Annotated in this window: 57 protein-coding genes (2 of these 57 only partly in view); 8 read left to right on the forward strand and 49 right to left on the reverse strand. The window is 49.8% G+C overall.

The annotated features are described in order from the left end of the window. The 4 genes from msrP to ubiM all read right to left on the reverse strand — a co-directional run. Positions 1–153, reverse strand: the 5' end (the start) of a protein-coding gene (gene msrP, locus ACQUQM_RS17320) for a protein-methionine-sulfoxide reductase catalytic subunit MsrP (protein ID WP_432471123.1). 864 nt of this gene lie to the left of the window's left edge; the window shows 153 of its 1,017 coding nt (coding positions 1–153); its start codon is at positions 151–153; the stop codon falls past the left edge of the window. 25 nt (positions 154–178) lie between these two features. After that, positions 179–970: a CDP-diacylglycerol--serine O-phosphatidyltransferase gene (gene pssA / locus ACQUQM_RS17325; protein ID WP_432471124.1), complete on the reverse strand. Its 792-nt coding sequence runs from the start codon at positions 968–970 to the stop codon at positions 179–181. Between the two features lie 77 nt (positions 971–1,047). Next, positions 1,048–1,794 (reverse strand): type 1 glutamine amidotransferase, encoded by a 747-nt coding sequence (locus tag ACQUQM_RS17330; protein ID WP_432471125.1) that lies wholly within the window; start codon positions 1,792–1,794, stop codon positions 1,048–1,050. A 161-nt stretch (positions 1,795–1,955) separates the two neighbouring features. Beyond that, positions 1,956–3,161 carry a 5-demethoxyubiquinol-8 5-hydroxylase UbiM gene (gene ubiM / locus ACQUQM_RS17335; RefSeq protein WP_432471126.1) on the reverse strand — a complete coding sequence of 402 codons (1,206 nt, stop codon included), beginning with the start codon at positions 3,159–3,161 and terminating at the stop codon, positions 1,956–1,958. A gap of 200 nt (positions 3,162–3,361) precedes the next feature. On the opposite strand from ubiM, the gene ilvY reads away from it, so the two are divergent. Beyond that, positions 3,362–4,234, forward strand: a complete 873-nt coding sequence (gene ilvY / locus ACQUQM_RS17340; protein WP_432471127.1) for an HTH-type transcriptional activator IlvY — start codon at positions 3,362–3,364, stop codon at positions 4,232–4,234. A 53-nt stretch (positions 4,235–4,287) separates the two neighbouring features. On the opposite strand, the gene ACQUQM_RS17345 is transcribed toward ilvY, so the two are convergent. The 5 genes from ACQUQM_RS17345 to ACQUQM_RS17365 all read right to left on the reverse strand — a co-directional run bounded on the left by ACQUQM_RS17345 (position 4,288) and on the right by ACQUQM_RS17365 (position 8,087). After that, positions 4,288–4,683, reverse strand: a complete 396-nt coding sequence (locus ACQUQM_RS17345; protein ID WP_432471128.1) for an acyl-CoA thioesterase — start codon at positions 4,681–4,683, stop codon at positions 4,288–4,290. Between the two features lie 82 nt (positions 4,684–4,765). Further along, positions 4,766–5,350: a phosphonate metabolism protein/1,5-bisphosphokinase (PRPP-forming) PhnN gene (gene phnN, locus ACQUQM_RS17350; RefSeq protein WP_432471129.1), complete on the reverse strand. Its 585-nt coding sequence runs from the start codon at positions 5,348–5,350 to the stop codon at positions 4,766–4,768. Positions 5,351–5,459: 109 nt separating this feature from the next. Next, complete coding sequence (locus ACQUQM_RS17355) at positions 5,460–5,684, reverse strand: hypothetical protein (protein ID WP_432471130.1); 225 nt, start codon at positions 5,682–5,684, stop codon at positions 5,460–5,462. Between the two features lie 187 nt (positions 5,685–5,871). Continuing rightward, a complete protein-coding gene (ilvN, locus tag ACQUQM_RS17360) occupies positions 5,872–6,363 on the reverse strand; it encodes an acetolactate synthase small subunit (RefSeq protein WP_432471131.1) in 492 nt (163 codons plus the stop codon). Between the two features lie 2 nt (positions 6,364–6,365). Next, complete coding sequence (locus ACQUQM_RS17365) at positions 6,366–8,087, reverse strand: acetolactate synthase 3 large subunit (protein ID WP_432471132.1); 1,722 nt, start codon at positions 8,085–8,087, stop codon at positions 6,366–6,368. A 427-nt stretch (positions 8,088–8,514) separates the two neighbouring features. On the opposite strand from ACQUQM_RS17365, the gene ACQUQM_RS17370 reads away from it, so the two are divergent. Then, positions 8,515–8,781, forward strand: coding sequence for a hypothetical protein (locus ACQUQM_RS17370; protein WP_432471133.1), 267 nt, complete (start codon positions 8,515–8,517; stop codon positions 8,779–8,781). A gap of 101 nt (positions 8,782–8,882) precedes the next feature. On the opposite strand, the gene ACQUQM_RS17375 is transcribed toward ACQUQM_RS17370, so the two are convergent. The 7 genes from ACQUQM_RS17375 to rluD form a co-directional block, all read right to left on the reverse strand. Beyond that, a complete protein-coding gene (locus tag ACQUQM_RS17375) occupies positions 8,883–9,719 on the reverse strand; it encodes a 23S rRNA (adenine(2030)-N(6))-methyltransferase RlmJ (RefSeq protein WP_432471134.1) in 837 nt (278 codons plus the stop codon). Positions 9,720–9,830: 111 nt separating this feature from the next. After that, complete coding sequence (gene clpB, locus ACQUQM_RS17380; RefSeq protein ID WP_432471135.1) at positions 9,831–12,407, reverse strand: ATP-dependent chaperone ClpB; 2,577 nt, start codon at positions 12,405–12,407, stop codon at positions 9,831–9,833. Positions 12,408–12,579: 172 nt separating this feature from the next. Then, complete coding sequence (locus tag ACQUQM_RS17385) at positions 12,580–12,735, reverse strand: hypothetical protein (RefSeq protein ID WP_432471136.1); 156 nt, start codon at positions 12,733–12,735, stop codon at positions 12,580–12,582. An 8-nt stretch (positions 12,736–12,743) separates the two neighbouring features. Continuing rightward, positions 12,744–14,705, reverse strand: a complete 1,962-nt coding sequence (gene feoB, locus ACQUQM_RS17390) for a ferrous iron transport protein B (protein WP_432471137.1) — start codon at positions 14,703–14,705, stop codon at positions 12,744–12,746. Beyond that, entirely contained in the window at positions 14,702–14,932 is a 231-nt protein-coding gene (locus ACQUQM_RS17395; protein ID WP_432471138.1) for a FeoA family protein, read from the reverse strand. Before ACQUQM_RS17395 ends, feoB begins: the two co-directional genes overlap by 4 nt. 108 nt (positions 14,933–15,040) lie before the next feature. Next, entirely contained in the window at positions 15,041–15,775 is a 735-nt protein-coding gene (gene pgeF / locus ACQUQM_RS17400; RefSeq protein WP_432471139.1) for a peptidoglycan editing factor PgeF, read from the reverse strand. After that, a complete protein-coding gene (gene rluD / locus ACQUQM_RS17405; RefSeq protein ID WP_432471140.1) occupies positions 15,772–16,740 on the reverse strand; it encodes a 23S rRNA pseudouridine(1911/1915/1917) synthase RluD in 969 nt (322 codons plus the stop codon). The genes pgeF and rluD overlap by 4 nt, the downstream gene beginning before the upstream one ends. A gap of 192 nt (positions 16,741–16,932) precedes the next feature. On the opposite strand from rluD, the gene ACQUQM_RS17410 reads away from it, so the two are divergent. Both ACQUQM_RS17410 and nadE read left to right on the forward strand, forming a co-directional pair. Continuing rightward, positions 16,933–17,865: an outer membrane protein assembly factor BamD gene (locus tag ACQUQM_RS17410; protein ID WP_432471141.1), complete on the forward strand. Its 933-nt coding sequence runs from the start codon at positions 16,933–16,935 to the stop codon at positions 17,863–17,865. A gap of 223 nt (positions 17,866–18,088) precedes the next feature. After that, a complete protein-coding gene (gene nadE / locus ACQUQM_RS17415) occupies positions 18,089–18,922 on the forward strand; it encodes an ammonia-dependent NAD(+) synthetase (RefSeq protein ID WP_432471142.1) in 834 nt (277 codons plus the stop codon). Positions 18,923–18,973: 51 nt separating this feature from the next. On the opposite strand, the gene thiO is transcribed toward nadE, so the two are convergent. The 24 genes from thiO to murJ form a co-directional block, all read right to left on the reverse strand. Further along, a complete protein-coding gene (thiO, locus tag ACQUQM_RS17420; RefSeq protein ID WP_432471143.1) occupies positions 18,974–20,065 on the reverse strand; it encodes a glycine oxidase ThiO in 1,092 nt (363 codons plus the stop codon). A gap of 93 nt (positions 20,066–20,158) precedes the next feature. After that, positions 20,159–20,629, reverse strand: a complete 471-nt coding sequence (locus tag ACQUQM_RS17425; RefSeq protein ID WP_432471144.1) for a type IV pilin protein — start codon at positions 20,627–20,629, stop codon at positions 20,159–20,161. Beyond that, on the reverse strand, positions 20,626–25,323 hold the full coding sequence (locus ACQUQM_RS17430; RefSeq protein WP_432471145.1) for a PilC/PilY family type IV pilus protein: 4,698 nt from the start codon (positions 25,321–25,323) through the stop codon (positions 20,626–20,628). Before ACQUQM_RS17430 ends, ACQUQM_RS17425 begins: the two co-directional genes overlap by 4 nt. Before the next feature lie 14 nt (positions 25,324–25,337). Then, on the reverse strand, positions 25,338–25,832 hold the full coding sequence (locus tag ACQUQM_RS17435) for a pilus assembly PilX family protein (RefSeq protein WP_432471146.1): 495 nt from the start codon (positions 25,830–25,832) through the stop codon (positions 25,338–25,340). A gap of 2 nt (positions 25,833–25,834) precedes the next feature. Continuing rightward, positions 25,835–26,920: a PilW family protein gene (locus ACQUQM_RS17440; protein ID WP_432471147.1), complete on the reverse strand. Its 1,086-nt coding sequence runs from the start codon at positions 26,918–26,920 to the stop codon at positions 25,835–25,837. Beyond that, the gene (gene pilV / locus ACQUQM_RS17445; RefSeq protein ID WP_432471148.1) at positions 26,920–27,480 is read right to left on the reverse strand and encodes a type IV pilus modification protein PilV; all 561 of its coding nucleotides are present in this window, start codon (positions 27,478–27,480) and stop codon (positions 26,920–26,922) included. The genes ACQUQM_RS17440 and pilV (ACQUQM_RS17445) overlap by 1 nt, the downstream gene beginning before the upstream one ends. After that, the gene (locus ACQUQM_RS17450; protein WP_432471149.1) at positions 27,471–28,070 is read right to left on the reverse strand and encodes a GspH/FimT family pseudopilin; all 600 of its coding nucleotides are present in this window, start codon (positions 28,068–28,070) and stop codon (positions 27,471–27,473) included. Before ACQUQM_RS17450 ends, pilV (ACQUQM_RS17445) begins: the two co-directional genes overlap by 10 nt. Before the next feature lie 313 nt (positions 28,071–28,383). Continuing rightward, positions 28,384–30,480, reverse strand: a complete 2,097-nt coding sequence (locus ACQUQM_RS17455) for a type IV pilus modification PilV family protein (RefSeq protein WP_432471150.1) — start codon at positions 30,478–30,480, stop codon at positions 28,384–28,386. 87 nt (positions 30,481–30,567) lie between these two features. Then, positions 30,568–31,686 (reverse strand): PilX N-terminal domain-containing pilus assembly protein, encoded by a 1,119-nt coding sequence (locus tag ACQUQM_RS17460; protein WP_432471151.1) that lies wholly within the window; start codon positions 31,684–31,686, stop codon positions 30,568–30,570. Positions 31,687–31,690: 4 nt separating this feature from the next. Continuing rightward, the gene (locus ACQUQM_RS17465; protein WP_432471152.1) at positions 31,691–32,512 is read right to left on the reverse strand and encodes a PilW family protein; all 822 of its coding nucleotides are present in this window, start codon (positions 32,510–32,512) and stop codon (positions 31,691–31,693) included. Between the two features lie 2 nt (positions 32,513–32,514). Then, positions 32,515–33,078 (reverse strand): GspH/FimT family pseudopilin, encoded by a 564-nt coding sequence (locus ACQUQM_RS17470; RefSeq protein WP_432471153.1) that lies wholly within the window; start codon positions 33,076–33,078, stop codon positions 32,515–32,517. Next, entirely contained in the window at positions 33,026–33,463 is a 438-nt protein-coding gene (locus tag ACQUQM_RS17475) for a type IV pilin protein (RefSeq protein ID WP_432471154.1), read from the reverse strand. Before ACQUQM_RS17475 ends, ACQUQM_RS17470 begins: the two co-directional genes overlap by 53 nt. A 263-nt stretch (positions 33,464–33,726) precedes the next feature. After that, positions 33,727–34,377 (reverse strand): GspH/FimT family pseudopilin, encoded by a 651-nt coding sequence (locus tag ACQUQM_RS17480; RefSeq protein ID WP_432471155.1) that lies wholly within the window; start codon positions 34,375–34,377, stop codon positions 33,727–33,729. Positions 34,378–34,532: 155 nt separating this feature from the next. Beyond that, positions 34,533–35,069 (reverse strand): GspH/FimT family pseudopilin, encoded by a 537-nt coding sequence (locus ACQUQM_RS17485; protein ID WP_432471156.1) that lies wholly within the window; start codon positions 35,067–35,069, stop codon positions 34,533–34,535. Between the two features lie 41 nt (positions 35,070–35,110). After that, positions 35,111–35,563 carry a type IV pilin protein gene (locus ACQUQM_RS17490; RefSeq protein WP_432471157.1) on the reverse strand — a complete coding sequence of 151 codons (453 nt, stop codon included), beginning with the start codon at positions 35,561–35,563 and terminating at the stop codon, positions 35,111–35,113. 32 nt (positions 35,564–35,595) lie between these two features. Beyond that, positions 35,596–38,613: a PilC/PilY family type IV pilus protein gene (locus ACQUQM_RS17495; protein WP_432471158.1), complete on the reverse strand. Its 3,018-nt coding sequence runs from the start codon at positions 38,611–38,613 to the stop codon at positions 35,596–35,598. Positions 38,614–38,635: 22 nt separating this feature from the next. Beyond that, positions 38,636–39,178 (reverse strand): pilus assembly PilX family protein, encoded by a 543-nt coding sequence (locus ACQUQM_RS17500; protein WP_432471159.1) that lies wholly within the window; start codon positions 39,176–39,178, stop codon positions 38,636–38,638. 12 nt (positions 39,179–39,190) lie between these two features. After that, on the reverse strand, positions 39,191–39,913 hold the full coding sequence (locus ACQUQM_RS17505) for a PilW family protein (protein WP_432471160.1): 723 nt from the start codon (positions 39,911–39,913) through the stop codon (positions 39,191–39,193). A gap of 8 nt (positions 39,914–39,921) precedes the next feature. Beyond that, positions 39,922–40,494 carry a type IV pilus modification protein PilV gene (gene pilV, locus ACQUQM_RS17510; RefSeq protein WP_432471161.1) on the reverse strand — a complete coding sequence of 191 codons (573 nt, stop codon included), beginning with the start codon at positions 40,492–40,494 and terminating at the stop codon, positions 39,922–39,924. 99 nt (positions 40,495–40,593) lie between these two features. Continuing rightward, complete coding sequence (locus tag ACQUQM_RS17515; protein WP_432471162.1) at positions 40,594–41,031, reverse strand: FKBP-type peptidyl-prolyl cis-trans isomerase; 438 nt, start codon at positions 41,029–41,031, stop codon at positions 40,594–40,596. A 30-nt stretch (positions 41,032–41,061) separates the two neighbouring features. After that, positions 41,062–41,565: a signal peptidase II gene (lspA, locus tag ACQUQM_RS17520; protein WP_432471163.1), complete on the reverse strand. Its 504-nt coding sequence runs from the start codon at positions 41,563–41,565 to the stop codon at positions 41,062–41,064. Positions 41,566–41,620: 55 nt separating this feature from the next. Next, on the reverse strand, positions 41,621–44,437 hold the full coding sequence (gene ileS / locus ACQUQM_RS17525; protein ID WP_432471164.1) for an isoleucine--tRNA ligase: 2,817 nt from the start codon (positions 44,435–44,437) through the stop codon (positions 41,621–41,623). A gap of 22 nt (positions 44,438–44,459) precedes the next feature. Beyond that, positions 44,460–45,401 (reverse strand): bifunctional riboflavin kinase/FAD synthetase, encoded by a 942-nt coding sequence (gene ribF / locus ACQUQM_RS17530; protein ID WP_432471165.1) that lies wholly within the window; start codon positions 45,399–45,401, stop codon positions 44,460–44,462. A gap of 263 nt (positions 45,402–45,664) precedes the next feature. Further along, the gene (gene murJ, locus ACQUQM_RS17535) at positions 45,665–47,158 is read right to left on the reverse strand and encodes a murein biosynthesis integral membrane protein MurJ (RefSeq protein ID WP_432474843.1); all 1,494 of its coding nucleotides are present in this window, start codon (positions 47,156–47,158) and stop codon (positions 45,665–45,667) included. Between the two features lie 339 nt (positions 47,159–47,497). Here murJ and rpsT point away from each other — a divergent pair, with 339 nt between their 5' ends. Next, a complete protein-coding gene (gene rpsT / locus ACQUQM_RS17540) occupies positions 47,498–47,764 on the forward strand; it encodes a 30S ribosomal protein S20 (RefSeq protein WP_432471166.1) in 267 nt (88 codons plus the stop codon). A 67-nt stretch (positions 47,765–47,831) separates the two neighbouring features. On the opposite strand, the gene proB is transcribed toward rpsT, so the two are convergent. The 4 genes from proB to rplU form a co-directional block, all read right to left on the reverse strand. Next, a complete protein-coding gene (proB, locus tag ACQUQM_RS17545) occupies positions 47,832–48,956 on the reverse strand; it encodes a glutamate 5-kinase (RefSeq protein WP_432471167.1) in 1,125 nt (374 codons plus the stop codon). Positions 48,957–48,973: 17 nt separating this feature from the next. Beyond that, positions 48,974–50,170, reverse strand: coding sequence for an Obg family GTPase CgtA (gene cgtA / locus ACQUQM_RS17550; protein WP_432471168.1), 1,197 nt, complete (start codon positions 50,168–50,170; stop codon positions 48,974–48,976). A 168-nt stretch (positions 50,171–50,338) separates the two neighbouring features. Further along, the gene (gene rpmA / locus ACQUQM_RS17555) at positions 50,339–50,596 is read right to left on the reverse strand and encodes a 50S ribosomal protein L27 (protein ID WP_019622857.1); all 258 of its coding nucleotides are present in this window, start codon (positions 50,594–50,596) and stop codon (positions 50,339–50,341) included. Positions 50,597–50,620: 24 nt separating this feature from the next. Next, positions 50,621–50,932 (reverse strand): 50S ribosomal protein L21, encoded by a 312-nt coding sequence (rplU, locus tag ACQUQM_RS17560; protein ID WP_432471169.1) that lies wholly within the window; start codon positions 50,930–50,932, stop codon positions 50,621–50,623. Positions 50,933–51,161: 229 nt separating this feature from the next. Here rplU and ispB point away from each other — a divergent pair, with 229 nt between their 5' ends. Next, a complete protein-coding gene (gene ispB / locus ACQUQM_RS17565; protein WP_432471170.1) occupies positions 51,162–52,130 on the forward strand; it encodes an octaprenyl diphosphate synthase in 969 nt (322 codons plus the stop codon). A gap of 88 nt (positions 52,131–52,218) precedes the next feature. Here the strand turns inward: ispB and ACQUQM_RS17570 are convergent, their stop codons facing one another. Continuing rightward, positions 52,219–52,851, reverse strand: coding sequence for a thiopurine S-methyltransferase (locus tag ACQUQM_RS17570; RefSeq protein WP_432471171.1), 633 nt, complete (start codon positions 52,849–52,851; stop codon positions 52,219–52,221). Between the two features lie 136 nt (positions 52,852–52,987). Here ACQUQM_RS17570 and fabA point away from each other — a divergent pair, with 136 nt between their 5' ends. Together fabA and fabB are read left to right on the forward strand one after the other, a co-directional pair. After that, on the forward strand, positions 52,988–53,503 hold the full coding sequence (gene fabA, locus ACQUQM_RS17575) for a bifunctional 3-hydroxydecanoyl-ACP dehydratase/trans-2-decenoyl-ACP isomerase (protein WP_432471172.1): 516 nt from the start codon (positions 52,988–52,990) through the stop codon (positions 53,501–53,503). A 70-nt stretch (positions 53,504–53,573) separates the two neighbouring features. Next, complete coding sequence (gene fabB, locus ACQUQM_RS17580) at positions 53,574–54,791, forward strand: beta-ketoacyl-ACP synthase I (RefSeq protein ID WP_432471173.1); 1,218 nt, start codon at positions 53,574–53,576, stop codon at positions 54,789–54,791. Between the two features lie 71 nt (positions 54,792–54,862). Here the strand turns inward: fabB and ACQUQM_RS17585 are convergent, their stop codons facing one another. The 4 genes from ACQUQM_RS17585 to moaA all read right to left on the reverse strand — a co-directional run. Next, a complete protein-coding gene (locus ACQUQM_RS17585; RefSeq protein ID WP_432474844.1) occupies positions 54,863–55,606 on the reverse strand; it encodes a lysophospholipid acyltransferase family protein in 744 nt (247 codons plus the stop codon). A 50-nt stretch (positions 55,607–55,656) separates the two neighbouring features. Further along, positions 55,657–56,136, reverse strand: coding sequence for a cyclic pyranopterin monophosphate synthase MoaC (gene moaC / locus ACQUQM_RS17590; RefSeq protein WP_432471174.1), 480 nt, complete (start codon positions 56,134–56,136; stop codon positions 55,657–55,659). Continuing rightward, positions 56,133–57,257, reverse strand: coding sequence for a 1-acyl-sn-glycerol-3-phosphate acyltransferase (locus ACQUQM_RS17595; RefSeq protein WP_432471175.1), 1,125 nt, complete (start codon positions 57,255–57,257; stop codon positions 56,133–56,135). Before ACQUQM_RS17595 ends, moaC begins: the two co-directional genes overlap by 4 nt. Before the next feature lie 122 nt (positions 57,258–57,379). Next, positions 57,380–57,671, reverse strand: partial view of a GTP 3',8-cyclase MoaA gene (moaA, locus tag ACQUQM_RS17600; RefSeq protein WP_432471176.1) — the final stretch only. 719 nt of this gene lie beyond the right edge of the window; only the last 292 of its 1,011 coding nucleotides appear in the window; its start codon lies beyond the right edge, outside the window; it ends in the stop codon at positions 57,380–57,382.

Here is a 57,671-nt window from a genome sequence, read left to right on the forward strand (position 1 = left end):
ATAATCTGCAAGCGCCCAGGACAAGGGCGAAAAAGGGATAGTAGAAAAGGCAGCAAGACCCACTGCCTTTTTCATAAACTGCCTGCGGTTGCGGTAAGCAGTTTCAGAGGTTATTTCTGATGACCTTATCAATTCAGGCTTTCCGATCAGCATATAACCTCCTGTTTTTTTTGAATTTTTACCCGCTGACAATCTTACGCTTACGTAGCAACCAGAGCACCGGACCAGACAATGTGTAGCCCAGAATCAACAGCCACAGGAAGATCGGTGGACTGATCGAGATCACGCCAATCACCAGCACGATAGCCAGCAAAATCATAAAAGGAATTTTGCCCTTGGCATCGATATCCTTAAAGCTGTGATAGAGCACATTGCTCACCATCAAAACTCCAACAAGAGCAACATAAACAGCGATCACATAGACAAAGCTACTGACATCGATATCGAACTCAACACTCGCCCAAACCAGCCCGGCAACCGCAGCAGCCGCAGCAGGGCTTGGCAAACCGACAAAGTAGCGCTTATCCACTGAACCTATCTGTGTATTGAACCGGGCCAGACGCAAGGCCGCTCCTGCAACATAGATAAAAGCGCAGAACCAGCCAAACTTCCCTGCATCACTCAGTGCCCAGCTAAAAGTCACCAATGCGGGGGCCACACCAAAAGAGACCATATCTGACAATGAATCGTACTCTGCACCGAACGCGCTCTGAGTATTCGTCATGCGGGCAACCCGCCCATCCAGGCCATCCAGCACCATCGCCACAAAAATGGCGATAGCCGCGCTATCAAACTGACCGTTCATGCCCGCGACAACGGCATAAAAGCCACAAAACAGAGCGCCGGTAGTAAACAGATTGGGTAACAGATAGATACCGCGGCTGCGCGGTTTAACTGACTGCTGATCCTGCTCTGGACAATCCTTTGCAGCGCTATTGTCGGCGCCGTTATGATCCTGCTGATCGTTCATAAAGTGTTTACACCACAACTATTAATAACTTCAGTAATAACAACTTCAGACATTCTACTTTCCTGTCGCGCTGAAAGCTATTCAGAGGACAACAATACCCGGTCGACAAATTTACGAACAAGAATATTCGACTCAGGCGTTTCTACCGCCGAATCTAACACCTGATCCAGATGGGAATCACCATCGGTATAGTGCGCTTTATAAAAAGTAAGACGTTCAACCAAAGTAGCTTTATCCACCTCAGGATGGAATTGGAACGCCCAGAAAGGCTTCCCCTTTAGCTTGAAACTATGCAAACACTGATTGGTATAGGCCAGCAACTGACAGTTTTCAGGCAATTTTTCGGCGTACTGTCGATGCACTGAAACTGCATGAAAGCCCTCGGGGGTATCATGATAAAGCAGATCATCTGCGGTCGATTCTGTCAGCGAGATGGGCAAGGTGCCCATTTCAAAATCGATATCACGATGCAAAATCTCGCCACCCAGCGCCAGAATTGCCAGCTGAAAGCCGAAACATGAAGCAAACACTGGCTTACCAATTTCACCACAGTGGCGAATCAATTTCTGACTCTGCTCAACAAAAGGGTACTGATCAGGCTTTAATACATTGGCTTCACTAGCACCACCAACGAACAACGCATCATACTGATCTGCCGCATCAACAGCGAAATCAGGAGTATCAAACACATTCAGAATATCGATCTGAGTAGTGGATACACCACAATAATCGGCGAAGCTTTGGTGCTCTTCCCGGCGCACCTGCTCACCATCCCGAATCTGCAACAGGAGGATTTTTAACTGATCGCGGTTCTTCAAAATCACATACCATTCAATCGTGGTTACGAAGCAATAGTTTCAAAACTGTTTTTTGAAACAGTACTTTGAAACAGTACTTTGAAACTAAGGATACAGTGCTTAGTTTAAGTCTCAACAAAAAAGGGGCTGCACCCTGGTGGATACAGCCCCTTTTCAATCCGGAAGTACTACTTTAGACCGGGTAGAAAAAACGGTATATCAATTTTCTTTTCGGTCAGTTTACGAGTAATAATTTGTTTCAACGGGGCAAAGTTATTCGCGATTCGCAGCGTAGCCTTACGCGCAACTTTGGCAGCAAAGTTATCATTGGTAAACAGCCCTACTACCAAATTTGTCCCCATATACAGCGGCTTAGTCACCCGCATATGAGCACTCTGGTACTTTTCAAGAACACTGGCAGAACCAATATCCCGCCCCTGAGCTATCGCACTTTTAATCTCTTTTGCCAGTGTTTCCTGGCTGCGCAGACCAAGGTTAAAGCCATGTGCCGTCACCGGGTGCATGCCAACCGCGGCATCTCCGATAACCGCAAAGCGACGACTGACAAACTTATTCGCATGCACAGCAACCAACGGGTATAGATGACGCCGACCGTATAGCTTCATGCTACCTAGTTGTCCCTGCATGCGTTGTTCGATATCCGCCGCGAAAGCCTCCTCATTCATATTAAAGATTGTGTCGGCTTCCGTACTCGATACTGTCACTACGATAGAAGAGAGATTGCCATTCATCGGCAAAATAGCCAGGGTACGACCATAATGGAAACACTCGAATGCGGTCTGGTTATGAGAAATGCTATGCTCCATCCGACAGACAATCGCAGTACGGGAGAAATCCTTCATCGATGCGGGCACCCCCATCTTGCGCCGCGTTTCAGAAAAACGGCTGTCAGCAGAGACCAGTAAGTCGCATTCGATCTGCTGACCGCTCGACAGCTTTACCCACGCGTTTTCTGATGAGCTGCCCACATCTTCCACGGATACTTCAGTGATCAACTCAACATTTTCGATCCCTTCAACCACTTCAAAGTAGGCCTTGCGGATCTTATCGTTAGGTACCAGGTAGCCCAGCGCATCAAGGTCAGCAGAATCATTATCAAAATCCAGGGTGTAACTGGAGTCGCCATCCAGAACCTTGGCGGCACAGATAGGGGACACATCCTGATCTGCCAGTTGTTGCCAGGCGCCGGATGACTTCATCATATCCATAGAAAGATGGGTCAGTGCGATCTCGCGCCCATCTTCCGGTGGCTGACGCAGCGTATCCAGCGATGAGCGCTCCACCAATAACACTTGCAACGGAGTGTCCGCCAGAGAACGAGCAAAGCTGAGCCCTGCAGGACCTGCGCCAATGATTACAATGTCATATTTCATGTGGGCCTCTGATCAGTAATCTGAATATAACCGCCAACTTTATAGGCTAAGCCTGTCGATTTCTTCGACCCAGATCAAACCGCGGTGAAAAACTCCTGGCACAAGGAAAAAGACACAATAGCCAGAGATTTGTATTGCGATATCCGATTTGTATGCAACACTATGAATCACAAAACGCAATACTGTATATGGCCCGACCTATGGACACCCGATCTCTCAAGCTATTTGTCACTCTGTGCGAAACACTTCACTTCGGCCGCGCCAGTGAGGCCTGCCACATCAGCCCTTCAGCGCTTAGCAGGGCGATTAAACAACTGGAGGATTCCCTGGGAGTACAATTATTCGAGCGGGATAACCGCACTGTTACCCTGACCCGGGAAGGTTTGCTGTTTCAGGAATATGCCCGTGAAGCGATGATCCAATGGGATGTAATACGCAACTCACTGCTGGCCGAAGCCCAGGAGCTGCAGGGCGAGATCAGCGTGTACTGCTCGGTCACCGCCAGCTATAGTTTTCTCTACGATATTCTCAGTCAATTCCGGCGGCAGCATCCGAAAATTGAAATAAAGCTCCATACCGGCGATGCCGAAAATGCGATCCAGCGAGTGATCGCAAACGATGAAGATATCACTATCGCGGCGAAACCGGACAGCTTGCCTGTCGGGCTTGCCTTTAAGCAGATCGCCACCTCACCACTGGTATTTATTGCGCCAAAAGAAGACCAGGTACTAGATCCAGCTCTGAACAAGAGCAATATAGACTGGGCAGAAATACCGATGATTTTGTCTGAAGAAGGCGTAGCTCGAAAAAGGATCGACCGTTGGTTTAAGCAGCTCGCAGTAAAACCGCTTATTTATGCCCAGGTAGCTGGCAATGAAGCGATAGTAAGTATGGTCAGCCTGGGATTCGGCGTCGGCGTAGTGCCTAAAATCGTACTGGATAACAGCCCTTTGGCTGAAAAGGTCAGAGTACTCCCGATAGAACCACGCCTTAAAGCCTATGACGTGGGACTCTTTGCCCTGAAGAAGAAACTGCAGAGCCCTCTGATAAGTGCCTTCTGGTCACAACTTTAAAGAGAAAGCAGCATCCTTATGATTAACACCTTTTGATCACAGCTTTAACCGCTTCACTCTGCAAATAAGGCCTCAATTTCAGGAATAATTGAAGGCCGTCCACGCTGGTTAAGTGCAGTACCGATCACAAGGCCGGCAACACAAACCTTTTCATCGCTCAGGCGGATAACCCGCTGCCGAAAGCCAAACTTAACTTTACTGATACGCTCGACGCTGACCTCAACTACGAAACGGTCACCGCTTTTAAGTGACTGTTTATAATCCAGCTCTGAACGGATCACAACCAGATGAATGCCAGCCTCCGTAAGCGCGGCAAAGTCTATATTCTTTTCCAGCAAATATTCATGACGGGCGTGTTCCAGATAATTGAAATAAGCACCATTATTGACGATGCCCTGCATATCCAGTTCATAGTCGCGGACTTTTAATTCAATACGGAAAACACTCATCTGATACTCCTGAACAATGAAAAAACAGGGCTGCGATAGTAGCACCCCTGTTACAGACTAACCACTGATCTAAAGAGTCGTTTCAGTGTGTTGAGTGGACTGGTTTCATTGGTTCCGGCGCTAAACTATCGATCAGTTTAAGCAATGCATCAACACCGTGCTTAAGGTCGGTATTATTATCAATGCGCATGATATTAGCAGGCAGTGAATCAACTATCTGTCGGTGTCGCTCAAGTCGCTGGAGGATCTCTGTTTCACTTTCCCGTCCCCGCTTCAGCAAACGCTGATGCAGCGATTCAGAATCTACTTCGACCAATACCGGGATCAGATTAGGATAACTGTGCATCGCAATCCGCAGATACTCACGAGAACCGTTAATCACGACATTAACGCCTTTAGCCAACCAGTTATCGATCTCAGCGCCGATACCATAGCTATAACCATGGGAATACCATTGCATAGCGAACATCCCCATACTGGCACGCATATCAAACTCGTCAGCAGACAGGTGAATATGATTCTCGCCACCGATATTGGCGGCCCGGGTAATATAGCGATGGGCAACAAAACAGCCATGATCAGGTTGTAGTCGCTGACGGCAACCTTCCAGCAAACTGTCTTTGCCGCTGCCTGATGCGCCTACCAGATAGAGCAGTTTTCCACTCATATTCATATCTCAGATTATTTATGACCATGCAGGTCGAGAACTCCAAGAGTAATACGCAGCAACAGGAAAAACCAGAGGGGAAAGGGGAGCTATAGCTGAGAACGCATTCTCAGCTATAGGATACCTGAAAGCCGGTACTGAACTGCTGTGCAGCCAGCATTTCCTGCTCGAGCAAGATCTCATAGGTATCTCGCCACTCAGGCAACACTGTTGTTTGACGCCACTGTTGCCACTGCTTATAAGCCACTGAATCAAGCCCTGCACTGCTATACGCAATCGTAGTACAGCAAAGGCAAAAACCAGCTAAAACCAACACCTTGTAGAAACGATCCATAAAACCTCCTCAGGCTCGGCTAACTTTATTCGTTCAATCGAATCAGCAGGATCCGACCTTACAAAAAAGCTATATCTCCGATCCCGGTTATGTTCACCAGAGGGGCCTCTAAGTATAGACCAGAAAACCATTTTGTCCGGGCAAAAAAAAGCCGCCATCAATGGCGGCTTTTTCAATTAGCTATGAATCAAAGACTCAAAACTTTCTCACCACGGGACAGCCCGGAAACACCAGTACGCACCACTTCCATAATGTTGGTAGTACCCAGGGTTTCAATAAAGGCATCCAGCTTGCTGCTGGCACCGGTAAGCTGAACAGTGTAAGTAGTCGGTGTAACGTCGATGATCTGACCACGGAAAATATCAGCGGTACGCTTGATCTCAGCACGCATCTGGCCATTGGCCTTCAGCTTGATCATCATCAGCTCACGCTCAATATGATCACCTTCGGTAAGATCAACCACCTTCACCACATCGATCAGCTTGTTCAGCTGTTTAGTGATCTGCTCAACTACTTTGTCACTGCCGATAGTCGTTACGGTCAGGCGAGACAAAGTAGAATCTTCTGTCGGCGCTACCGTCAGGGATTCAATGTTGAAGTTACGTTGCGAAAACAGGCCTACTACGCGAGACAGTGCACCCGGCTCGTTCTCCATCAGCACAGAAATGATATGTCTCATGATTACGTTCTCTCCGTCTTGCTCAGCCACATATCGCGCATGGAACCCCTTGGTACCTGCATCGGATATACATGTTCAAATGGGTCAACCGCGATATCCATGAATACCATGCGATCCTTCATCGCAAAAGCTTCACGCATCGCAGCTTCCAGGTCTTCATACTTCTCGACCTTAATACCAACATGACCATATGACTCTACCAACTTGACAAAATCAGGCAGCGATTTCATATAAGAATGAGAGTGGCGAGACTCATAGTTCATATCCTGCCATTGGCGTACCATGCCCAGCGACTGGTTATTCAGGCAGATAACCTTCAGTGGAATGTCGTACTGGCTGATCGTCGACAGTTCCTGGATATTCATCTGGATACTGCCCTCACCGGTTACGCAGACTACTTCTTCATCCGGAAAGTTCAGCTTCACGCCCATCGCAGCCGGCAAGCCAAAGCCCATCGTGCCCAAACCACCGGAATTCAGCCAACGGTTAGGTTTGTTGAACTTGTAATACTGCGCAGCAAACATCTGGTGCTGGCCTACATCGGAGCAAACGTAGGCGTCACCATTGGTCACCTTGCTCAGCATCTCGATAACCTGTTGCGGCTTCATCAGCTCGCTATCATCGGTACGGTAACGGCCACCGTGACGGGCACGCCACTCTTCGATCTGCTGCCACCAGGAAGCCAGTGCTTCCTGATCGATCTGCTTTTTGCTGGCCTTAACCAGAGATACCATCTCCTGCAGAACATGCTTGGCAGGACCTACGATAGGCACATCGGCTTTAATGTTCTTAGAGATAGAGGCCGGATCGATATCGACATGGATGATCTTGGCGGTCGGACAGAACTTATCCACACCATTAGTAACCCGGTCATCGAAACGCGCACCTATCGCCAGAATCAGATCGGTATGGTGCATCGTCATATTGGCTTCATAGCTGCCGTGCATACCCAGCATGCCGATAAACTGACGATCGGTACCCGGATAACCACCTAAGCCCATCAGGGTATTCGTTACCGGAGCGTTCAGCAGTTGTGCCAGCTCGGTCAGCTCAGCGCTGGCATCACCCATGATGATACCGCCACCGGAGTAGATAACCGGACGCTTGGCATCCAGCACCATATCGATCGCTTTCTTGATCTGTCCGGTATGACCACGGCTAACCGGGTTATATGAACGCAGTTTTACGCTCTTAGGGTATTCATAAGGGAAGCGTTCGGTAGGCGTCGTCATGTCCTTAGGGATATCAACAACAACCGGGCCGGGACGACCGCTCTCAGCAATATGAAATGCTTTTTTGATGATCATTGGAATATCTTCAGGCTTCTGCACGCTGAAACTGTGCTTAACCACCGGACGGGAAACACCGATCATATCGGTTTCCTGGAATGCATCTTCACCAATCAGATGGCTCATAACCTGACCGGTCAGCACTACCATTGGAATAGAATCCATATACGCGGTTGCCAGGCCTGTCACTGCATTGGTCGCTCCCGGACCAGAAGTAACCAGCGCTACACCCGCTTTACCGGTTGCACGCGCATAAGCATCAGCCATGTGAGTCGCTGCCTGCTCATGGCGCACCAAAATGTGTTGTACATCTTCCTGCTGGAAAATAGCATCGTAGACGTGCAGCAAAGCACCGCCCGGATAACCATAGATGTAATTAACACCCTCATCTCTAAGGGCGCGAACAACCATTTCTGCGCCTGAAAGTAATTCCACTTTTCCATCCTCAACTTGCCCTGCCAATTGCGGCAACGCATTGATTAAAAATTCAGTACTGGAGGATGTTCGTGATTCGCCTGCTGGTAAATACGGACATCAACCAGCAGGCTTTTGCAGGTTCTCTGTGATAGAGAGAGGCGGGCAAAAGCAAGTCTTCATCCGACGATAACAATGTGGGTACACACTGAAAACCCGGGAAGATAAGCTGGGTATGCTTATCAGTCTCTGCTTCGGGGTAACCTACTCACGCAAAGACAACAAATTTTGAGGCCCAATTCTGACACTAACGTTGCTATTGTTCAAGAGTTGCACAGCAGCTATTGCCACATTTCTCATATCACGAAACCGATTGCTGCAGATCCCGCTATGACAGTGCTATAGTTGGCGCATAACCGCTATATATTCTGAATCGGAGACTCTTTTAATGAGCGCTGCAGAAATTAAAAATAAAGAACGTGCAATTGATGAGATGGTTCTGGTGCTGCGTAAGATTATGGTTGAGCCTGAAATCTGCAAAAAGGCCCTGGAAATCACCCGCCAACATCTGAATGATGAACACAGCAATGTGGCTATTGCTGACGCCCTGTCTTCTGCAACCAGCATCAAGATCCCGGTTGTTCACAGTGAAGCCGATACTTTGTTTATTGAAATGTTAAAGGATCTGGTACGGGACGAACAAGCTCTGTACTGAATCCGGAAAAACACAAGCCCATAAAAGCAAAAGGTCCCACCGGGACCTTTTTAGTTTCTGTTCATCCGCGCTATTCCAATTGCCAGCAATTAGTCCGGTACTTACTCAGGTACCAGCCAGGTTAACCGGTTTTCGCTGCAACCTTGTGCCAGCTGCCCGGATAACCAGGGCATCACCTCAGTCAACTTCTGCTCCAGCGGCCAGGGCGGATTAATCAGTAACATCCCGCTGCCATACATACCACCGGCATCGCTGGGATTGATCTCAATTTCAGAACAGAGAATATTTCGAATACCACTGCGTTGCAGCTTGTGCTTCATGCTCTTCCAGCGGTTCGCTTCCAACAATGGATACCAGATAGCATAGCTACCGTTGGACCACTGCTTGAGTGATTTTTTCAGGAAATCCACCACCTGATCATATTCACTCTTGTCTTCATAGGAAGGATCGATCAGCACCATCCCCCGATTCGGTTTCGGCGGCAGCAGGGAAGTGACGCCTTCATAGCCGTCACGGTTATGTACAGCGACTCTTTTATCGCGGAAGAACTTCTGTTTCAGAACCTTAGCTTCAGTCGGATGCAACTCCATCAGCATCAGCTTATCTGCATCACGGGCAAAGTGCTGCGCGATACAGGGCGAACCCGGATACTGTTCCAGCCGCCCCTGGTTGAATGCGGCAACCGTGTTCAGGTAGTTATCGATCTGATCACAGCCGTTTGGCGGCACAGGAAAAAACCGGCTTACACCCTGCTCAAACTCAAGAGTTTTCTGTGCCTGAGCATCTTTGAAGTCATAGATCGCCCGTCCGGAGTGGGTTTCCAGATAACAGAAAGGCTTATCTTTGCGGGTTAACGCTTCCAGCATGCAGCACAGGATATAGTGCTTATGCACATCGGCAAAATTGCCAGCATGAAAACCGTGCAGATAACTGAGCAAGAGCATTCTCCAAAGTAAAATTAGACGCCGCAATTGTGCAGCATCCGACTGATAATAAAAAGCCAGACCTTCAGCATTGAATGGTCTGGCCTTTATTCAGGTGACTATTCGTTAGCGGAAGGTAAAACTACCCGCTTCAATATCGATACCAATTTCTGATCCCGGCGCATAGCGGCCTGCCAGAATTTCCTGCGCCAGCGGATTCTCAATCCATTGCTGAATCGCCCGCTTCAATGGCCGGGCTCCATAGATTGGCTCAAACCCCACATCCACCAGCTTATCCATCGCCGTAGGCGTCAGTGTCAGACTAAGATCCCGTTCAACCAAACGCTGACGCAACCGCTGGAGCTGAATCTCTGCGATGCCACGTACCTGCTCTTTGCGCAGACTGTGGAATACCACCACTTCATCGATCCGGTTGATAACCTCCGGGCGGAAGTGATTGCCCACCACCTCCATAACCGCACTACGCATCAGCTCGTAATCATCGTCATCGGTAAAGTTCTGAATCAGGTCTGAGCCCAGATTAGAGGTCATCACTACAATGGTGTTGCGGAAGTCTACGGTACGTCCCTGACCATCGGTCAGGCGACCATCTTCCAGAACCTGCAGCAAAATATTAAAGACATCGGGATGGGCCTTTTCTACTTCATCCAACAGCAGTACTGAGTATGGCTTGCGCCGCACAGCTTCGGTCAGGTAACCGCCTTCCTCATAGCCGACATAGCCCGGAGGCGCACCTATCAGACGCGCGACAGAATGCTTCTCCATAAACTCGGACATATCGATCCGTACCATCGCCTCTTCTGTATCAAACAGGAACCCGGCTAACGCCTTACATAGCTCAGTCTTACCAACACCGGTCGGCCCGAGAAAAAGGAATGAGCCATTTGGCCGATTCGGATCTGCCAGACCCGCTCTGGAACGACGCACCGCATTCGACACAGCAAGCACAGCCTCTTCCTGACCAATTACCTGTTTATGCAATGCATCTTCCATGCGCAGCAGCTTTTCCCGTTCGCCTTCCAGCATCTTAGATACCGGAATACCGGTCCAGCGGGAGACTACTTCAGCCACTTCCTCTTCGCCAACCTTATTGCGCAGCAGCTGATTCTGGTGCGGCTCTTCTTCCGCTTCGGATGCCATCTCCAGCTGTTTTTCCAGCTCTGGAATGACGCCATACTGCAATTCGGACATCCTGCTCAGGTCGCTGGAACGGCTTACCTGCTCCAGCTCAGTTCTAGCCTGATCGAGCTGTTCCTTAACCTGCTGTGAGCCCTGTAAAGCCACTTTCTCAGCTTTCCAGATCTCTTCCAGATCGGAGTACTCTTTTTCCACCAGAGCAATGGTATGCTCCAGTTCTTCCAGCCGCTTAAGAGCCGCCTGATCGGTCTCTTTCTTCAGCGCTTCGCGTTCCATCTTCAGCTGGATAAGACGCCGCTCGAGGCGATCCATATTTTCCGGTTTGGAGTCGATCTCCATGCGGATCCGGCTACCCGCCTCGTCAATCAGGTCGATCGCCTTATCCGGTAACTGCCGGTCGGTAATATAGCGCTGAGACAACTTAGCCGCGGCGATAATCGCCGAGTCGGTGATATCAACACCGTGGTGTATCTCATAACGCTCTTTCAGGCCACGTAGTATTGCAACGGTGTCCTCTTCGCTGGGTTCGTCCACCAGCACTTTCTGGAAACGGCGTTCCAGCGCCGCATCTTTCTCAACATACTTGCGATATTCATCCAGCGTAGTCGCGCCCACGCAATGCAGCTCACCGCGCGCCAAAGCAGGTTTAAGCATGTTACCGGCATCCATAGAGCCCTCGCCTTTACCGGCGCCGACCATGGTATGCATCTCATCGATAAACAGGATGATCTGGCCTTCCTGCTTCGACAATTCATTCAATACCGCCTTGAGTCGTTCTTCAAACTCACCACGGAATTTAGCACCAGCGATCAGGGCGCCCATATCCAGCGACAGAACCTTCTTGTTCTTCAGCCCTTCAGGCACCTCGCCATTGATAATCCGCTGCGCTAACCCCTCTACAATCGCGGTTTTACCCACCCCCGGCTCGCCGATTAAAACCGGATTATTCTTCGTCCGGCGCTGCAACACCTGAATCGTACGACGAATCTCATCATCCCGGCCGATCACCGGATCCAGCTTGCCGGATTCGGCCCGCTCGGTCAGGTCGATAGTGAATTTATCCAGCGCCTGGCGCGCTTCTTCTGCATTCGGATCGGTCACGCCTTCGCCACCACGCATCTGGGTAATCGCCTGTTCCAGTGATTGTTTAGTTACCTTAGCCTGTTTCAGCAGTTTGCCAACGCCGCTACGATCATCCAGCATCGCCAGCACAAACAGTTCGCTGGCGATATACTGATCACCCCGCTGTTGCGCCAACTTATCAGTAACATTAAACAGCTTGCCCATATTGGAGGAGAAACGCAGGTCACCTTCGCTGTTTTGTACCTGAGGGAGGTCATCCATCAGTTGCTGCGCCTGACTGCGCAACTGATTCACATTCGCGCCGGTTTGCGCCAGTAACGGTTTAACTGACCCACCCTGCTGATCCAGCAAAGCGATTAACAGATGGACCGGCTCAATGTAGTTGTGATCTTTACCTACGGCCAATGATTGGGCATCACCCAGGGCGGACTGTAATTTACTGGTAAATTTTTCGGGTTGCATAGACCCCTCCTGAAACGGTTGCTGCTCAAAACAAGCCGATAATAGGTTTCACTTAAAACCCGGACGGCGGTGAGCTAATTTCGCTTTCAGTACATTAAATAGGGGTGAGTTACAGGTTTTTCAAGAATTACATTAGAAAGAGATGATATAGAACAGGCTTTCACTCAGAACTTTATTCTGCCTTTCCACCCCGGCTACAGCCGTTGCAGTTGGCACAACCGGAACTCTGACACTGACTAAAAAAGACCTTACGCAGATGGCGCCATAGCCAGACGAAAATCACGCCAACCACTGACAACAGCACCAGCCAATCAAACAATGTAAGCATAACTTCCCCTACAACCACAAACTGGCCAACTGATACACCAGCCAGGAACCGAGCCAGGCCAGTACCAACCCCATCAGGATCGAAGCCCCGGCCCAACGCCAGCTACCCGTTTCACGCTTGATCGCCGCAATCGTAGCCAGACAAGGCATATACAGCAGCGTAAATACCATCAGCGCCAGGCCTGAAGCCGGCGCAAGTGCATTCCCCATAGCCGCCTGTAAGCCGGCGACATCCGCCATATCAGTCTGGTACACCACGACTAATGAAGCCGCGATAACCTCTTTGGCTATAAAACCGGACAACAGAGCAACGGTCTCTTGCCAGCCAAAGCCCATCGGTTTAAACAAAGGCGCGACAAAATGACCTAACTGCTCCAGCCACGAGGTGCCCTGTTGCGGAAAAGTCTGTAATAGCCAGATCAATAACGAACCGACTAAAATGACCCCGCCAATCTTACGCAGAAAGTCGCCCGCCTTATCCCAGACATGTAGCAATAAAGAACGTAAAGACGGCCAGCGCCACGGCGGCAACTCCATAATAAAGCTTTCATCATGTACCGCAGGAATTGTCCGGGCTAACACCGCAGCCACCCCAAACGCTACCAGGATTCCCAGCATATAAAGACTAAACAGTACTGTACCTGCATGTTGGGCAAAAAAGATTCCCGCCAGCAGGACATACACCGGCAAACGGGCCGAACAACTCATAAAGGGATTTATCAAAATTGTTATCAAGCGGGCACGGGGCTCTTCGATAGTCCGGGCGGACATAATAGCCGGTACGTTACAGCCAAAGCCCATAACCAGAGGCACGAACGCTTTGCCATGTAAGCCAACTTTGCTCATCAGGTTATCGGTCAGAAATGCAGCGCGAGCCATATATCCACTTTGTTCCTGAATAGCTATAAACAGAAACAGCAGTACCACATTCGGCAGAAATACCAGCACGCCACCGACACCGGCGATCAAGCCATCCACCAGCACATCCTTGAGCAATGAATCAGGCATATGCCGGGCCACCATCTCGCCAAAGCCACCGACTGCCGCTTCTATCCAATCCGCAGGATAGCTACCCAAAGTAAAAGTCGCCTCGAACATCAACCACAGCAAAGCGATAAAGATAGGAATGCCCAGCCACCGGTTGAGTACCAATTTATCCAGCCAGTGATCTGCTAATGATTCATCTTTATGGCTGCTGCGGCTCTTATGCAGTAAGCCATGAATATAGCCATAGCGACCTTCGGCGATCATCTCGGCAGCATTCTCATCATGCCTGAGGCTTAATGTCTGTACTGCCTGCTCAGCAATACCACGCTGGGATTCACTCAGTACAACACCGCTCTCGCCGCCGGATTCGAGCCATTGCACAGCCTGCCAACGAGACAGGCCGGAACCGGTAAGCGGCTTAACCGCCGCTTCAAGATGCGCTTCATATCCGATCTGAAGAGACTCAGAAATTTCGCCTGCGGTTAGTGTCTCAGCCAACTGATTTAACAACACTGGTAAGGCTTTCTTATTACGACCATCGCTGGCAATAACCGGCAAGCCAGTGCCTTGCGCCAATGACTCTAAATCAATTGTTTCGCCGCGCTTTTCAACCTCGTCCAGCATATTCAAGGCCAGCACCAAAGGCAGACCCTGCTCCATTAGCTGGGTGGTTAACGCCATATTACGCGGCAGATTTCCGGCATCCAGGACGTTCAGAACAAGATCTGGGGAACTACTTTGCAGGTAATCCCGGGCGACTTTTTCCTCCACCCGGCTGTTAGCCAGCGAGTAGATGCCTGGCAGGTCGATAAAATTGAAGGTCAGACCTTGCCACTGGCAGCTACCCTCACGACTGGTGACCGTCACCCCGGCCATATTACCGGTACGCTGGCGGGCGCCGGTTAGCTGGTTAAAGAGGGAGGTTTTACCACAGTTAGGATTACCAATCAGGGCGATAGTAAACGCTGTTTTAGCAGCGTTCATGAGGCAACAACCTCAATCTCAATACAGCCAGCCTCTTCGCTACGCAAACAGATCTGCTGTGGCCCGATAATATAGGTCCGGGGGTTACCCCAAAGAGATGTTGCGCCAACGCTAATCGACAGGCCACGCAATACACCAAGGGCCACGAGGCGCTGCCGCAATGCGTCAGCACCGGTTATGCGGGTAATACGCGCGCGCTGTCGGGAAGATAACTGAGTCAGTTTCATTATGGATTACTCATATAACAATGAGAACCATTATCAATTACAGACAGCTATCGATACATGATTTAAATCAGTTTTTAACTTATGCAGAGGAATTAAAGAGGAAAAAGATCAGCTGATCCAGATAATGCTGGCCATCCTTCCGGTGACACCGTCACGACGGTAGGAATAAAAAAGCTCGGACTGCTGGTAAGTACAATACTCACCGCCATATATTTCAGATGCCGACACCCCTGCCCGAATCAGCCGCAGCCGTGCCAACTGGTAGATATCTGCCAGCCATTTGTCCGGATTTACAGAGAGCTTAAATGCAACTTCCGATTCTGGCAGGTAAGCACAGAACTGCTGTCGAACTTCATGCCCCACTTCAAAAACTTCCGGCCCTATTGCAGGACCGAGCCATACCATAACCTCGGCGGGATCAGAGAATACAGACAGCGTTTGCTCCAGCACCCCATCAGCCAACCCTCGCCAACCGGCATGGGCTACCGCAATCTTAGTACCACTACGATCGGTAAAAAAAACCGGCAGACAATCGGCTGTCATCACGATGCAAGCCTGTCCGACATCATTACTCCAGCAAGCGTCGGCCTGCTCGGCAATTCCATCATCACAGGCCTTAACCAACTCAATACCATGCACCTGGGTCAGCCACTGCGGCTGCTTACTCAGGCCTAACTGTTCGATCAGCCGCTGCCTGTTACGAGCCACAGGCTCTGCATCATCAGCGACATGGTCGCCGAGATTCAGGCTGTCGTAGGGGGCCCGACTAACACCGCCAAGGCGGGTCGTGGTCAGAGCCCGTACATGGGCTGGAGCGGGCCAGTCAGCGTTGATCAGTTTCACTGATCGATCTCATGAGTTTCGGCATCTTGCTTCAGCTGATCCAGTAGTTGCACCATATCATCCGGCAGATCAACCTCCCAGGCCATCTGTTCTCCAGTCTCGGGATGAAAGATTTCAAGTCGCTTGGCGTGCAAAGCCTGACGCTGCATATTCTTAAGCATCAGCTGCAGTTCCCGGCTGATACCTTTCGGCAGACGGAAACGGCCGCCATACATCTGATCACCAACCAGTGGATAGTTAATATGCGACATATGTACCCGAATCTGGTGGGTACGGCCGGTTTCAAGCTTCAATCGAATATGGGTATGGGCACGGAATTTCTGCAGTACCCGATAATGGGTAACGGCTTCTTTGCCGAGGCCGACAACGGCCATTTTCTGACGATTGCGGGAATGCCGGCCCATCGGCTCATCAACGGTACCACCGCCGGTCATAACACCATTCACCACCGCTTCATATTCACGCCCCATGGAACGATCCTGCAGCTGGGCCACCAGCTCAGTCTGAGCCTGAATCGTCTTGGCAACCACCATCAGTCCGGTGGTATCCATATCCAGGCGGTGCACGATGCCTGCCCGCGGTACCTGGGCAATATCCGGGTTGTAATGCAGTAATCCGTTCAGCAGAGTATCGTCCCAGTGGCCTGCAGCCGGGTGAACAACCAGTCCGGCAGGCTTGTTGATGATCATGATATGATCATCTTCGAACACGATATCCAACGGCATCTCTACCGCCTTGAAACTGTCTATTACATCCAGCTCGGCATTAACACTGATCAGCTCGCCACCCATCAACTTATCGCGCATCCGCCGTGTCTTACCGTCGACGGTGAGGCTGCCATCTTTAATCCAGACCTGAAGACGGGAACGGGAGTATTCCGGAAAGAGTTCGGCTACCGCCTGGTCGAGACGTTTACCGATCAGTTCATCGGGTACTGTTGCGCTGAGTTGAACCTGCTCTGCCATGCTGTAACTCTTTCTCTGTAATCATAAAAACCGGAAAAAAAGTGCTTTAACACAAGTAAAAGTATCAGAAGCTTTGGCTTACCATCCGGTTATGTTTAAATAGGCCAAATTAAATTTTGCTCAGTATACCCGAAAGTGGCCAGAGCCGCTGACATGATCCGGGTAACTATTACAAATATCGGGATACTTTCTATGCGCCTGGCAAAGCTGCTCGCAATTTTTTCCATCACTGTTATCGCTTCCGGCTGTTCCTGGTTTGGCGGAGATGAGGTTGAAGCTCCGGATCTTCCGGAGCAAGAGCTGTATCAGGATGCTCTGGAAATGCTGGAAAGCGAGAACTATGTTGTCGCTATCGAGAAGCTGCAACTGCTTGAAGCCCGCTACCCGTTTGGAACATACTCAGAGCAGGCTCAGCTGGAACTTATCTTTGCCTATCACAAGAATTACGAGCCGGAAGCGGCGAAAGCTACCGCTGATCGCTTTATCCGCCTGCATCCTAACCACGAAAACATCGATTATGCACTCTACCTGCGAGGCCTGACCGCATTCGAAAAAGACCGTTCTTTCTTCGAAAAATACCTGCCGATCGATGAAACCCAGCGTGACCCGGGCAGCGCTCTGGATTCGTTCAATAGTTTTTCCACACTGGTTAGTCGTTACCCGAACAGCCCTTATGCACCCGATGCCCAGAAGCGGATGGTCTATCTGAAAAACCGTCTGGCAACCTATGAAATTCATGTCGCGCGTTATTACGTTAAACGCCAGGCCTGGGTTGCCGCAGCAAACCGCGGCCGTTATGTCATTGAGAACTTCCAGGAGACTCCTGCCACGCCTGAAGCCCTGGCGATCATGTCTCTGGCCTACACTCAGCTGGGACTGGTTGACCTGGCTGCCGATGCCCAGTCGGTACTCGATACAAACTTCCCAGGCTACCAGGCCAACATTGAGCAGGCTAAGCAAGAGTCTCTGCTGAATACAGCAACCTTTGGCCTGCTGGGAAGCAGCAACGAGCCAGAACAGGAAAAGGTAATACTGCCATCAGAGGCTGAGCAGGAAGAGACCCGCTCATGGTTCAGTCGCCTGACCTTTGGCATCTTTGATGACGAAGAAGAGCAGGAAAAGTAACCCGCCATACATATTAAAGGCGCCTTTTTAGTCACTGAATCGGCGCCTTTTTTATATCTGAAACAATCAGCCTCTCGCATAGAAAAGCGCAGAAAAATGCGCCAATATTGTGCAAAAAATAGTAATTTGTCGTTTATCTTCTGATATCGGCTATCCCCTCTTCCACCCCGGCCCGGGGCACCCTAAAATAGACTTTTAACCGATTCAGTTAAGAGAGTTCAGGATGGATAGGGCAGCAATAGTCAGCGCGATGCAGGTTCAGCCGGAGATCAATGTCGGGAACGAGATCGAACGCCGGATTAACTTTATAAAAAGCACATTACAGCGTTCAGGTACACGACATCTGGTATTGGGAATCAGCGGCGGCGTGGACTCAACAACCTGCGGCCGACTGGCACAACTGGCAGTTGAACAACTCAATCTGGAAACAGATTCCGCTGACTATAAATTCATCGCGGTGCGCCTGCCTTATACCACCCAGCATGATGAACATGATGCTCAGGCATCCTTACAGTTTATCCGGCCCAGCGAGAGCATCGCTGTGAACATTCACGCCGGTGTTGATGGCCTGCACAACGCCACCCTCAATGCATTAGAGCTGCAAGGATTAAAACCTGATTCCGCTGATGCAATCGATTTCGTTAAAGGCAACGTAAAAGCCCGTGCTAGGATGGTGGTTCAATATGAAGTTGCCGGTCTGCTTGGCGGTCTGGTACTAGGCACAGACCACTCGGCTGAAAACATCACCGGTTTCTACACTAAATGGGGTGATGGTGCTTGTGATCTGGCACCGTTGTTCGGCCTGAGCAAACGCCAGGTACGGGCACTGGCCTGCGAACTTGGCGCACCGGAGCAACTGGTCGAAAAAACACCCACCGCAGACCTTGAGTGCGATACCCCGCAGAAGGCCGATGAGGCTGCCCTGGGCTTAACCTACAACCAGATTGATGATTTCCTCGAAGGAAAACCGGTCACTCCAGAGGTCGAACAGAAGCTAATTGAGATCTATCTGCGCACCGAACATAAACGCCAGCCAATTCCGACCATTTATGATTAACCCTTAAATACAAAAAACGGCCGGCAGGCCGTTTTTTGTATCTTCCAACACTCAGATCCGTCCTTCCAGCTGATACGCCCGAGGTTCCAGAACCGGCTTACGCTGCAACAAAATATCCGCCATAAGGCGGGTTGAGGCCGGCGCCAACACCAGGCCATTACGGTAATGTCCGGCATTGACGTAAAGGTTTTCCGTCCCCGGCACTGCTCCGATAAAAGGAATACCTTCAGGAGAACCCGGACGTAATCCCGCCCAGTGATGCTCCAACTCATGCTGCTCCAATGCCGGGCAGATAGAAAAAGCGGTTTGCAGCAACGATTCTTTCGCTGCCTCAGTTGGTTGTTTATCAAAACCAATTTTTTCCAGCGTACTGCCCACCAGTATCCGGCCATCATTGCGCGGTATCAGATACCGTCCGCCCATCAGAACCACCCGGTTAATCAGGCCAACCGGTGCTTTAAACACCATCATCTGCCCTTTGACCGGTTCAACAGACAACTCAACCCCCAGAGGCTCGAGCAACTGACCACTCCAGGCACCGGCAGCGATTACTACCTTATCGGCCAACAACTCCCCCTGCGCGGTTTTAACACCGATCGCCTTACCCTCTTTTATCAACAGCGAATCAACCGGAGTATTTTCAACCAGCGACACTTTAGGATTCAGCTCCAGACTTTTACGCAGCGCCTGCCCCAGACGGGGATTACGAATGCTGCCCACCTCGGGCATCCACAGAGCACTACTACAGCCGGGGGCCAGGTTCGGCTCCTTCTGGTAGAGGAAGTCCGCGTCAACCTGCTCCATTGGTCGTTGATATTTCTGCCCCCACGCCAGTGCTTCAGCCTCATCGTCGACATCAACCATGAACATACCCTTGAGGCGCAGCTCAGGGTCGCAACCGGTTTCTTCTAACAACTGCTGCGACAGGTGGATATAGCTGGTCTGGGACCAGGTCGCCAAAGCAGTAACCGGCGCGGAGTAACGCCATGGATACAGCGGCGACACAATACCGCCACCCGCCCAGGATGATTCCTGCGCACAATTGTTCATATCAACCAGGGTAACTTGTGCGCCAGCCTGAGCCAGTTCACGGGCGGTCATCATGCCGATGACACCGGCACCTACGATCAGAAAGTCAGACATTCAGCTGCGCCTTATACTGCAATTTTTTAGAATTAACCCGAGTATATAAAAAAACGCGCCGGAGGCGCGCTTTTATAGACTTAAATATGATGTTTACCAGCTGGTTTCACCGGCATCGGCGGTATCGTCATCATTGTTCTGGTCCCAGCGCCGCACTCCGGTAGAGGTAATCTCCATCAGCCCGTCGTCCGCCTGCGAAGTTCCGTCGATAGGTGTTGCCCTGAGGGTATAGGTAAGCGATGCAGCCGAAACAATGGTCAGATTATAGAATTTATCATTACCATCCAGCGGGGCCTGGGTCGGGAAGGTCGTCGCAGCCGGCGCGCCGGTAGTGACATTACCCGCCCCCGCTGTGCCCGCACCGACATAGGTCATATTTTCTGTTTTAAACCGCTCCATCGCATTAGCAAACCCCATCAGGGCTTCCTGCCCGTCGGTACGCCGGGCATCAATAATAAAGCTGGTATAGCTGGGGTAGGCGATCGCAGTAAGAATACCAACGATAGCGACCGCTATCATCAACTCAATCAGGGAGAAACCCGAGTTAGTGTAGTGCTTCTTCATTCAAGCGTATCCTCATACCAATAAGTTCGAATAACCTGTTTGCCGGTATCAATACCTGTAATTGGTTCGGCCCCGACCATCACCACCGGAGGGCTGTCAATCGTATCAACGACAACAGGCTGGGATGGAATATTGCCGTGTTTCAGGTCAATTGTCCGGTCATGCCTGTTGTAGTTACCATCTTCATCTAGGTCGCCCCTTGGTGTGGCATCAGCCACACCTACTATATAGATCCGGGACTTGCCGTTAGTTACATTACAGCTCGAAGCATCTGCTACGGCCGGCTGGTATGTAGTAAAGAGTATCTGGTTATTCAGCGTCAGGCTGGGAGCCAGTACTTTCTCACCAGTGTTTTCAAGCCTGATATACCAGCCATCTTTGCGGCTGGAGTCAGAACCGGAAAGAGCAACCTCAGCGGTTTCCTTCTCAGCATCAGTGCCTTCCATGATCAGATTAAGGGTTGCATCATAGAGGTCGCTTTCTGCTAATGCTGAATACGATGAAGGGGCACTATAGATATAGTCGAACTGCTTCAACAGATAGAAACGATCCTCTATCTCTTCATTGAGCGGGTGCGCACGATAGCCCGAGCCGATACCGATCGCCATAAAGTGATTTGACTGATCGACCCCTAACGAGATATCCGGCGCGTAGTAGAAACGCCGGTTTGAAACTTTGGTTGAGCCAGAAAAGTCGGCAATAACCCCGCCACTGACCAGCTTATTTTTAAGCTTCACGTTACTCTGATCAATATCGAAGCGCCAGAGCTGTCCCCCCATGTCGCCGACATAGAACTGATCAACCAGACCATCACCGTTCATATCCAGCGCGGTAATATCGGAAGGAATACTGTAGTCCATTTGGGACAGCCCCAGATCATAGCCATTGCCATCACCGGCCTTCCAGAACAGCTCGCCGGTTTTAGCATCCACCATGTAGATAGCACGGCCTACAGTATCCGAAGTACGCACAGAAGCATTATCCTGGTTTGGATCATAGCCGCCGGCAAACAGTAATACGTCCTTAACTTCGTCATCGAACTTTACTGTGATTCTCTGTGGTTCCGACCATGTCTGACCCAACTCCTCAAAGTCTGAGCCTGACTCTCCACCATTGATCTGCCACAGCATCTCAGGCTTTGTACGGTCGGTCACATTCAGTGCATAATAACTACGGCCACCGCGACGCATGCCGGCGTATAGATAGACAAAGTCATCGGCAGTATCGAGATAGTCACCGTCATTGTTACCATCCCTGCTCCATAAGCTGATCGGCCCATCCATACCATAAGGCCGCGGCGATACGGTCTGGTTGCTGTAGTATACGTCCAGATTCTGCAGCAACTCCTTTGGAATAAAGGCAAACTCTTCGATACCGGTTTCGGTATCGATGGCATGGATATAACCCTCGTTAGTACCGATAAATACAGTACTGTCGGGTTCCTTAGTAGCTGAATCCACGGCATAGGTCATCAGTACCGGCCGGGAGTGCAGGGGATCACCCATCTGTCGCCGGGCAGTCGAACCATCGGATTGCAAGCCCCGGGCCCAGTCCATCAGGTTACTGCGGTAACTGGCATCCTGCCCTACTATATCCAACAACTCATGGGTTATAGCATTATTGTCCGTGGTTAAAGGATAACCCGACAACTGGGCAGAAGTATCATCCGCCACCGGATAGCCTCCAAAATAGGTATAGATTTTTCGAGCGGACGGCTCAGGAAGCTTATATGCAGCCCCACCAAGTTCAACCTTATTTCCATCCTCATCTACTGACCATTCACTGCGGGCGGTTGACCTGAAAAAACCCCGGGCCTCATCGATCGCGGGATTGCCTTCGTCATCAACCACCCGGGCAGGATTACCCGCCAGGCGGTATTTCTTAAGATTACCCAGCCACTTAGCTGTTTCCTGCGGTTTGAACAGTGAATAATAGATATCGTCCCGGTGACTGAAGCGATTAAACTGATTCACTGTAACGCTGGGCTCAACATAGGTCGTGTCGATCGCACTGATCGACTTCAGAATCTGGTCAAATGCATCAACCAGAGCTGCCGAGTTACCTGCTGTAAAGTAGGCTCCCTGCCCATTTACAGCGACAGACTTCAACCAGGGATCATCAAGATCAAAGCCAACAGTATAAGTTTTTACAGTCTGATCATTAGCTAGTGCTCCAAGCTGATCAGAGGAACTAAGGAAATCTGCCAGCTCCTCACCACATTCACCATCATTCTTACCCCGCTTTGTACTTGTGTAAGCGCAACTCTGAGTATCGGTATACCCCATCATCGTCTTTGCTTTATCTGCAGCAGCATTGCCATAAGCAAAACCATCGGTCAGCAGCACAATATAGTTCTGCTGACAGGATTCTGTTATAGGCGATGTATAAACCGGTGACCCGGTGATTTTTTCTGCCTTACAGTCGTTGGAGCTAAGATTGCTATCAGTACAACCATCGGGTTGTTCTACTGTACCGCCTGTATATGATTCAGCATGGGAAATACGGGAATTCTGGTTATCATTCTTACTGCCCCAGACACCCCTATAAGTACCAAAATCAACAGTTTCTCCCCGGTAATAGAGCGCTGCTTCATATAAGTTATCAACAATAGGCGTCGCAAAGGTCAGTTGCATTTCATCCACCAACCGGATCATTTCATCCCGGACGGTATAATCTCCGATAACGTCCTTAGGATCAGCCTGGAAAACTAAGCGAGGAGCCAAAACACTACCATCATAAGATTCTGCAACTCGCTTACCGCTTCCGGAGATCGTGAATACTATGCTATTACCCGGCTCCCACTTGCTCTGAGATATAACCTTCTCTAACAAACCGGATATGTCAGGAGAGCGTTGCCAGCTATGTTCTGTATTCCACTTATCACTGATATTCCAGGTAACAGATTCACTGAATGTGTTCCGGGTAGAAATTTTGTCATCATTGGAAAACGGCGTAGCATTCTCCGCACTCTCAACTTTGATCGTCAGAGATGTCGGATTGATAAAGTCGGAAGTATCGACAGCAAACTCCAGATAAGCTGACTCAACACTGGCATCCTGCTTCAGCTGAAGATTATTGAAACGAAGTCCCACCAACTGAGAACCCACTCCGGCATCATCATTTACTAATTCAAGATCATTATCATTGAGATACAGAGTGCCTGAAGCACTCTCTTCAGCATCATCGTCCGGATGGTTTATACCCACCTCAAAATTACTGAGGTTACAGGCATCATCAGCGACTGAATCAACATCATAGGTTATATCCAGTGAGGCCGCTTCAGTTGAACTACCATCAAAAGACCGGAATAATCGCTCTCCAGCACCTGACAAAAGCAGGGTCAGGCTATTACCGCCGCACCAACCGCTGCGATCAGTCACATCCTCAATCACCGAGGCCAGATCAGGAGACTGATATGTACTTCCACCGGCCCAGGTGGTTGTATACCAGTTGATCCCTGCAGTTTTAGATCGTGAACTTAAACTACCTGCTGTAGAAATTAGTTCTGAGCTATTATCAGAGCTTTCAGCCTGTACCAGAATTGCAGATACATTATCTGTATCTTCCGCAGCCGTCAGATTGAGGTTTGCAGAGGTAATCCTGGCTCCCTGGGGAATAGCCAGGTTTTCAAAGCGTATCGCTACCATTTTTGATGAAACCGCAGGAACGGTATAATCGTATTCAACATTCAGCTTTGGAGCTTGGGAAGCGCTCTTGTTATAACTTTTTATTAAGCGGAACGCCTTATCATTACCATCTTGATTGATTAATACGGCCAGATTATTCCCAGGTTCCCAATCAGAGCGATCTACCACTTCCTGAACCAGAGAACTTACATCTGGCGTCGTGAGAAGCTTACCACCGCCAGGAGAAGCGACGGAGTTCCAGTTAACCTTGGCTGATGTTTTTGTACGTGAAGCAATTGGAGCAGAGTTACTAAAGACAGCTGGATAACTCGAATCTTCTGCATATATATCCAGATCTAAAGTGTTTGTTTTTTTGTTCTGGATGGTAAAAACGACTTCAGCATTCTGTATTTCTGCCCCCTGAGGAATCTCAACCTGGGCAAAGCGAACACCCACATCATACTTTACAGAATTGCCTCCGGTTCCCGATCTGCTGAGTTTAATCGTATTTGAAGTAACATTCACCGAACCATTTTTTGGCTGAAACGCATCATTATCACCGCCATTAAGCGTAAAGGTATCTGTTACACCGGTGAACTCCTGAGTCTGACGATCAGATAGTGCGAGATCTTCAGCATCAAGCACAACAGTTCCATCCATCAGTTCTTCAGCATCATGATCATACCGGGCAACTCTAACCGACAGGGTACCTGATGCTTGTGAATCGGGAGCATCTACAGCTTTATCAATATCGGATACTGGATAGAGAATAGGCCCACCAACGCCATTCATCCGCATAAAACCGACATTAACATCCTGCACGCTACCCAGAATCGTACGTAGTGCTTTTTGCATCTGTATCAGTTTTGTCTCACCGGTTGTGTCACCACTCGGCGCATTTTTCATCGACTTAGACGTATCAAGAATAAACAGCACGTTGGGCCGCACCGTTAAACTTGTCGAGCCACCAAAGAAGATCTCGGTATCATCCGCCATCAAAGGGGTAAAGGCGTACAGCGTGCCGATCAGTCCCAACCAAAATCCTTTTAACTTTCTACCCAGTTTCATGCCACTCACCTGCTCTATTCCTTTACGTAGGAGATGCGATACATACCCTGCAACAACAGGGTTTTCGCTTCATCATCGGCATCATTGAAGGTACTGTTATCGTCGATATAACCCCGCCCCTGGGCCTCGAACTGATAAGTAACCGAGTTATTCAGTGAAGCACCTACTGCCACCCCTTTTCCTCGATACTCAAGCACACTTTCTGAATTAAGACGGGGAATATTGGTTGAGAAAGCAGCCAGAGAGGAGCTGCCACCTTCGCCATTATCAATCGCTTCAAACATCGAGCCGTCATCGTTGATAATGTTATTCAACGCGCTATCGGCAACCTGAAACGTTTGATTCTTGCTTTGGGCATTAAATGCCATCTGCTCTTCAGAGGCAGAGGTCGTCATCATCGAAGCCACCAGCAGTGAAACCACCGCCAGCATCAATAACGTAGTCACCAGCACGATCCCCTGCTGTCTGGGGCTAGCCCGAAATCTCTGCATTGTCTTAGTTTTCTTCATAATCAATTCAAATTCCGTAGCATAACCGTTGCAGAGAAAACCCGTCGCAGGCGCCTGTCCTCTGGATAACTGACAGTGCCCCCGGCACCCGATGCCGGCTGGATAATAGTCCCCGCCATATTGTAATTAACCGTATTAGCGGTATCGCGAACCCGGTTATTCGATACCACCATAATTGACAGGCGAACAGCGACTACTTCATCCATATTCAGGCTGCCATCAGCCGCGCCAACAAAGCGCAGATTCCCCGAGGCCAGCCGCTGCCCGAACAGGATATTTATCCGTTCAACGCCTGCGACAATCTCAAACTCTTCCCGCGCCCCCCGGTCATAGCGATACAAAGCAAAAATATCATCGCCGTTATCACTATTACGACCGGTGTCTTTAACGTAATAGGCATTGGCCAGATACTTCAGAATAAAAGAGTCCGCCTGGTACGCTTTACTCAAGCGGTTAGTCGTATTATTTGAATTTGCATGGGCCAGTGTTACGTTACCATTGCCCAGAACCTTCGGGTTATTAGTCACCCTGAACAAATCTGCAGCTTCACAATCCGTGACAATAATCAGGTCATTCTGCTCGATCCCCAGGTTATTATCTGTAATATGAATATTGGCATTATCAGCTGAACAGCTGAATCCCCCTCCAGGACAGTCGACCGCGGTTCCGGTGGGTGAAGCATGCTGGATATAGATGACATCGGAATCATTTGCCATCGCACCCGAAATTTTAAGTTCATCTGGTTCAGTAAGCTTCGCTGGCGTCCAGCTACCTGAACTATTGATCTGGAATCCACGCAGGGGCTCGATCGTAACATCGATATCAGGATCCTTGGCAATGACATTGACCTCGATGGTATCCAGATCGATACAGCCCTGATAACCGGTCAGGCGTATATCCCTGATCATGTAGTCCAGCGCAAAACGGCCATTATCCTGTACCCGGGCCAGTGCCTGACCGGTACGATTGCTGTCACTGGTAGCGATAAACACCTGAAACACCCCTAACACCAGAAACAGGCTTACCGTCAGGGCCACCATCAGTTCAACCAGTGAAAAACCCCTTTGCTCTCTCATCGCACTCGTCATCAGTTCGTTACCCGAAGCGTTACTACCAGGTTATGGGATCGATTCGCTTTGTTTTCCGCTGCCGATACCTGCCAGTCACTTTCCTGCCAGCGAACGGTGATCGCTACCTCGTCAGCCCCCGGGCCTCTATCTATGATCCCAGTCGAATTGGGAATCAACGGGCGGTATGCGGCGCCGTCGGCCCCGATACCATTCACGTCGATAAAGCTTTCGGCCCACTCGCGCAGATCCTGGCTGGCCTGTTGTGCTTCGCTGCAACCGGAAACACCGTTAGTGCAATTGACTGAAGCCGGCAGATCGCCCGGTTCAGAACTATCAAATTCATAATTATCTGCGGACGAAAGGAAAAAGCTGGAATTAAGCCGGATACGATCCGCCATGTCGTAGGCCAGCGTATTAGCCTGGCTACGGTAGTAAGCACTCTGATTTTCATTCATGCTGGTCATGGCCATCCCGGCCACGCCTAATAATACGATACTGATAAGTACGATTGAGACCAGCACTTCTATCAGGCTGACGCCGCAACAGCGATTTCGTTTAGCAAGGATATTCACGGACATACCAGATTCCCCCCGCTATGATCATTCACAATACCATCCGCGTCTTCATCAACCATTCTACGAACCGAGCCTGAAATCTGAACAACAACCCCCCTGGCAACAGCGGTATCACTATCCGAACTACACAGACTAAAGCTACCCTCGACAGCTGAATTACCTCTCAGCTCACCGCGCGAATTGTACTGAATACGTCCGGCAGCATAGATAAAGCCGGTTCGCCTGAGGGTTACGCTCTCAAGCCCGGAATTAACTTTAAGCACCCGATCAGTCGTATCCACCACTGCATCAGCATCGGCATCGGTAAAAATAATCCAGCCGGACTCCCAGTTACTGCCGCCATTACAGCTGGTACTGTTAGTAGAGCTACACAGGGTAATATTTGTCGCAGCCTTAGCGGCTGCTGAACGGGCATAGGACAACTGGCCCTGCAGCTGATTCATACCCGCAGCCAGGCGGTTAGTATTGATTGTAGAGCTGTAATCGGCTGTGGCTATCGCTAGCAATATGGCAAATATTGCTATCGTTATCATCAGTTCAACCAGTGTAAAGCCGGATTGTTTCCGATCCCTAAAATTAAAACATTTATTCACTTATCCATATCCCTGAATAAATTTAATGCGAAGTAATACCGCTGGCTAATTTATATAAGCTTTTCGGGTAATTGCTATGTACATACGAGCATGTAAAACATTGAGTATGCCAAGACTACAGATACAGCATAAAGTGTATCTTCTGGCACCATGCCTAGTGGATTCTATCCCCCAACAGAAACCAGCGAAAAACGATTATGTATAAGCTTATAGCTAAACAAGTAAAAATAGGCATTACGGAGTGTAAATTAAAAACGCGCTGGCCGCGCGTTTTTAATAAAAGTTTGTGCTACAGATCAATTGCTAATTATCGCTACTGAACCTGAATAGTCTGACCACTCTCATCAGAGATTACCGGCGAACGACTAAAATCAGGGTAACCATTCTTAACACGAACACCGTTTGGCACACTATCCAGGGTTATATATCCATTGAAGCCGGAATCAACCAGACAGACATATTCAGCGATATGTCCCCCATCACGATACCCGGTAAGTGTTCCCAGAGAGCTACGACAAGTAGCGGATTCAGACACTGAATCCCCGGAAGTATAAGCTTTAACCTCTGCACCACTCAGATCAACAGCTGCAGTCCGGTTACTGTTTTCAACCGTGCCGACAACATAATACTGTATCGTACCGCCATCCCCAGAGCAGTTAGTTCCCGGAGGCTCAACTGCAAACGCCAGACTCGAATCAAAGTACGCAGGATCACCCGTTACATCAGCAGTACCCGCTTCTGCAGTATCAAGAATAAGGTTAAAGCTATCCACTGAACAGATATTAACTTCTGTCGTAATATCCGGGTCTTCATTCGTATCTTCGGTCGACAGTTTGAGATTACCGCTCCACTGAGATCCGGCAAGAAACACCGGACACGTCCAACTTATTGAATCGTCACTGTCATCGTAGTTGATGTCGCACGCGACTCCCTGAGAGGTAACCAGACTCATAGCAGCAATCTCTGCCGCTGAGAGGACGCTGTCTTCCGACATTGTCATACCACCACGAACTTCATACTCAGTGCCTGTTACCTGTGTGCCTAAGCCACTTGGCAAAACATCCGGGCAATTACTTTCACCTGTATCATCCAGAACACAGACAAAGCTACCGTTATTCAGTTCGAACTCCTGATCAGACGCCCCCGCCAGGGCAGATTCATGGTCGGAGCCCTCCAGCTTCGGTTCACAATCAGAATCAGCAACAGTTCCAGTAATGTTGGTCAACAGAAAATCATGAGTAAAGGTATCCTGGGAAGCGCCACTGGTATCACCATACAGCGCACTGGCCACCATACCGGAAGACAGATAGATCCTGTTGCCATTGGCATCAATTGCAGGTTCTTCAAGATCGCCATCACTATCGAAATCATCTGAATCCACCTGTGGGGTAAAACCACGGTAGGTACGAGTCGCCATCAGCTGAGGATGACGACTGGCATCAGTTCCATCATCACTTTTCAGCGGATCGCCACCGCAGCTTCGGTCATTTGTGTTGGGATTATCAGATCGCAATACACCTATATTGCCATACCAGCCAGAGCCAAAATAACAGGTATATGAGAAATAACTGTACAGCAGCGTACCATCAGTCTCTGGATTCGTGGCCAGGCCACCATCGATATAATGCACCTCATTCAGCTCAGTTGCATATTCTGCCGGACTGGTATCAGGGACTTGTATCAGAGTTTTACGGCAGACACCGGTATCTGACGGCACTATCTCAATATCAGATTCGGATACTGACATTGCCGCATCAATATATACACGGCCCAGCACTCTGGAAAACATCCCACTACGGTTAGTCAGTAATTCCTTACTATCATGGGTGGTAAGAATATATTCGTCGCCATCCTTGTACAGTTTGGTCCCCCCGGCAATTGCGGGGGTTGCTGTCACATCATCGAACCCGGTCGTATCAATCACTTCGCCACTGCCATATTCTGCTGAGCCATCCGGCGTCTCGGCAAGGCCCCCACCCTGAAGGCTACCTGCTATCAGACCACTCAGGGCATCTGCATCTATGGCAGAAACAAAGCTGTTCAGACTGACACTCTGGGAGCCCTGCTTATCATCCCAGCTAACAACCACCTGAACCTTGGCATATTCAGGATCAACGGTATTGGGAACAAAAGTAAGTGACGAGGCAAGAGAGTAGTTTGCATTAGTACCAGAGAGGGTATCAGTATCGTTGTTTAGCGATCCCAGGCCTCCAGTATCAGCCTCATCCCGAAGCTCTTCTATCTTCTGCTGTGCCAGCTGCAGAGCCTCTGTTTTCGACTTCACCTGGCCCGATTCAGAAAAAAGCCCATTGCTAAACATCGCCACTGCAACCAGCCCAAAACCCACCACAAACAGAGCGATAACCACTTCCAGCAAAGCCACGCCTCGCTGTTGAGTCTGAATTTTCATAACCTGCTCCACTATTTTCTATATCGGTTACAGCAACTACGTTTATGAAGTAACATCGACGAATTAAATCCGCGCAAAACCCTGGGATCACCAGGTCACATCAAAATCAGTCCAGGTGCCTGGCACGCCAGCGCCGCGCCCCGCATCCCCCAGATTATCCAGTACATCACTATCAAAAAAGGCATCCATACTACCGGTACCTGACATATTTCCACGGATGACTACAGCCCCATTAACATCCAGGCTGCCGGTACCAGTAAAATTACCTGTTACAAACAGCAGACCGTTTACAGTAACGTTACCGGCACCGGACATATTGCCGTCTATGATGAGAACAACCGGCTCATCTGCCGTGCCAATTACCGGAGTTCCCGTAAAAGAGGCATCACCATCGACCCAGATAACTTTGCCGTTCTCTCCATCCAGGGTCGACATACTGGTCACATCCGGATCGACCTCCAAACCGGCCACAGACCCCTTATAATTAGCCTCAGTCAGGCCAAAGAAATTCTGGAAATACTGGGTATCATTTAACGTTGACAGATTCGCATCGTTATCAACAACATCCGGCCCTTTATTACTGGCGCTACTGGATTCAATTCCGCCGGCAGCGGAAGGGTGCTTTACAATCGTATTCGTAGACATCGCCGAAAAATCAATCACCTCTCCAGTCCAGACCGTCGTAGCCCCTTCTAAATTGGTAATCGTACCGCTGCCGCTCATATTGATAAATCCGCGTGCAGTCACCGGATTCCCAGGCGCATCTGCCAGGGCCGGCGTACCAGACACCGTCATCGCCATTGAACTTATTGCGGACTGATCATCACTACGTCCTTCAGCAACCAGGCTGACGATTTTCAGATTGCCGGGATCAACATCATCGACAAACTTCACCCGGTAAGAGGGGCCTGAAGTTCCGGAAAAATACGTCCAGCCATTTCCTGCCAATAAGGAATCCAGAGCATCGTCATCATTGTCATCGGCGGTATTGGCCTGAAAATAACTCATGCCATAATCCAATCCGGCATATGCTGCTTCAAAAGACTGTGTCGCACGCTGCTCATTGGCAATAATACGCTGTTGAGTAACCACAGACTGCGAACTCACCAACACCACCAGAGTAATAGAGATCAACAATACGATTGCGACCAGCAGGGTGGCCATACCCTGCTGTTTATGCGTTGAACGAATGCAGTAACTTTCCATTTTATCAATCACTCACTCTGGTATTGGCAAGTCTGACGGTGGTCGTTATGGTCTTCTGTAAAGCGCTGTCTGAAACCAGAACACCGGTCATCGTTATTTCAACTTCAACACTTTCTATAGTCAAAACAGAACCATCATCTGCTGTCACCGTGGCGATTGCATTAGCATCCAGATCAAAGTTTAAATCGGTAATCGAAATTACTTCACTGTCGGATAAAGGCCCCCAGATACCTGCATCACAGCTAAATACAGCATCAGTGGCGACAGCCCCGGTACGCATGCTTATAAATTTATTGCCATCCGGATCAGTATCCAGCCGATAACCAAACATCTCCATTTCATCATAATCATATATATTGGTATCGCTGAAAGGCGCGACTGTTGGCGTAGCGCAACTGGAACAGTAGCCAATCCTGGCATCATCTGAATCAGAGTCATCAACCCCATCGTTATCCAGGTTATATGTATACAGCACACAACTATCTGCTGTTTCTGAAGTTTTATTCCCCGTTGCTATACCTTCGACGCCTGTGATCGCGGTAATGAATGGATTTCGATCAGCACTCCCCCATTCTGACACTTTACCCTCATCGCCCCAGTATCCCGCACGCCGGATATCATTGGTCATAAAATGCATAATACTGGTCAGCTCTGTTTCAAGCCGGGCTTGCTCCAACAGGTCTCTGCTACCAACAAGGGTCGATACAAAAATCTGCAATACCCCGGCGGTAACGATCATACCTATGACAATCGCGATCATAAGCTCAATTAGACCTAGTCCCGATTGTTTAATTTTCCTTGGTATCAATAAGAATCGATCCATCATGGTCAACAATCCTTATACTGATTCAGGTCTGACGAACAGATTGAAACACGACCCAATATTGAAAGATTGATAGAGCTTTGCTCTCCCGAATCAAGCGTTATGACAACGTTACCGGCTCCGGTAACAACGCCCCGAGGCATCGTAAAAGTACTTATCGCACTGGAAACAGCTACCGACGTATTGGGATAATCGGTACTAGTCAGGACTTTATCCGGCATCCCTGTTATAGAGCAGCTACCACAAGTACAACTGGCAGTACTATTTTCTGTCACCCCCATACACCAGCCCGTTCCTGTCGTCGGGAAGCGGACATCCACATCTTCATTTTTTGCTAATGCAATGCTCCGGGCTAATTGCATCTGAGAATAGATCGCTTCTGTCGCCGAAACCAAACGCCCTTCACGCCAGTATGAAGACATATTGGGCGCCGCAATAGCAACTAAGATCCCGATAATGGCAACGGCGATCATAAGTTCTATAACCGTGAAGCCTTGCTGTTTGGGTAGCAACTTCCTATCTCTGCCAACAATCTGCATCAGCATACCCTCCGGAAGTATCGGGCCCATTTTCATCAACAGCGAAAGTCCCACAGCGATCTCCACTCTGAACACCGGCTGGCGCTGCTGTCATTGTGAAAGTATTCGATCCTGAGCTTGCTACACCGATCGTGTAATATCCGTCCGGAGAGTTAGCAGCCACTCCAGCAGATGCAAGAGTAGAGGCATAACTGACGTTATTAGCTCTGAACTTTTCTTGCTCCAGCTGCGCACTTAATAGCGCAGCCATACCATCAGTTCTGCGGGACTTATTTACATATTCTGTATATGAAGGGTAAGCTATTGCCGTCAGAATACCGACGATCGCAACCGCTATCATCAGTTCAATAAGTGTGAATCCCTGCTGATCTTGTGCACGCAAAAGAAATACCTCTACTCGCTCATTCAAATCCATGAAAAGTGAACTTAATAAAGCAAATCCTTTTGCACACTACTGACTATATTTTAAACAGCACTTTTCAGGTCACCAACACAGGTGTACCCAAAACAGTTATAGAAATTAAAACAGTTGTACGAAGCTTGCAAAGACTAACCTATTATTACCAGCACTTGAACTAGTATCAGGTTTGCCTTAAGTGGGGAGGTTGAGCAAGGTCAGATTAATCTCTGATGCTTTATTGAATATTCATGCGGCACTCATGATTAACTAGCTGGAGATTACCTGCACCATACTCTATCCCGTTTACTGTCGGTTTCCTCAGCAAAACGAGCCCGCCCGACATTTGAGATAACCAGATTTTTATTAACGCTGAGCCCCTGTAAATACACCCTGAATGTACCATTTCTGTTGGTAGTACCATCCGGCTTGAGGTTAAATCCAGTGTTATTTCTAACCCAGGTTACGGCAATTGCATCAGAAAAATACAGCTCCCGTAATTTAATATCCGTAACCAGATTAAATTTATTATTACCATCCTGATCGATATACACCAGCATACCGCAAGACCAGTTCTCGCCACACTGATCAGGCAGCGGCTCACTAACCGGGCATATACTCACATCGACCTGTCTATGCACTGCCTCCTGACGAGCAAAACTGTAGATGTTTTTTATCTGATGCAGGGCACTGTCCTGCTCTGCCTGAAGCAGAAAATGGGTTAACGCAGGAGCGCCAACAGTGATCAGCAGGGCCATCACAGCCACCGTAACCATCAGTTCAACTAAAGTAAAACCTCTGTCATGAAGCGTCTTACGATGAACTTGCTTCGGCGCTGCCGACAATGCAGAAAGAATTTGAAGGTATTGTTGCTTTCGCTGAGCAATAAACAACACTGGAGGAAAAGCCAGATTCGATCCCTGAATACACATAACAACATCCTTGTTGTCAGGATAAAGTGGCTATATTTTAGTCGAGAAATAGGGCTTCGCCAGGCGGCATAAAAAACAGGTCACTCATCAGTGATGTATATGATTACATCAAGGTTCCGGTGATCGTTGCGAACGACTGTTTATACGTTGCGCCATTAAGAACTTAGCTCGCTACTCTTCTTTTCTTCGGACTCAGTAATTCTGGCACGGCCAATAAGCGATATATCCATATCGATGCCCCCGTCCATGCCTTGCACTGAAATTGTGAACTGCGCGGCATCATCAGTCGAACCATCCGCTTCTAAATCCAGACGATTCTCAGAGCCAGTCCACACCACAGTGACACCTTCCGTAAATTCAACTTCACGCAGGCGGAGATCAGTTCCGCCAAATCCTGCAGCACCATCCCGATCGATGTATACCAACGCCCCATCATTCCAGCTGTTTCCACAAGTATTATTCTGCGTATCAAACGCGCAGAGACTGACAACCTGCTGCCGGTGCACTGCCTCCTGACGAGTAAAACTGTAGATGTTTTTTAACTGATCCACTGTAGAGTCAAGCTGGCTATTCTGCAGAAAAGAGCCCATGGCCGGGGCGCCAACGGTAAGTAACAGCGCCATCACGGCGACGGTGACCATCAATTCGATTAATGTAAATCCTTTGTTTCTTGTTTGTCCGGTGTATCGCATTCTTACCCCCTCCCTGGGATTCAAATAAAGCTGACTAATTATCACCAGCAGTCTTGTTGAGCCTTATCATCTTTATCAAGTGCGCCTTTTTTTCCCTGGGCATCAATGGTCAGTGTATGGCAGCTATCCCCCTCTTGGCCCGCCTGAGGCCTGGCAACCAGATTAAATGTGCCTGATCCGGCCCCAGTCAACGCCGGATTAAAACGAAACTGATAGCGATTCACCATGCCATCATCGACCGCGCAGCCCCCTTCCTCAAGATTGTCTAAGCCGTCGTCATCAGAATCTTCCAAGCGGTACTCAAAATCTGCGGTATATCGCTGCTCCATTTCCTGCGCTATTTCCAGCATGCAGATCTGCGCAGTGCTGCGCCAGCTACTCGTAACATAACGGGCATAACTGGGGTAGGCGATAGCCACGAGAATACCGATGATCGCCACCACGATCATCAGCTCTATCAGAGAAAAACCTTTCTGCTTTTTACGGATATCCATATCCAAACTCTATTCCTTTACCTATTGTGTGGTTACTGGTTACGGATTAACTGCTGCCAGCTTTGACGGCCCGAAGGTCTCGGGTTGCAAAGCTGCGTTACCCTTCCAGTTCTTATATCAATAGATTTACATTTATCCTGCTCTTCGCACGTTGGATCGTTGGGGTCACAAGGTGGCGCGATCGCAGCCTCTCCCCCATCGCCGGTCTTCATACCTCCAGACAAAACATCGTCATCATCAATCTTGCCGTCACCGTTAGTATCAAACACATGCCATTGCGGCATACCACCAGATGCGGGATCAATAAAATAATACCAGCCTTGTGTTTCATATACCCCGGCATCGCAGACATTCTCTTCCGATTTCTGACTGTAGATCCGGGTAGAAAATATGGCCAGCGTACTTTCAGGGCCTATATAGGGCGCATAAAGCACACGTTCACCTTCGGCCTCGCCGCCAGTCAGCTTAAGATCGATAAACCAACCAGGGTCCGATGACTTAATTTTATTTTCTTCCTGAAAGTACCGATAGCCATCGGCTTCTGAAGAGATCTCCTGCTTAAACAGGTCGCCTTTATTAGTAAAGACGCCATCATCGTAAACAGCATAAAGACTTTGCGTCGTTTTAGATGCATTATCAGCCACTTCAAAGTCTTTGCCGGTACCGAACAGCAACATTACTTTGTTATCCACTTTTGTTACGGCAATATCTGACGTTACGGGTTGGTACGTGGCCGGATCACATTCGCCCGAATCTTCATCATAACTGGCACAGGCACGAAACAACCGGGTAAATCGCCCAGAATCAAAACTACTCAATTTAATCGTTTGCTTACCTTTCTTTTTTCCTTTCCCCTTAACTTTTTCACCCGTTACATTAAATTTCCAAGTATTGCCATACAGGTCTCCCCCATAAAGGACATCAACGCCAGCTTTTCCATCAGTATTAAATGCGGTTAGCGTCGAGAGGCCATTGGGCTTATCATGATTTGAGGGACTTTTTATCGATTCATCCGGTGATGACAGCACAACTTTTACTTTCTTAAATTTCGGTTTATTGTTGACAACAGGCACTATATAGATAGCTACTTGGTGCTTTTTAAGCTCACTATCTGCAGCCCCTGGGTATCCACCGCCAAAGACCAGATACCATTTATCATTATTAAACTGCATAATCTGAGGGCGACTGAAGGTGTAGCCAAGGTTTTTGTGCATAAACTCCCCAAGAAAAACCTGATCAGCATTCGCTTCAGTTAACTTATCCGGCTCGGTAATATCCAATGTATAGATGGATTGGCCGCCACCACTTAAGCCTCCTACCAATAGCTTACGATCACCCACCTCCGCCACATAAGGCGAGCCATCGACAAAGTAACGGTGCTTCCTGGCACCCGGCTCAGTTATGGATGCCAACCCTTCCAGTAACGATCCTGGTATATAGGAAAAAGTTTGCTTACCGTTTTCAGCATCAAAGCCGTGCAGCATGCCATCATTGCCGCCAACAAATATCATCGCCTGTTGCTTATCAGGCTGCGTTGTACTGTAATCGACGTACACCGGTTTTGAGTTGATAAAGGTGCCGAAGGCGCTCTGCCCCCAATCCCGGAATTCACCGGAGCCAGACAGATCTGTCCCCCGAAAAAAGTCCACGACATCACTGCTTAAAATTGAAGAAGCATTAGTACTTGAGCTAAAATTTTCGGCAATAAATGGAACGGCCTCATCACCAATATTCGTAATAATCTGTCGCTCCCCGGGCGACAACCGAGCCTGCGTCGACGTATTCCATTTCTCGGATTTGTTCCCGTATTTAGTGCTACTCTGATCAACAATCCATGTTTCGGCAACGATGGAGCCGGTCCAGTCACCACTCATATACGCCGTTTTAAATGAGGTAAACCCTTCCCCGACACTAGTACCACTAAGGCCTATTGGGTTCGATTTACCCGCAGGATCGCCAACTATACCCGTAATGATCTCACGGAAAGCTTTGACCATCTGTTCATTGGTATCTGCTTTAAAGTACTGACCTGTTAAAGGATGCTTTAATGCTGACTCAGTGGCTGAATCAAGAACAACAGCGCCGGTTTCAGGGTTTACGTGCTCTTTTGCAGCCCGCTCCAGCATGTCGTTTGCGCGGGCTATATCCAGGCCATAGGATATTGTGTGGGTGATCAGGGGCTGCTGTTCGGCATGACTGGCACTCAGATCGAGTCCGGTTTTAGCCCACAGCGCAATATCATCAAGATAGTACTTACTCACGTCCTCATCATTCACATTTAGATTCCAGTCTGGCAGGGTTTCAGCACCGATTAACTGGTCATCTGTCATGCCGGTTAATTCACCTGCAGTGATATCTGTCTCGTCATTTGATCCATGGGGGTATATCTCGTCATAGTCACCTTCATCTTTAAATCCATCACGGGTAGGAGAACCATCGGTCAGAACAACAATATGATTTTCCTGGCACTGGCCATACTTCTGATCTATTGGCGATAAGTAGGTTGGATAGGTCCCATCAGCATTTTTTTCGGAGCCAGTGCTAATGCCTTCAGCATTCATGACTTCGGCATCTTCCCCGCGCAGCCGATAGTAACGCCCATGCAGGCCGCGAAAATAGCGGGTAATTTCATAATAAGCTTCTGTTATCGGGGTCTGCCCCGTTGCCTTGATGCCATCAACCGCTGTTTTAATCCCTTCAGCAGAGTCTGCACTACAGCCAACTAAAATTTCCCCGCCTGCTTTACTACTGCCTGCAGACCCCAGTTTGGCCAGCCCTAACCTAGCCTGACGACTTAATACCGGATCATCAGCCAGACTTTTAATCGCACCTTTTGCGGCTTCTATTTTCTTTTCACTGCCCGATAGAGTACCCGCCATACTTCCGGAAGAATCCAACAGCAGCATGACATTCGGTTCAATATAGATCGACGACCCGGTAACTACCGAAGGATAATCGTTGACCTGCCAGCCTTTGGCGCAGATCAACGGCGATATAATGACCAACACGCTGCTCAGCAATACGTTATTGAGCCTGTTTTTCAGTTTCATCACCCGAACTCCGTTTCGTGTTTTACTTATTTACGATTGATTCAAGTATCACTTCGGCATTGCCTGAACGCCCGGTGCTGCGCGACAGTATGCGATACTCATTTGAGCCGGTCTTTTCGATGGTAACCTGCACTTGTATTTTCATCAGTTCGTTTTCAGAAGCGCCGTATTTCTCTGCAGAAAGGGCGTATTGCTGCCATTTCTTCAGATCACCTTCCGCCTTGCCCATCAGCTTTTGTTTCAGGTTTTCAGTACCGCTCACGGTATAAATTACAGCTATATTCTCTGCGTTATCATCGGGGTATTTTTTTACATCTCTGGTTTGCGTCCCGTCCAGCAGCCACTCTTCGGCTTCGACCAGAGCATCCTCTGCGGCATGAAAGGCGATGGTTTTATCCAGCATATTGGCAGCCATGCGCTCTTGCAGGGTTATATTCTGCAGCGCCGATGCGCTGGAGATGCTCATTACCAGTAAGATAATCAGCGCGACGATCAGCGTTGCGCCGGCCTGTTTTTGCCTTGCATACAACATTTGCGGTGGTTTATTACGGATTTCCATATCCATACCTCATTTCTGTTATAACAGGCGATTTCGCAAACCGATGGTGGTGGTGTAGGTACGATACAAACGGCGATCCTGATTACTACCTGTAAATGGCGCTGCCAGGGTTTGCCTTTCATCTAACACCCCCCGTTCCAGACTGGCCACCAGAAAGCTGAGCCGGACAGCCACTACTTGTGTCCAATCGGTGACATCGGCAACCGCCTTAAACTCATCAACCTGATGATCCGCAATTTCACTGCTATCCAGGCCGTATTCAACAGCGATCTCTTCGACCCCCTGCACTAACGCCAAAGGTTTTATTTCTTTATCTTCCTCAGCCTCATATCGGTATAAAGACAAGACCCCATCGGTATCCGTCGCCACATAGTAGGCAATCTCTTCCGCTCCATCATGAGCTGGGATATAAACTACCTCGCCAGCAATCCGGTCGTCATCAGTCAGTAACGGTCCATCGCTGAGCTCAGTCTCCGCAGCCGCTGCATTAGCGTAGCCCTGTATTGCTGCAACATCCGCACTTAAACCCAACCCCGCATTGCGCAAGTCATAAGGAACACGCTCTAAAATATAACGCCCGGTCTCCTGCACCTGAGACATAGCTTCCTGCAAACGATAACTTTTGCTACTTGCGACATAGGCAGACAGCACTCCACTGATTAGCAGCAAGCCCACAGCCGTAGAAATCATCATCTCCACCAGCGAGAAGCCGCTCTGCCGACGATGTAAAGCAATATTCATAAGGGGCTTCATAACTGCACCCTCAGGGCAAACGTTTTGCCGCCCGGATTCTTGCGATCTTCAGTCCAGAACAACGTAATAGTGACCAAATCATTTGTGTCTTTCACGACCTGACCTGCACCATCAGGCAGTACGTTGGCCAGCTGTAAGAGCCATTGGGCTTTATCCTGTTCGGCAATAGTTCCGGTACCTACCGATGAGTCATCGCTTTTGCTCCGTGTAAATTCATATTTACCGGCAATAGCCGCAGTCTTATTAATCCGGATTCGCTCCGCCATATCATAAGCCAGGCTGACCGCCTGAGAGTGCACATAGGCCCGGTTATTCAGCTGTAATGATTTGGCCTGAACCGTCATCATGCCCAGTAAACTGATCGATACCAGTACCAACGTGACCAGCACTTCGATCAGCGATATACCGCGCTGTACTGCAGGCGCAGAGAGACGACACAAACAGGTTTGCTGTGAACTAAGTTGCGGTGAATTGAAATTGCATTGAATTAGTCCGGCAGACGATTGCCGAACAGGCGCCGATGAGAATATCGGCAAAGAAAAGGTAGTACCCGATCCCTGGCTACACATAACAACATCCTTGTTGCTTGTTCAAAGTGGTTACATTTTAAACAGGTCGGGTCGGCTTTGCCAACCCTGTGGCACGTATTTTTTAAAGAAATTTAATCGTCAGACACAGTCTACTTCGATAATCTTCACTTCAAACTTAAGGTGTTTACCCGCCAACGGGTGATTGAAGTCGACACTGACCATCTTGTCATCAAAGTCACTGATCACGCCCGGTAACTCACCGTTGCCGGCATCGGCAAAAGAGATTACCAGACCAGGCTCAAGCTGCATATCCTTAAACTGAGCACGTGGCAGGCGCTGAATATTGTTTGGGTTGGTCATACCAAAGCCTTGCTCCGGGCTGATATCGACAATAGCCTCATCACCGGCACTCATCCCCAGCAGGGTTCTTTCGAAGCCCTCCAGCAGCTGACCATCACCGACCACGAAGGTCGCAGGCTCGGCATCAAAGTTAGAATCGATCAGCGATCCATCTTCCAGCTTAATTGCAAAATGCAGGGTGACTTTACAGTCCGGGCCAATAACCTGTTGCGACATTATTCAGTACCTTTACCTAAACGCGCCTGATTAAGCGCTTGTGTCAGAATTTTGCTCGGTTTCAGAGAAAAATAACATGTCGATGATCAACATCACCGCACCAATGCTGATCGCCGTATCCGCCAGATTGAACGCCGGAAAATAGTATTGATCGTAATGCAGAGATATATAGTCAATTACATAACCATGCACAACCCGATCATACAGATTGCCCAGCGCGCCGCCTAACACCAGTGCCAGGCTGCATCCCAGCCAGCGCTGCTGCACCGGCGTGCGCGCCATCCAGACCAGCAGCACGCCACTGATAACAATGGCGATAATGGCAAAGAACCAGCGCTGCCAGCCACCTGCCTCAGACAGGAAGCTGAACGCTGCGCCCTTGTTATACAGCAGCGTCAGATCAAATACCGGCAGCTGCGGGTGAGCGATGCCGTAGGGCAGCATCGTATCCGCCAGATACTTAGTGGCCAGATCCAGCACGACCACTACTACCACCAGCCATAGCCAGATTAACGCGCTACGTTGCTGCGCCATCAAATCGTCCTTATACACAAAGCTCTTAAGCACAAAGTTTTTAAGCTCAACGCTTTTAAGCATAGTCGCGCTGTTCGCCGGCACCAGCCACGTTTTCTACGCAACGGCTACACAGCTCTTCATGCTCAGCAGTGCTGCCAACGTCTTCACGGTGGTGCCAGCAACGGCCACACTTGGCCTGCCCTGTTTTAACAATCTGTACAGACAACCCTGCCAGATCAGTGGCAACGGCATCGGTCGCTTCGCTGGCCGGACGCACTGCAGCCTGCGAAGTAATCAACACGAAACGCAGCTCATCCGCCAGTTTATCCAGTTGAGTTTGCAACTCAGGGGAACAGTACAAGGTTACTTCCGCTTCCAGGCTGCCCCCGATATTGCCGGCGTTACGCTGATTTTCCAGCTCTTTGTTGACGGCGGTCTTAACTTCCAGCACCTGCTGCCAGTAGTCACGACCCAGTTCAGCACTCTCATCCATCTTGCTCAGGCCGGTGTACCAGGTAGACAGCTGAACCGATTCAGCCCGCTCACCCGGCAGTTCCTTCCAGATCTCATCCGCGGTGAAGCTGAGGATCGGCGCGATCCAGCGAGTCAGCGCTTCGATGATATGGAACAAGGCAGTCTGACACGATCGACGTGCAGTGGAATCTTCTTTCGCGGTGTACTGGCGATCTTTGATGATATCCAGATAGAAGCCACCCAGATCCAGCGAACAGAAATGGGAGATTTTCTGATAAACCTGCAGCATCTGGTACTGATCGTAGTGACCTTCCAGCTCATCCTGCAGAGATGCTGCACGATCAACCGCCCAACGATCCAGCGCTACCATGTCTTCCGGCGCGACCATATCGGTAGCCGGATCAAAACCATTCAGGTTAGACAGCAGGAAACGCGCAGTATTACGGATTCGGCGGTAGGCATCAGAGGTCCGCTTGAGGATCTCATCAGAGACGGTCATCTCAGAACTGAAATCAGTTGCAGCGACCCACAGGCGCAGCACGTCGGCGCCGTATTTATTCATCACTTCCTGTGGCGATACCACGTTACCCACAGACTTAGACATCTTACGGCCGTCACCATCAACGGTGAAGCCGTGGGTCAGCACTTGCTTGTACGGTGCACAACCGTTGATCGCGATGCTGGTCTTCAGGGAAGACTGGAACCAGCCACGATGTTGATCGGAACCTTCCAGATACAGATTCGCAGGGAACTCCAGACCTTCTGTTTGTTTCAGAACAGAGTAGTGAGTCACTCCGGAATCAAACCAGACGTCCAGCGTATCCAGTACTTTTTCGTACTGATCGGCTTCGTCACCCAGCAACTCTTCTGCCGGCAGATCAAACCAGGCATCGATACCGGACTGCTCAACCTTCAGAGCAACCTGCTCAATAAGTTCGGCGGTTTGCGGGTGCAGATCACCGGTAGTCTTATGCACGAACAACGCAATCGGCACACCCCAGGTACGCTGACGGGAAACACACCAGTCAGGGCTCTGTTCAACCATACCTTCGATACGGTTCTGGCCCCAGCCCGGGAACCACTCGACCTGCTTGATAGCATCCAGGGCATCGTTCTTCAGCCCTTTCTCTTCCATGCTGATAAACCACTGCGGCGTCGCACGGTAGATCAGTGGCGTCTTGGTACGCCAGCAGTGTGGATAACTGTGGCTAAACTTGTTTTTCAGGATCAGACGGTTGTTCGCTTCCAGCGCCGCAACGATCTTATCTTCCACCTTATACACATGCTCGCCGGCGAACTCGCCCGCGGCTTCAGTGAAGACACCGTTACCCGCAACCAGATTAAGGGTACCGATACCGTAAGCACGACCAACCGTGAAATCTTCTACACCGTGATCCGGGGCTGTGTGTACCGCACCAGTACCGGCATCAACAGTAACGTGATCGCCAAGAATGAGCGGCACCTGCTTATCGTAAAACGGATGATGCAGGGCTTTGTTTTCCAGTGCAGCACCGGAACAACGGCCGACAATGCTGTAATCTTCAACGCCATAGCGTTGCATCGCATCTTCTACCAATGCTTCGACCAGCAACAGACGCTCGGTACCGGCACCGGTATCGCACTGTACCAGCACATAATCCAGCTCGGCATTCAGGGAAACCGCCTGGTTCGCCGGCAGAGTCCATGGCGTGGTTGTCCAGATCACAACTGACGCAGCACCGTCGCCGGAAACACCATCAAAAGCACTAAGGAAATCAGACTCATCGACCGGCGCAAAACGCACATCGATCGCCAAAGAGAACTTATCCTGATACTCGACTTCGGCTTCGGCCAGCGCAGAACCACCAACGACACTCCAGTACACCGGCTTATAGCCTTTAACCAGATGACCGTTTTCAGCGATACGGCCCAGCGCGCGGATAATATTCGCTTCGGTATCGAAGTTCATGGTCAGGTATGGATTTTCCCAGTCACCCTGCACACCCAGACGGATAAAATCTTTCTTCTGTCCGGCAACCTGCCTGGCAGCATACTCACGACACTTCTTACGGAAGTCAGAGAAAGACAGCTTAACGCCAGCCTTACCATGTTTCTTCTCTACGTTATGCTCGATCGGCAGGCCGTGACAGTCCCAGCCCGGCACGTATGGTGCGTCAAAACCAGCCAAGGTACGTGACTTAACGATAATATCTTTGAGAATCTTGTTTACCGCATGACCGATATGAATATCACCGTTCGCATATGGAGGGCCATCATGCAGAATAAACTTTTCACGACCTGCGCTGATCTCACGAATCTTCTGGTACAGATCCATTTTCTGCCACTGTTTCAGCATCTGAGGCTCTTTCTGAGCCAGATTGCCGCGCATCGGGAACTTAGTATTGGGTAAGTTCAGTGTCGGTTTGTAATCGGTCATTATCGTTTCGCTTCTGGATCTGTTATTTGGCCTTAACGGCGCCTGCCAGGAAGTAATCCCTGACCTGTTTAATATCGGTTTCAATCTGCTGTTTTAGTTTATCCAGGCCCTCGAACTTCTGTTCCGGGCGGATATAAGCCTTAAACTCTACGCTCAGCAGCTGACCATAGAGATCGCCTTCAAAATCGAACAAATGCGCTTCCAGTACCGGCTGGGTACCATTCACTGTCGGGCGCATGCCGACATTACATATACCTTGCTCACTGATGCCCGCGCCTGTCACAGTCACCGCGTAAACGCCGGTTAACGGACAAGGAAAACGGTGCATCCGGACATTCGCAGTCGGCACGCCAAGCTGGCGCCCCAGTTGCTGGCCATACATGACCCGGCCACTGACCCGGTAGGGCCTGCCCAGCAACTGGCCGGCCAGCTCAAGCTCATTATTCAATAATGCTTTGCGTATCCGGCTGCTACTAACGCGCTCACCCATAACATCATAGGTTTCGGTATTGACCACGCTGAAGCCGTAACGTTCGCCACTCTGGCGCAGCATGTTGTAATCGCCACTGCGGTCACAGCCAAAGCGGAAATCATCACCGACCACAAAATGCTGAACCGCCAGCCCGTTGAGTAACAGGTCATGGACAAATTCATCGGCGGTCATGGAACGCAGCCGTTCATTAAAGGTCAGGCACAGCACCCGGTCTACACCCTGCTCGCGCAATAAACGCACTTTCTCATCAAAGCGGGTCAGCCGTGGCGGCGCTTTATCACCGCCAAAGAATTCGCGAGGCTGCGGCTCAAAGATGATGACGACGGTGGGTAACTCCAGCTCGGCACCTTTTCGCAGCACTTGTGCCAGCACCTGCTGGTGCCCCAGATGGACACCATCAAAGTTGCCTATCGTCGCGACACAGCCTTTGTGCTTGTCACGCAGATTGTGCAATCCTCGAATTAATTCCATGGCGTCCCGTATATCATCAGCAAACAAAAATTAGCGCGAAATTATACCTCAGAACCGAGCCTTGGAATACCACCTATTAGAATGGGCTGTCGAATCCGTTTGAGGCCTTAGAATACCAGCCATCCAGAAGCACCTGACGAATCCGTTGTTGTCCCTGGAACATCGGCTACCCGGAAGCACCTTTCGAATCCGTTCGCGGCCTTGGAATACCACCTATAAAGGCCTTAAAATGCCAGCTATCCAAAAGCACCCGACGAATCCACTTAATGCCGCAAATGACGCATCCGCAATCCAGCAGCAAGCAGTACTGCCACATACGCTAATCCGCCTCCCGCAACCAGAATTGTCATCTGCGTGATTCGCTGCCAGAGGTCGTATTCGAGCCACTCCAAGGGCGACCCCACCAGTAAGATAAGCACAAAAACAAGTGCGGTATTGGCGAGCAACATGCGCAGCAGCGTAGCTTTCCAACCCGACTGCCAAACGAAGACCCCCTCTTTTATCAGGCCACGCAACAACAGACCGGCATTGAGAAATGCAGACAGCGTCGTCGCCAGCGCCAGCCCGACATGATCCAACGGCCAGACCAGCATAAGGTTCAGCGCCATATTAACTACCATGGCGATAATACCGATACGCACTGGAGTCTTAGTATCCTGACGGGAGAAATACCCCGGCGCCAACACTTTGATCAGCATGAACGCTATCAGACCACAGGCATATGCCCGCAAACTCATCGCCGCCATGGTAACGTCCCGATCAGCCATCTCACCGTAGTGAAACAAAGTTGCTATCAGCGGCTCAGCCAGCACCAATAACGCCAGTGCGGCCGGCACACCGATCAGCAGCACCATGCGCATCGCCCAATCCAGAGTCCGGGCAAAGGAGTCGATCGATTTTTCGGCGTGACGGCGAGATAAACCCGGCAATATCACTGTCGCAATAGCAATGCCAAATACACCCAATGGCAGCTCCGCTAGCCGGTCTGAGTAATACAGCCAGGAAACACTGCCAATTTGCAGAAATGAAGCCAGCAGGGTATCCAGCAATAAATTGATCTGGCTCACCGAAACACCAAACAATGCTGGCACCATCAAGGTCATAATCCGGCGCACGCCTTCATGCTTAAAACCCAGCTTAGGACTTGGCAGCAGCTGAATACGCCACAGGAATGGCATCTGAAACAACAGCTGCACCGAGCCCGCAATTAACACTCCCAGCGCCAGTGCCATTACCGGCTGATCAAACAACGGCTGCAGCCAGATAGCGGCACCGATCAGGGAAAGATTCAGTAGCACCGGGGTAAACGCAGGGATAGCAAAACGCTCATAGCTATTCAACACGCTGCCAGCCAGTGCCGTCAGTGAGATCAGGAACAGGTAGGGAAAGGTAAAACGCAGCATCTCGACCGCCAGATCATAGCGCACCGGGTCATTGAGATAGAAACCCGGCGCAAATACTGCCGCTAAGACGGGAGCCCCCAGCACGCCCAGCCCCGTGACAAACAGCAACACCAGCCCCAGCGAACCGGTAACTCTATCCACCAGAGCCTTTACTGCCGACAGATCCCGCTGACTTCGATATTCAGATAACACTGGCACAAATGCCTGAGCAAACGCCCCTTCGGCAAACAAACGACGCAGAAAATTCGGAATTTTAAAGGCAACGAAAAAAGCATCCGCACTACTACCGGCACCAAAATAATTAGCCACCACAACATCCCTGGCCAGGCCCAATACCCGGGAGAGCATGGTCATCACTCCGACTATTGCACTTGAACGCAACAGACTGCGACTCCTCTTCTCTGTTACAGCCTGCTGGGTTTGCTTGTCGTTCAATGATCTATTCCCAAAAACCTATCGCTACGTAAGCTGCAAATAATACCGATTCAGTGGCAGAAATGCTCGTATACAGCATGATTCTCCTAATTCCGTGACAATCACAGAAGAACAGAGGTAATTAACAGGTATCTATTGACACCAGCGCCACAAACATGAATAATCTCGCGTCTTAAAAAACCGATGCTTTGATGTTTTAATAACCTTGCAGCATCGTTTGAACGATTAATTTACCTATACATTTAGAGGAGTCGGATTGTGGCTAATTCCGCAGGATCCCGTAAACGCGCTCGCCAAGCCGAGCAGCGCCGTCAGAACAACGCTGGTCTGCGTTCCATGGTTCGCACCTACGTTAAGAAAGTAGCAGCAGCTATCGAAAGCGGCGACCACGCTGCAGCGACTGCAGCATTTGTTGCAGCACAGCCAATTATGGACGGTGCAGTAAACAAAGGCCTTTTCAACAAGAACCAGGTTGCTCGTAAGAAGAGCCGCCTGAACGCTGAGATCAAAAAGCTGGCTGCATAAGCCTCTTTTTCAGCAATAAAAAAAACCGGCTATTGCCGGTTTTTTTGTGTCTGCGATTTACAAGAACTTAGGCTAATACTAAGTTGTCACGGTGAACCAGCTCCGCTTCACCAACAAATCCCAGTATCTGTTCGATATTACCGCTTGGCTGGCCGATAATTTTACGCGCATCATCAATGCCATAATTCACCAGACCCCGCGCGATTATCCGCTCCTGCTCATCCGTCAGCACAACCATCTCACCACGGGAAAAACTTCCCGACACTGAACGCACACCCGCCGGCAACAAGCTCTTGCCACGCTGCACTAATGCAGCCACAGCTCCGGCATCCAGAGTCAGCGTACCACGCGCCTGCAAATGACCTGCAATCCACTGCTTACGGGCCGCCATCGGCGTCTGCTCCGGCACCAGAACAGTGCCCAGGTCAGCCGCCTCACGTAAGCGCAGCAAAATATCATCTTCGCGCCCACTGGCAATAACCGTCACCGCACCGGAACGCGCCGCCAACCTGGCCGCACGCACCTTAGTTGCCATCCCACCCTGACCGAGACGACCACCATCACCCGCCATCGCATCAAGCGAACCATCGTCAGCCATCGCCTCACTGATCAGCGTCGCATCGGGATTGCTGCGCGGATCAGCGGTAAACAGACCATGCTGATCGGTCAGAAGAATTAAAGCATCCGCCTCGACCAGGTTTGCCACCAGGGCACCCAGCGTATCATTATCACCAAAGCGGATCTCTTTGGTAACAACCGTATCATTCTCATTCACCACCGGCACAACACCTACCGACAGCAAAGTACGTAAAGTTGCCTGAGCATTCAGATAACGTTTACGATTCGAGTGATCTTCATGGGTCAGCAAGATTTGCGCAGTATGCGTACTATGGCGCTGGAAATTGGTCTCATAGGCCTGCACCAATCCCATCTGACCCACCGCAGCAGCGGCCTGCAGCTTATAGATTTCATGGGGTCGGTTGACCCAGCCAAGACGCGAAATCCCCTCAGCAATAGAGCCGGAGGAAACAAGTACAATTTCAAGCCCGTCTGATTTCAGCTGCGCCAGCTGATCAACCCAACGCGCTATCGCCGACTGGTCAAGACCTTCGCCATCGTTTGTAAGCAACGCACTGCCGATCTTTACTACCCATCGACGAGCCGTCTTCAGTTTATTTCGCGCCTGACTCACCTGAGCTCACTCACTTATCAATGTTTTACGTATTCAACTTCAACGTCGTAATCATCGTCATCGAAATCATCAAAATCGTCGTCATTTTTACGCTTTTCACGAATTTCCTGGCGCATCTGCTCGATCCGCTCACGACCCTCGTGATCGATAAGCCGACGAATCTCCTGCTCCCGCTCAGCCAGCTCAGGATCTTCCAGCATAGCCTCCGCACGCGCATCCAGAAAACGCTGAATATCCTGCACCAAAGACTGAGTACCAAGCTTGTTGATAGCAGAGATCCGATAGACCGGACCTTCCCAGCCCAATGCATCGACCACCGCCTGACAACGCTCTTCCTGCTCATCTTCAGGCACCATATCCAACTTATTCAGTACCAACCAGCGCGGCTGATCAGCCAGCGTCGGACTGAATTTAGCCAGTTCATTCGCTATAACCTGCGCAGATTCCGCCGGAGTCACTTCATCCCACGGAGCCATATCAACAAGATGCAGCAAAATACGGTTACGCGCCAGATGCTTCAGGAAACGGATACCCAGACCAGCACCTTCCGCGGCCCCCTCGATAATGCCGGGAATATCTGCAATAACGAAGCTACGATGCTTCTCAGTTCGCACTACACCCAGGTTAGGCACCAGCGTGGTAAACGGGTAGTTAGCCACTTTAGGCTTCGCCGCGGAAACAGATCGTATAAAGGTCGACTTACCCGCATTCGGCAAGCCCAGCAAGCCCACATCGGCCAACACCTTAAGCTCAAGCTTAACGTTACGGGACTCACCCAGACTACCATTTGTAGTCTGCCGCGGAGCACGGTTCACACTGCTCTTGAATCGGGTATTGCCCAGGCCATGAAAACCACCCTGCGCAATCTTTTCTATCTGACCAATTTTCGTCATATCCGCTAACACCTCATCGGTATCAACGTCGATCACAGTGGTACCTACCGGCACCTTCAAAACCAGATCCTCACCCTTAGAGCCGGTGCAGTTGCGGCTTTGCCCGCCCTTACCATTATCAGCCTTATAACGTGGCACAAAGCGGAAATCAACCAGCGTATTCAGCGACTCATCCGCCTCAATGAATACCGAACCACCATCACCGCCGTCACCACCATCAGGACCACCTCTGGCAACATACTTCTCACGACGGAAACTCAGGGTACCATTACCACCCTTACCAGCTTCGATGGTTATCGTCGCTTCATCTACAAATTTCATTCTTACCTCCAGACACTCTATATCCAAGTGCGGAATTACGCGCCATACAAACTGGCTGTTGAAAATGCACCGTTCTATTCAGGATAGACTTTCAACAACAAGCTTAAGCAGACACCATAAACAAAAAAAGCCCCGCAACCGCGGAGCTTTTTTAACATAAAAGCCTGATTAAGCAGTTTCTACAGTGATGTATTTACGCTTTTGCGGGCCTTTAACAACAAACTTAACAACACCATCTGCCTTAGCAAACAGCGTGTGGTCTTTGCCAATACCTACGTTTTCACCAGCGTGGAACTTAGTGCCGCGCTGACGAACCAGGATGTTACCAGCAATTACTGCCTGACCACCGAAGCGCTTAACACCTAAGCGTTTCGACTCGGAATCGCGACCGTTACGGGTACTACCTGCTGCTTTCTTATGAGCCATTTCTCACTCTCCTATCAAACGGTCTTAGGCACTGATGCCTGTGATTTTTACTTCAGTGAAGTGCTGACGGTGACCCATCTGCTTCATGTGATGCTTACGACGCTTGAACTTCATGATATGAACTTTCTTAGCGCGTCCGTGGCTTACAACTTCAGCTGTAACCTTAGCACCTTCAACAACTGGCGCGCCGATTTTAACATCTTCGCCGTTAGCAACCAGCAGAACACGATCAAATTCAACATTTGAACCAGCTTCTACAGCCAGCTTTTCCAGCTTCAGCGTATGGCCTTCCTGAACTCGGTACTGCTTACCGCCGCTCACAATTACTGCGTACATTGTATTCTCCAATTTAAAACCCACCCTGCTACTAAGAATAAGACGCCTACTTTTAATGGCCTGACCATATGGTAGGGAGCGAATTTGGATAGGTTAGGGCGCGAGATTATATAGAAAGCTAACACCAGACTCAAGCACAAATCAACATATCAGGTGATTTTCTTGACACCCGGATACACACCCCCTAGCATGCGCGGATATAACTTTCTCAATAAATGATATCTGTCGCATGCAGCCACACCAGTTAAACCCTGTTATTGAGCCGCAATTTGAAGCGGTGAACCAGTACATCCTTAACCACCTGCATTCCGGCGTACCACTGGTCGAAAAGATCGGTCACTACATCGTAGAAAGTGGTGGCAAGCGTATCCGCCCGCTATTGGTACTGCTGGCCGCCAATGCCGCAGAGTACAAGGGTGAGGATCATATATCACTGGCCGCGGTCATCGAATTTATCCACACAGCAACCCTGCTGCACGACGACGTTGTGGACAACTCAGAACTGCGCCGCGGCAATGACACCGCCAACGCAAAATGGGGTAACGCTCCAAGCGTTCTGGTCGGTGACTTTTTATACTCCCGCGCCTTTCAGGTGATGGTTGAAATCGGCAGCATGGACGTGATGCAAGTCATCTCCAACGCTACCAACATCATCGCCGAAGGCGAAGTACTGCAACTGCTTAACGCTAAAAACCCTGATACGACCGAAGATGCCTATATGCAGGTCATTCTCGGCAAGACAGCGATGCTGTTTGAGGCCGCTACTGAATCTGGTGCCATCCTGGCCAACGCATCGCAAGAGCAACGCGAAGCACTACGCCTCTATGGTCGCCATATCGGCATCGCATTCCAGATCATCGACGATGTAATGGACTACCTCAGCACCGCTGAAGAGATGGGCAAAAACGTCGGCGACGACCTTGCCGAGGGCAAAGCGACACTACCCCTGATTCACGCCATGCGCGAAGGTAACGAAGAGCAACGACAGCTGATTCGCCAGGCGATTCGCAAAGGCGGCCTGGAAGACCTGCAACCTATAATGGATATAGTGCACTCGACCGGATCTATTGAATATTCCCGCAACACCGCATATGCCGAAGCAGACAAAGCAATTCAGGTACTTGATGCCCTGCCGGAGTCATCCTTCAAGGAGACCCTGAAGCAGCTTGCAGACCTGGCCGTTAAGCGTAAGAGCTAATAAAATCCTGTGGGAGCGGCACCCTCACCGCGAGGGCGCGCCTCCTACAATATTGCAGACTCTTTTGATCTACGAATAACGCGAAGCGTTATGTTTTATCCCGCAGAACGTAGATAGTTTCGGTTTCCATACGGCCCCCTTTACCCTCAACCTGTTCGCTATAAATCTTTTCAATCATAAAACGACCGCCATACAACTGACTCACTTCGTCCTGACTAACTGAAAAAGGCGGCCCCTGCGGCTCCTCAAACTCAAGCGTTATAAGCAGCATTGCGACCCCCGCCGGTAACTTTTCACACATTGCACGGGCATAGCGAACGCGCATCTCCGACGGAAAGGCGATCAGTGCTGCACGATCATAAACCCAGCTTAAGCCATCTAACTGCTCATGATTCAGATTGAAAAAATCACCACACAACAGCTCCAGACCATCAACCTCCCGCACCTGAAACTCACCCAACGATCGTGACTTAACGTTTAGCGCCTGCTCTGTAAAAAAAGCATCACAGGCAATATCACTCAACTCCACCCCTGCCACTTCATGCCCCTGCTCCCGCAACCAGAGCATATCCCGACTTTTACCACAGAGCGGCACCAACACCCGACCTTCGCCGGCAGTATTCAACGCGGGCCAGCCCCGCTGCAAGAAAGGATTTACCTGTTCAAGATGGAAACCGATCCGCCCGGATTCCCAACGTTCATGCCAAAATTCACTTTTCATTCGCGCTAAACCCCAGATATATGCCTTGTCTACCGTCTTTTTCCGCTTTTATGTAACACAATTCGTGATACTGAGCGCCTAACCCGGTATAATCACGCAATATTTTGGCTAAAAAAACAATGGATATACAGCTCAAATGACTAAACCTTCCTCATTCAATCGAGAAGAACTTCTTCAATGCGGTAACGGCGAAATGTTCGGCGAGGGCAATGCACGACTGCCTGTCGGCAACATGCTGATGATGGATCGCGTGACTATGATCACCGGCGAAGGCGGAAAATATGGCAAAGGCTATATCGAAGCAGAGCTGGATATCCATCCTGACCTGTGGTTCTTCGACTGCCACTTCCCTACCGACCCGGTTATGCCTGGCTGCCTGGGACTGGACGCTATGTGGCAGATCGTTGGCTTCTATCTTGGCTGGCGCGGCAACAAAGGTCGCGGTCGCGCACTGGGTTCCGGCGAAGTAAAGTTCACCGGTCAGATCCTGCCTACCGCTAAGAAAGTAACCTACCGTATCGACCTGTCACGCGTTATTGAGCGTAAACTGGTAATGGGTATCGCTGATGGTTCAGTTTCCGTCGATGGCCGCGAGATCTACACCGCTAAAGATCTGCGTGTTGGTCTGTTCGTATCTACCGATAGCTTCTGATCAACCGCTGCCTGTGATCCAGGCAGCCGATCAGCTGTACCGATCTAATAATTTTTAAAGAGGGCATCCTATGAGACGTGTCGTTGTTACCGGAATGGGCATCGTGTCTTGCCTGGGCACAGATAAAGAAACCGTTTTGGATTCGCTGCAACAGGGCCGTTCCGGCATCAAGTTCCAGGAAGAATACAAAGAGATGGGGTTCCGCAGCCAGGTCGCTGGCAGCGTTGATCTGGACTACACCGATCTGATCGATCGTAAACTGGTTCGCTTTATGGGCGATGCTGCGGCATACGCTTATCTGTCTATGGATCAGGCTATCAAGGATGCCGGTCTGAGCGAAGACCAGGTTTCCAACGTCCGTACCGGCCTGATCGCCGGCTCCGGTGGCGCATCATCCGCCGATATCGTTGAAACCGCTGACATTCTGCGCAACAAAGGTGTTCGCCGTGTAGGCCCATACCGTGTTACCCGCACCATGGGAAGCACTGTTTCGGCTTGCCTGGCAACCCCTTTTAAAATCAAGGGCGTTAACTACTCCATCACCTCTGCTTGCGCAACCAGCGCCCACTGCATTGGTAATGCCATGGAGCAGATCCAGCTGAACAAACAGGACATCGTATTTGCCGGCGGCGGTGAAGAACTGCACTGGTCTCTGAGCGTTATGTTTGACGCGATGGGCGCACTGTCCAGCAAGTACAACGATACACCTGAGAAAGCTTCCCGCGCTTACGATGCAAACCGCGATGGTTTCGTTATCGCAGGCGGTGGCGGCATGCTGGTTCTGGAAGAACTGGAACACGCTAAAGCCCGTGGCGCTAAGATCTATGGCGAGCTGGTTGGCTACGGTGCAACATCCGACGGTTACGATATGGTAGCTCCGTCCGGTGAAGGTGCTGTGCGATGCATGAAGCAGGCGATGAGCACTGTTGATGGCAGCATCGACTACATCAACTCTCACGGCACTTCTACACCTGCAGGCGACATCCAGGAGCTGAAGGCAATGAAAGAAACCTTTGGTTCTGACATGCCTCCGGTAAGCTCTACCAAGTCACTGACCGGTCACTCACTGGGCGCTACCGGCGTTCAGGAAGCTATCTACAGCCTGCTAATGATGGAAAACAAATTCATCTGCGCATCAGCTAACGTAGATGAGCTTGACCCTGAAGCAGCTGGACTGCCTGTTGTTACCGAACGTAAAGACAACGTTGATCTGCAACGCGTTATGTCTAACAGCTTCGGCTTCGGCGGCACTAACTCGACACTGGTATTCCAGAAATTCGAAGGCTGATCATCTGATAGCCAGGCATAAAAAACCCGCCATCTGGCGGGTTTTTTATTATTCATTTCTCTATCAAACGATTACTCGCTTACTACTTTCAAATCACGCATCTGAGCCTCCAGCCAACCTGCTGAGTCGGTATGAATCTCATCAACACTACGATCAACCGAAGCAACCGGTTTACCAATTCGCACAGTGACTGTGCCGGGATATTTAACATAGCTCTTGCCCGGCCAGAACAAACCCGCATCATGCGCCAGCGGCACAACAGGCACCTGACCGCTCGCCGCCAGCATCGCACCGCCTTTATTAAACTTCCCCATCTTACCGGTTTCAACCCGGGTACCCTGAGGAAAGATCACCACATTGATGCCTTCCTCAAGACGCTCTTTACCCTGAGTCAGCAACTGCTTCAAAGCACCACGACGCTTACTACGGTCTAAGGCGATCGGTTTCAACATACCCAACGCCCAGCCAAAGAAAGGTATCTTCAGCAGCTCCTGCTTCAATACCGCGCTTTGCGGACGAATCAACGTCTGCAGGAACAAGGTTTCCCACTCACTGGAGTGATTCGCCACGACGACGTAAGCACTGTCCTGTGGTAAATTTTCACGCCCCTCAACCCGATACTTCACACCGCAACAAAGCCTCAGCCAAAACATACTGAAATAATTCATCAGGGTGAACAGCTTAAACCGTGGACGGAATGGCAGCATCCATCCTATCAGCACACAAAAAGCAGCAAACACCAGAGTTACCGGATAGAAGCCTATATAGAAAAGAGTGGCTCGCAAATACAACAAAGGCGTTGGTTTCTTAGTCATAATCTGTTCACAATCCTGTCCGGCGATAACACCCGCCTCTACTGTTGGTTTCAAGCTTCCACCTTCCAGTGACCACTCTTACCACCCTTCTTTTCCAGCAACTTTATGTCGGAGATAATCATCCCCTTGTCTACTGCCTTACACATGTCGTAGATAGTCAGCCCGGCAACAGAAGCCGCAGTGAGCGCCTCCATCTCGACACCAGTCTGCCCCGCCAGCTTACAAGTTGCTGTAATCAGAATAGTATTACTATCCTGCCGAGGCTCCAGCTCAACCGTAACCTTACTCAGCATCAGTGGGTGGCACAGAGGTATCAGATCAGAGCAGCGCTTGGCTGCCTGAATACCCGCGATACGGGCAACCGCCAGAACATCCCCTTTCTTATGCTCACCACCGACGATCATCTGTAAAGTTTCCGGCAGCATAGTCACAACCGACTGAGCAACCGCTTCACGGGTGGTCACAGCCTTTTCGGACACATCAACCATGTTAGCATGGCCATTTTCATCAATATGGGTCAGACGGCTCATAGCGCCTCCTGCAGTTTATTTTTGTTAATTACCGGATTGGCATACATTTGCCGTAAAATTTCAGCCGCCGCGGGTTCAAGACCATCAACACGCTGGGCAAACAAGTCGCGATCCCGCGCTGATATCTCTACCGACTCATCGCCTGCGGCGATCAGGTTTGACGGATGCAGGTGATAATTTGTAATAATCTGACGATCGATCTCTGCTGCCAGCTCATCGGGATTATCGATACCCGTGATAACTTCACCAAACGCCAGATGAACATGACCCTTATCACCTGTAATGCCGGTCACGATACTTTCGATATCTTCAAATTGAGATTTCTCATAACTGCCACCATCCTGCTTAGCACTCAGCTCATTCGCCTTAGCCCGATCACAGGGGTCGTACTCATAAGAGATCGACACCGGGACAATCTTGACCCGCTCGAGAAACTCTTCAAAGCTACGCTGTTTACGGTGCGACATATAGAACATCTTCAGTATCGCCGGATCGGTTGAATCATTACCATCCTTCGCCCGACCTTCGCGCTGAGCGATCCAGACACTCTGCTCATCCTGCACCAGTGAGTGATCAATATAGCCCGATAACTGCCCCAGCGCAGAGAGCATCTCCCGACCTTTTGCGGAACGATTAACGATAAAGCTTTTATTCAGACGCATCAGATCAGAAACATATGACTTGCTCAGCAGGTTATCACCGATAGCAATACGCACTGTATCCATATCACTTTTGTAAAAAAACCAGTTTACAAAAGCCGGATCCATCGCAATATCGCGGTGATTCGAGACAAAAAGATAAGCTTCGCCCGACTCCAGATTATCAAAACCACTACAGCTCAACTTAGTTGTAGAACGGGCAATCATCTTTTCCATATAGCTGGCAACAAGGCTCTGAAACCCTGCAACAGTCGTTATATCACCCATTTTCTGGGCTAGAAAGATGCGCACAACCGGCTTCAGCAACCAGCCCAGCAGGCCGGCCATATTAGGAAACTGATAACGGGTAATCGCTGAAATCAATTCATCATCGCGAAGTAATCGGTTCAGTACATCACTTATCTCACTATCATGGTAAGGACGAATATTCTGATACGGATCATTTTTAGCGCTATCGGCCATCAAGCCTCCTCAGGCAATACGGGTCTGTAGGAAAGACGCTATTTTACCGGGTGATCGAGATAATTTCAGCGCAGAATGCCAAACTTTATTGATTAAGATTGTTACAGCAGGTGAAAACCGGCTCAGCCGCCAGTCATATTCATAAAGCGCACTATCTGCGGCTCATCATCGAGCGAGAAAGTATGCTCTTCTGGCTTAAGATCCATCGCCTGAATCAGATGCTGTTGAAGCACCTGCGGATCATTAGGATGCTCCCGTAACACCTGGCGGATATCCATAGAATGCTCATTCCCCAGACAAAGCAACAAGCGCCCCTCCACGGTCATGCGCACACGATTACACTCACTACAGAAGTTATGACTATGGGGCGAGATAAAGCCGACCCGGCTACCACTGTCAGGCATCCGGTAATAA

The sequence above is a fragment of the Amphritea sp. HPY genome (assembly GCF_050870985.1).
In the GTDB taxonomy this organism is placed as follows: Bacteria; Pseudomonadota; Gammaproteobacteria; order Pseudomonadales; family Balneatricaceae; genus Amphritea.

Excerpts from the sequence above, each read along its gene's own strand:
- ACQUQM_RS17355 (WP_432471130.1), bottom strand. The coding sequence starts at position 5,684 with ATGGATCGTTTCTACAAGGTGTTGGTTTTAGCTGGTTTTTGCCTTTGC.
- ACQUQM_RS17490 (WP_432471157.1), bottom strand. The coding sequence starts at position 35,563 with ATGGATATCCGTAAAAAGCAGAAAGGTTTTTCTCTGATAGAGCTGATG.
- pssA (WP_432471124.1), bottom strand. The coding sequence starts at position 970 with ATGAACGATCAGCAGGATCATAACGGCGCCGACAATAGCGCTGCAAAG.
- ACQUQM_RS17435 (WP_432471146.1), bottom strand. The coding sequence starts at position 25,832 with ATGAAGAAAACTAAGACAATGCAGAGATTTCGGGCTAGCCCCAGACAG.
- ACQUQM_RS17500 (WP_432471159.1), bottom strand. The coding sequence starts at position 39,178 with ATGGATATGGAAATCCGTAATAAACCACCGCAAATGTTGTATGCAAGG.
- rplU (WP_432471169.1), bottom strand. The coding sequence starts at position 50,932 with ATGTACGCAGTAATTGTGAGCGGCGGTAAGCAGTACCGAGTTCAGGAA.
- pilV (WP_432471161.1), bottom strand. The coding sequence starts at position 40,494 with ATGTGTAGCCAGGGATCGGGTACTACCTTTTCTTTGCCGATATTCTCA.
- ACQUQM_RS17410 (WP_432471141.1), top strand. The coding sequence starts at position 16,933 with ATGCGCCTGGCAAAGCTGCTCGCAATTTTTTCCATCACTGTTATCGCT.
- lspA (WP_432471163.1), bottom strand. The coding sequence starts at position 41,565 with ATGGCGCAGCAACGTAGCGCGTTAATCTGGCTATGGCTGGTGGTAGTA.
- ACQUQM_RS17440 (WP_432471147.1), bottom strand. The coding sequence starts at position 26,920 with ATGACGAGTGCGATGAGAGAGCAAAGGGGTTTTTCACTGGTTGAACTG.
- ACQUQM_RS17570 (WP_432471171.1), bottom strand. The coding sequence starts at position 52,851 with ATGAAAAGTGAATTTTGGCATGAACGTTGGGAATCCGGGCGGATCGGT.
- ribF (WP_432471165.1), bottom strand. The coding sequence starts at position 45,401 with ATGGAATTAATTCGAGGATTGCACAATCTGCGTGACAAGCACAAAGGC.
- phnN (WP_432471129.1), bottom strand. The coding sequence starts at position 5,350 with ATGAGTGGAAAACTGCTCTATCTGGTAGGCGCATCAGGCAGCGGCAAA.
- ispB (WP_432471170.1), top strand. The coding sequence starts at position 51,162 with ATGCAGCCACACCAGTTAAACCCTGTTATTGAGCCGCAATTTGAAGCG.
- ilvY (WP_432471127.1), top strand. The coding sequence starts at position 3,362 with ATGGACACCCGATCTCTCAAGCTATTTGTCACTCTGTGCGAAACACTT.
- ACQUQM_RS17465 (WP_432471152.1), bottom strand. The coding sequence starts at position 32,512 with ATGATGGATCGATTCTTATTGATACCAAGGAAAATTAAACAATCGGGA.
- ileS (WP_432471164.1), bottom strand. The coding sequence starts at position 44,437 with ATGACCGATTACAAACCGACACTGAACTTACCCAATACTAAGTTCCCG.
- ACQUQM_RS17455 (WP_432471150.1), bottom strand. The coding sequence starts at position 30,480 with ATGAAAATTCAGACTCAACAGCGAGGCGTGGCTTTGCTGGAAGTGGTT.
- cgtA (WP_432471168.1), bottom strand. The coding sequence starts at position 50,170 with ATGAAATTTGTAGATGAAGCGACGATAACCATCGAAGCTGGTAAGGGT.
- ACQUQM_RS17475 (WP_432471154.1), bottom strand. The coding sequence starts at position 33,463 with ATGGATTTGAATGAGCGAGTAGAGGTATTTCTTTTGCGTGCACAAGAT.
- rpmA (WP_019622857.1), bottom strand. The coding sequence starts at position 50,596 with ATGGCTCATAAGAAAGCAGCAGGTAGTACCCGTAACGGTCGCGATTCC.
- murJ (WP_432474843.1), bottom strand. The coding sequence starts at position 47,158 with ATGACCATGCTCTCCCGGGTATTGGGCCTGGCCAGGGATGTTGTGGTG.
- ACQUQM_RS17370 (WP_432471133.1), top strand. The coding sequence starts at position 8,515 with ATGAGCGCTGCAGAAATTAAAAATAAAGAACGTGCAATTGATGAGATG.
- clpB (WP_432471135.1), bottom strand. The coding sequence starts at position 12,407 with ATGCAACCCGAAAAATTTACCAGTAAATTACAGTCCGCCCTGGGTGAT.
- ACQUQM_RS17595 (WP_432471175.1), bottom strand. The coding sequence starts at position 57,257 with ATGGCCGATAGCGCTAAAAATGATCCGTATCAGAATATTCGTCCTTAC.
- ACQUQM_RS17495 (WP_432471158.1), bottom strand. The coding sequence starts at position 38,613 with ATGAAACTGAAAAACAGGCTCAATAACGTATTGCTGAGCAGCGTGTTG.
- ACQUQM_RS17345 (WP_432471128.1), bottom strand. The coding sequence starts at position 4,683 with ATGAGTGTTTTCCGTATTGAATTAAAAGTCCGCGACTATGAACTGGAT.
- fabA (WP_432471172.1), top strand. The coding sequence starts at position 52,988 with ATGACTAAACCTTCCTCATTCAATCGAGAAGAACTTCTTCAATGCGGT.
- feoB (WP_432471137.1), bottom strand. The coding sequence starts at position 14,705 with ATGAACGCTGCTAAAACAGCGTTTACTATCGCCCTGATTGGTAATCCT.
- ACQUQM_RS17425 (WP_432471144.1), bottom strand. The coding sequence starts at position 20,629 with ATGAAGAAGCACTACACTAACTCGGGTTTCTCCCTGATTGAGTTGATG.
- ilvN (WP_432471131.1), bottom strand. The coding sequence starts at position 6,363 with ATGAGACATATCATTTCTGTGCTGATGGAGAACGAGCCGGGTGCACTG.
- ACQUQM_RS17485 (WP_432471156.1), bottom strand. The coding sequence starts at position 35,069 with ATGCGATACACCGGACAAACAAGAAACAAAGGATTTACATTAATCGAA.
- ACQUQM_RS17430 (WP_432471145.1), bottom strand. The coding sequence starts at position 25,323 with ATGAAACTGGGTAGAAAGTTAAAAGGATTTTGGTTGGGACTGATCGGC.
- nadE (WP_432471142.1), top strand. The coding sequence starts at position 18,089 with ATGGATAGGGCAGCAATAGTCAGCGCGATGCAGGTTCAGCCGGAGATC.
- rluD (WP_432471140.1), bottom strand. The coding sequence starts at position 16,740 with ATGGCAGAGCAGGTTCAACTCAGCGCAACAGTACCCGATGAACTGATC.
- ACQUQM_RS17515 (WP_432471162.1), bottom strand. The coding sequence starts at position 41,031 with ATGTCGCAACAGGTTATTGGCCCGGACTGTAAAGTCACCCTGCATTTT.
- moaC (WP_432471174.1), bottom strand. The coding sequence starts at position 56,136 with ATGAGCCGTCTGACCCATATTGATGAAAATGGCCATGCTAACATGGTT.
- pilV (WP_432471148.1), bottom strand. The coding sequence starts at position 27,480 with ATGTCCGTGAATATCCTTGCTAAACGAAATCGCTGTTGCGGCGTCAGC.
- ACQUQM_RS17505 (WP_432471160.1), bottom strand. The coding sequence starts at position 39,913 with ATGAATATTGCTTTACATCGTCGGCAGAGCGGCTTCTCGCTGGTGGAG.
- fabB (WP_432471173.1), top strand. The coding sequence starts at position 53,574 with ATGAGACGTGTCGTTGTTACCGGAATGGGCATCGTGTCTTGCCTGGGC.
- ACQUQM_RS17385 (WP_432471136.1), bottom strand. The coding sequence starts at position 12,735 with ATGCTTACATTGTTTGATTGGCTGGTGCTGTTGTCAGTGGTTGGCGTG.
- ubiM (WP_432471126.1), bottom strand. The coding sequence starts at position 3,161 with ATGAAATATGACATTGTAATCATTGGCGCAGGTCCTGCAGGGCTCAGC.
- thiO (WP_432471143.1), bottom strand. The coding sequence starts at position 20,065 with ATGTCTGACTTTCTGATCGTAGGTGCCGGTGTCATCGGCATGATGACC.
- ACQUQM_RS17395 (WP_432471138.1), bottom strand. The coding sequence starts at position 14,932 with ATGAAACTGACTCAGTTATCTTCCCGACAGCGCGCGCGTATTACCCGC.
- ACQUQM_RS17585 (WP_432474844.1), bottom strand. The coding sequence starts at position 55,606 with ATGACTAAGAAACCAACGCCTTTGTTGTATTTGCGAGCCACTCTTTTC.
- ACQUQM_RS17480 (WP_432471155.1), bottom strand. The coding sequence starts at position 34,377 with ATGTGTATTCAGGGATCGAATCTGGCTTTTCCTCCAGTGTTGTTTATT.
- ACQUQM_RS17460 (WP_432471151.1), bottom strand. The coding sequence starts at position 31,686 with ATGGAAAGTTACTGCATTCGTTCAACGCATAAACAGCAGGGTATGGCC.
- ACQUQM_RS17470 (WP_432471153.1), bottom strand. The coding sequence starts at position 33,078 with ATGGGCCCGATACTTCCGGAGGGTATGCTGATGCAGATTGTTGGCAGA.